Annotated in this window: 54 protein-coding genes, 3 tRNA genes and 2 pseudogenes (1 of these 59 cut by a window edge); 31 read left to right on the top strand and 28 right to left on the bottom strand. The window is 66.6% G+C overall.

The genetic code is table 11. The features are described 5' to 3' along the window. Positions 1-2,394 carry the 5' portion of a leucine--tRNA ligase gene (leuS, locus tag A5760_RS17980; protein WP_064883190.1) on the bottom strand. 516 nt of this gene lie to the left of the window's left edge, so 2,394 of the gene's 2,910 nt are visible here — the first part of the coding sequence; it begins with the start codon at positions 2,392-2,394; its stop codon lies off the left edge, out of view. 184 nt (positions 2,395-2,578) lie between these two features. Between leuS and A5760_RS17975 the strand changes: the two genes are divergently transcribed. Beyond that, entirely contained in the window at positions 2,579-3,763 is a 1,185-nt protein-coding gene (locus A5760_RS17975) for an LpqN/LpqT family lipoprotein (RefSeq protein ID WP_064883315.1), read from the top strand. Positions 3,764-3,827: 64 nt separating this feature from the next. Beyond that, the gene (locus A5760_RS17970; protein ID WP_064883188.1) at positions 3,828-4,169 is read left to right on the top strand and encodes a hypothetical protein; all 342 of its coding nucleotides are present in this window, start codon (positions 3,828-3,830) and stop codon (positions 4,167-4,169) included. 21 nt (positions 4,170-4,190) lie between these two features. Here A5760_RS17970 and A5760_RS17965 read toward each other — a convergent pair whose 3' ends face one another. Continuing rightward, on the bottom strand, positions 4,191-4,796 hold the full coding sequence (locus A5760_RS17965; RefSeq protein WP_064883186.1) for a YqgE/AlgH family protein: 606 nt from the start codon (positions 4,794-4,796) through the stop codon (positions 4,191-4,193). Between the two features lie 100 nt (positions 4,797-4,896). On the opposite strand from A5760_RS17965, the pseudogene A5760_RS17960 reads away from it, so the two are divergent. Together A5760_RS17960 and A5760_RS17955 are read left to right on the top strand one after the other, a co-directional pair. After that, positions 4,897-6,229 (top strand): annotated as a pseudogene (locus A5760_RS17960) (MFS transporter). A gap of 50 nt (positions 6,230-6,279) precedes the next feature. Beyond that, the gene (locus A5760_RS17955) at positions 6,280-7,053 is read left to right on the top strand and encodes a TIGR03084 family metal-binding protein (RefSeq protein WP_064883183.1); all 774 of its coding nucleotides are present in this window, start codon (positions 6,280-6,282) and stop codon (positions 7,051-7,053) included. Between the two features lie 14 nt (positions 7,054-7,067). On the opposite strand, the gene A5760_RS17950 is transcribed toward A5760_RS17955, so the two are convergent. Both A5760_RS17950 and A5760_RS17945 read right to left on the bottom strand, forming a co-directional pair. Then, the gene (locus A5760_RS17950) at positions 7,068-7,388 is read right to left on the bottom strand and encodes a DUF2710 family protein (RefSeq protein ID WP_064883181.1); all 321 of its coding nucleotides are present in this window, start codon (positions 7,386-7,388) and stop codon (positions 7,068-7,070) included. A gap of 72 nt (positions 7,389-7,460) precedes the next feature. Next, positions 7,461-9,107, bottom strand: coding sequence for a DUF5631 domain-containing protein (locus A5760_RS17945; protein ID WP_064883179.1), 1,647 nt, complete (start codon positions 9,105-9,107; stop codon positions 7,461-7,463). 82 nt (positions 9,108-9,189) lie between these two features. On the opposite strand from A5760_RS17945, the gene A5760_RS27000 reads away from it, so the two are divergent. Continuing rightward, entirely contained in the window at positions 9,190-9,333 is a 144-nt protein-coding gene (locus A5760_RS27000) for a hypothetical protein (RefSeq protein ID WP_172826369.1), read from the top strand. Positions 9,334-9,357: 24 nt separating this feature from the next. On the opposite strand, the gene A5760_RS17940 is transcribed toward A5760_RS27000, so the two are convergent. The 6 genes from A5760_RS17940 to A5760_RS17915 all read right to left on the bottom strand — a co-directional run bounded on the left by A5760_RS17940 (position 9,358) and on the right by A5760_RS17915 (position 13,641). Beyond that, the gene (locus A5760_RS17940; protein WP_064883177.1) at positions 9,358-9,669 is read right to left on the bottom strand and encodes a DUF2694 family protein; all 312 of its coding nucleotides are present in this window, start codon (positions 9,667-9,669) and stop codon (positions 9,358-9,360) included. Further along, on the bottom strand, positions 9,666-9,983 hold the full coding sequence (locus tag A5760_RS17935) for an ESX-1 secretion-associated protein (RefSeq protein ID WP_064883313.1): 318 nt from the start codon (positions 9,981-9,983) through the stop codon (positions 9,666-9,668). Before A5760_RS17935 ends, A5760_RS17940 begins: the two co-directional genes overlap by 4 nt. A gap of 50 nt (positions 9,984-10,033) precedes the next feature. Next, positions 10,034-11,488 (bottom strand): DUF4226 domain-containing protein, encoded by a 1,455-nt coding sequence (locus A5760_RS17930; protein WP_064883170.1) that lies wholly within the window; start codon positions 11,486-11,488, stop codon positions 10,034-10,036. 135 nt (positions 11,489-11,623) lie between these two features. Beyond that, a complete protein-coding gene (locus A5760_RS17925; RefSeq protein WP_064883168.1) occupies positions 11,624-11,989 on the bottom strand; it encodes a DUF4226 domain-containing protein in 366 nt (121 codons plus the stop codon). A 48-nt stretch (positions 11,990-12,037) separates the two neighbouring features. Further along, entirely contained in the window at positions 12,038-12,859 is an 822-nt protein-coding gene (locus A5760_RS17920) for a C40 family peptidase (RefSeq protein WP_064883166.1), read from the bottom strand. Beyond that, on the bottom strand, positions 12,856-13,641 hold the full coding sequence (locus A5760_RS17915) for a helix-turn-helix domain-containing protein (protein WP_064883164.1): 786 nt from the start codon (positions 13,639-13,641) through the stop codon (positions 12,856-12,858). Before A5760_RS17915 ends, A5760_RS17920 begins: the two co-directional genes overlap by 4 nt. Before the next feature lie 144 nt (positions 13,642-13,785). On the opposite strand from A5760_RS17915, the gene A5760_RS17910 reads away from it, so the two are divergent. The 4 genes from A5760_RS17910 to A5760_RS17895 all read left to right on the top strand — a co-directional run bounded on the left by A5760_RS17910 (position 13,786) and on the right by A5760_RS17895 (position 17,052). Further along, positions 13,786-14,202 carry a WhiB family transcriptional regulator gene (locus A5760_RS17910; protein ID WP_064883161.1) on the top strand — a complete coding sequence of 139 codons (417 nt, stop codon included), beginning with the start codon at positions 13,786-13,788 and terminating at the stop codon, positions 14,200-14,202. A gap of 93 nt (positions 14,203-14,295) precedes the next feature. Beyond that, the gene (locus tag A5760_RS17905; RefSeq protein ID WP_064883160.1) at positions 14,296-15,678 is read left to right on the top strand and encodes an acyl-CoA dehydrogenase family protein; all 1,383 of its coding nucleotides are present in this window, start codon (positions 14,296-14,298) and stop codon (positions 15,676-15,678) included. 62 nt (positions 15,679-15,740) lie between these two features. Continuing rightward, positions 15,741-16,736: a pirin family protein gene (locus A5760_RS17900; protein WP_064883158.1), complete on the top strand. Its 996-nt coding sequence runs from the start codon at positions 15,741-15,743 to the stop codon at positions 16,734-16,736. After that, positions 16,723-17,052, top strand: coding sequence for a GNAT family N-acetyltransferase (locus A5760_RS17895; protein ID WP_064883156.1), 330 nt, complete (start codon positions 16,723-16,725; stop codon positions 17,050-17,052). The genes A5760_RS17900 and A5760_RS17895 overlap by 14 nt, the downstream gene beginning before the upstream one ends. Before the next feature lie 170 nt (positions 17,053-17,222). Here A5760_RS17895 and mbtM read toward each other — a convergent pair whose 3' ends face one another. Next, on the bottom strand, positions 17,223-18,785 hold the full coding sequence (mbtM, locus tag A5760_RS17890) for a long-chain-fatty acid--ACP ligase MbtM (RefSeq protein WP_064883154.1): 1,563 nt from the start codon (positions 18,783-18,785) through the stop codon (positions 17,223-17,225). Positions 18,786-19,166: 381 nt separating this feature from the next. On the opposite strand from mbtM, the gene A5760_RS17885 reads away from it, so the two are divergent. Beyond that, positions 19,167-19,664 (top strand): DinB family protein, encoded by a 498-nt coding sequence (locus A5760_RS17885; RefSeq protein WP_082279519.1) that lies wholly within the window; start codon positions 19,167-19,169, stop codon positions 19,662-19,664. 296 nt (positions 19,665-19,960) lie between these two features. Then, complete coding sequence (locus A5760_RS26240) at positions 19,961-20,848, top strand: alpha/beta fold hydrolase (RefSeq protein ID WP_082279527.1); 888 nt, start codon at positions 19,961-19,963, stop codon at positions 20,846-20,848. 280 nt (positions 20,849-21,128) lie between these two features. Here the strand turns inward: A5760_RS26240 and A5760_RS17880 are convergent. Further along, positions 21,129-21,211: transfer RNA gene (locus tag A5760_RS17880), tRNA-Leu, on the bottom strand. 254 nt (positions 21,212-21,465) lie between these two features. Between A5760_RS17880 and A5760_RS17875 the strand changes: the two genes are divergently transcribed. The 7 genes from A5760_RS17875 to pknB all read left to right on the top strand — a co-directional run bounded on the left by A5760_RS17875 (position 21,466) and on the right by pknB (position 31,253). Then, positions 21,466-23,118: a DUF3662 and FHA domain-containing protein gene (locus A5760_RS17875; protein ID WP_064883152.1), complete on the top strand. Its 1,653-nt coding sequence runs from the start codon at positions 21,466-21,468 to the stop codon at positions 23,116-23,118. Positions 23,119-23,242: 124 nt separating this feature from the next. Then, positions 23,243-23,710: an FHA domain-containing protein FhaB/FipA gene (locus A5760_RS17870; protein ID WP_007771646.1), complete on the top strand. Its 468-nt coding sequence runs from the start codon at positions 23,243-23,245 to the stop codon at positions 23,708-23,710. Then, entirely contained in the window at positions 23,707-25,215 is a 1,509-nt protein-coding gene (locus A5760_RS17865; protein ID WP_064883150.1) for a protein phosphatase 2C domain-containing protein, read from the top strand. Before A5760_RS17870 ends, A5760_RS17865 begins: the two co-directional genes overlap by 4 nt. Further along, entirely contained in the window at positions 25,212-26,618 is a 1,407-nt protein-coding gene (locus A5760_RS17860; RefSeq protein WP_064883148.1) for an FtsW/RodA/SpoVE family cell cycle protein, read from the top strand. The genes A5760_RS17865 and A5760_RS17860 overlap by 4 nt, the downstream gene beginning before the upstream one ends. Then, on the top strand, positions 26,615-28,093 hold the full coding sequence (pbpA, locus tag A5760_RS17855; protein WP_064883146.1) for a D,D-transpeptidase PbpA: 1,479 nt from the start codon (positions 26,615-26,617) through the stop codon (positions 28,091-28,093). The genes A5760_RS17860 and pbpA overlap by 4 nt, the downstream gene beginning before the upstream one ends. After that, complete coding sequence (locus tag A5760_RS17850; RefSeq protein ID WP_064883144.1) at positions 28,090-29,376, top strand: serine/threonine-protein kinase; 1,287 nt, start codon at positions 28,090-28,092, stop codon at positions 29,374-29,376. Before pbpA ends, A5760_RS17850 begins: the two co-directional genes overlap by 4 nt. Continuing rightward, positions 29,373-31,253, top strand: coding sequence for a Stk1 family PASTA domain-containing Ser/Thr kinase (gene pknB / locus A5760_RS17845; protein WP_064883142.1), 1,881 nt, complete (start codon positions 29,373-29,375; stop codon positions 31,251-31,253). The genes A5760_RS17850 and pknB overlap by 4 nt, the downstream gene beginning before the upstream one ends. Here the strand turns inward: pknB and A5760_RS17840 are convergent. After that, on the bottom strand, positions 31,231-31,917 hold the full coding sequence (locus A5760_RS17840; RefSeq protein WP_064883140.1) for an aminodeoxychorismate/anthranilate synthase component II: 687 nt from the start codon (positions 31,915-31,917) through the stop codon (positions 31,231-31,233). The genes pknB and A5760_RS17840 overlap by 23 nt on opposite strands. Before the next feature lie 48 nt (positions 31,918-31,965). Next, a complete protein-coding gene (locus A5760_RS17835) occupies positions 31,966-32,709 on the bottom strand; it encodes a DUF881 domain-containing protein (RefSeq protein ID WP_064883138.1) in 744 nt (247 codons plus the stop codon). A 129-nt stretch (positions 32,710-32,838) separates the two neighbouring features. Here A5760_RS17835 and crgA point away from each other — a divergent pair, with 129 nt between their 5' ends. Together crgA and A5760_RS17825 are read left to right on the top strand one after the other, a co-directional pair. Next, entirely contained in the window at positions 32,839-33,120 is a 282-nt protein-coding gene (gene crgA / locus A5760_RS17830) for a cell division protein CrgA (RefSeq protein ID WP_064883136.1), read from the top strand. Positions 33,121-33,275: 155 nt separating this feature from the next. Further along, complete coding sequence (locus tag A5760_RS17825) at positions 33,276-33,701, top strand: PH domain-containing protein (protein WP_064883134.1); 426 nt, start codon at positions 33,276-33,278, stop codon at positions 33,699-33,701. Between the two features lie 25 nt (positions 33,702-33,726). Here the strand turns inward: A5760_RS17825 and A5760_RS17820 are convergent, their stop codons facing one another. Continuing rightward, complete coding sequence (locus A5760_RS17820; RefSeq protein ID WP_064883132.1) at positions 33,727-34,275, bottom strand: peptidylprolyl isomerase; 549 nt, start codon at positions 34,273-34,275, stop codon at positions 33,727-33,729. A gap of 125 nt (positions 34,276-34,400) precedes the next feature. Here A5760_RS17820 and cwsA point away from each other — a divergent pair, with 125 nt between their 5' ends. After that, positions 34,401-34,835, top strand: a complete 435-nt coding sequence (gene cwsA / locus A5760_RS17815; RefSeq protein ID WP_064883130.1) for a cell wall synthesis protein CwsA — start codon at positions 34,401-34,403, stop codon at positions 34,833-34,835. Between the two features lie 4 nt (positions 34,836-34,839). Here the strand turns inward: cwsA and A5760_RS17810 are convergent, their stop codons facing one another. Further along, the gene (locus tag A5760_RS17810) at positions 34,840-36,054 is read right to left on the bottom strand and encodes a cytochrome P450 (protein ID WP_064883129.1); all 1,215 of its coding nucleotides are present in this window, start codon (positions 36,052-36,054) and stop codon (positions 34,840-34,842) included. Between the two features lie 195 nt (positions 36,055-36,249). Here A5760_RS17810 and A5760_RS17805 point away from each other — a divergent pair, with 195 nt between their 5' ends. After that, a complete protein-coding gene (locus A5760_RS17805) occupies positions 36,250-36,816 on the top strand; it encodes a TetR/AcrR family transcriptional regulator (protein ID WP_064883127.1) in 567 nt (188 codons plus the stop codon). A 4-nt stretch (positions 36,817-36,820) separates the two neighbouring features. Here A5760_RS17805 and A5760_RS17800 read toward each other — a convergent pair. The 9 genes from A5760_RS17800 to dnaA all read right to left on the bottom strand — a co-directional run bounded on the left by A5760_RS17800 (position 36,821) and on the right by dnaA (position 48,025). Further along, a tRNA-Ala gene (locus A5760_RS17800) sits at positions 36,821-36,893 on the bottom strand. A gap of 148 nt (positions 36,894-37,041) precedes the next feature. Further along, a tRNA-Ile gene (locus A5760_RS17795) sits at positions 37,042-37,115 on the bottom strand. A gap of 71 nt (positions 37,116-37,186) precedes the next feature. Then, on the bottom strand, positions 37,187-38,068 hold the full coding sequence (locus A5760_RS17790; RefSeq protein WP_064883125.1) for a DUF3566 domain-containing protein: 882 nt from the start codon (positions 38,066-38,068) through the stop codon (positions 37,187-37,189). Positions 38,069-38,157: 89 nt separating this feature from the next. Next, positions 38,158-40,677, bottom strand: a complete 2,520-nt coding sequence (gene gyrA / locus A5760_RS17785) for a DNA gyrase subunit A (RefSeq protein WP_064883123.1) — start codon at positions 40,675-40,677, stop codon at positions 38,158-38,160. A gap of 43 nt (positions 40,678-40,720) precedes the next feature. Then, positions 40,721-42,754 carry a DNA topoisomerase (ATP-hydrolyzing) subunit B gene (gene gyrB / locus A5760_RS17780; protein ID WP_064883121.1) on the bottom strand — a complete coding sequence of 678 codons (2,034 nt, stop codon included), beginning with the start codon at positions 42,752-42,754 and terminating at the stop codon, positions 40,721-40,723. 256 nt (positions 42,755-43,010) lie between these two features. Further along, on the bottom strand, positions 43,011-43,568 hold the full coding sequence (locus A5760_RS17775) for a DUF721 family protein (protein ID WP_064883119.1): 558 nt from the start codon (positions 43,566-43,568) through the stop codon (positions 43,011-43,013). Beyond that, positions 43,565-44,722, bottom strand: a complete 1,158-nt coding sequence (recF, locus tag A5760_RS17770; protein WP_064883118.1) for a DNA replication/repair protein RecF — start codon at positions 44,720-44,722, stop codon at positions 43,565-43,567. Before recF ends, A5760_RS17775 begins: the two co-directional genes overlap by 4 nt. Continuing rightward, positions 44,723-45,922 (bottom strand): DNA polymerase III subunit beta, encoded by a 1,200-nt coding sequence (dnaN, locus tag A5760_RS17765; protein ID WP_064883116.1) that lies wholly within the window; start codon positions 45,920-45,922, stop codon positions 44,723-44,725. 567 nt (positions 45,923-46,489) lie between these two features. Continuing rightward, on the bottom strand, positions 46,490-48,025 hold the full coding sequence (gene dnaA / locus A5760_RS17760; protein ID WP_064883114.1) for a chromosomal replication initiator protein DnaA: 1,536 nt from the start codon (positions 48,023-48,025) through the stop codon (positions 46,490-46,492). Positions 48,026-48,624: 599 nt separating this feature from the next. On the opposite strand from dnaA, the gene rpmH reads away from it, so the two are divergent. The 9 genes from rpmH to A5760_RS17725 all read left to right on the top strand — a co-directional run bounded on the left by rpmH (position 48,625) and on the right by A5760_RS17725 (position 55,083). Continuing rightward, the gene (gene rpmH / locus A5760_RS26235; protein ID WP_003874369.1) at positions 48,625-48,768 is read left to right on the top strand and encodes a 50S ribosomal protein L34; all 144 of its coding nucleotides are present in this window, start codon (positions 48,625-48,627) and stop codon (positions 48,766-48,768) included. A gap of 23 nt (positions 48,769-48,791) precedes the next feature. Further along, positions 48,792-49,151 carry a ribonuclease P protein component gene (gene rnpA / locus A5760_RS17755; RefSeq protein WP_064883111.1) on the top strand — a complete coding sequence of 120 codons (360 nt, stop codon included), beginning with the start codon at positions 48,792-48,794 and terminating at the stop codon, positions 49,149-49,151. After that, a complete protein-coding gene (gene yidD / locus A5760_RS26230; RefSeq protein WP_082279518.1) occupies positions 49,151-49,495 on the top strand; it encodes a membrane protein insertion efficiency factor YidD in 345 nt (114 codons plus the stop codon). The genes rnpA and yidD overlap by 1 nt, the downstream gene beginning before the upstream one ends. Then, positions 49,479-50,573, top strand: coding sequence for a membrane protein insertase YidC (yidC, locus tag A5760_RS17750; RefSeq protein ID WP_082279517.1), 1,095 nt, complete (start codon positions 49,479-49,481; stop codon positions 50,571-50,573). Before yidD ends, yidC begins: the two co-directional genes overlap by 17 nt. Positions 50,574-50,654: 81 nt before the next feature. Continuing rightward, positions 50,655-51,221 carry a protein jag gene (locus tag A5760_RS17745; protein ID WP_064883108.1) on the top strand — a complete coding sequence of 189 codons (567 nt, stop codon included), beginning with the start codon at positions 50,655-50,657 and terminating at the stop codon, positions 51,219-51,221. A 78-nt stretch (positions 51,222-51,299) separates the two neighbouring features. After that, entirely contained in the window at positions 51,300-52,040 is a 741-nt protein-coding gene (gene rsmG / locus A5760_RS17740) for a 16S rRNA (guanine(527)-N(7))-methyltransferase RsmG (RefSeq protein WP_064883106.1), read from the top strand. After that, positions 52,037-53,053, top strand: a complete 1,017-nt coding sequence (locus A5760_RS17735; RefSeq protein ID WP_231122661.1) for a ParA family protein — start codon at positions 52,037-52,039, stop codon at positions 53,051-53,053. Before rsmG ends, A5760_RS17735 begins: the two co-directional genes overlap by 4 nt. A gap of 23 nt (positions 53,054-53,076) precedes the next feature. After that, the gene (locus A5760_RS17730) at positions 53,077-54,063 is read left to right on the top strand and encodes a ParB/RepB/Spo0J family partition protein (protein ID WP_064883104.1); all 987 of its coding nucleotides are present in this window, start codon (positions 53,077-53,079) and stop codon (positions 54,061-54,063) included. Between the two features lie 267 nt (positions 54,064-54,330). Further along, on the top strand, positions 54,331-55,083 hold the full coding sequence (locus A5760_RS17725) for an acetyltransferase (RefSeq protein WP_155764365.1): 753 nt from the start codon (positions 54,331-54,333) through the stop codon (positions 55,081-55,083). 3 nt (positions 55,084-55,086) lie between these two features. Here the strand turns inward: A5760_RS17725 and A5760_RS17720 are convergent, their stop codons facing one another. The 3 genes and pseudogenes from A5760_RS17720 to A5760_RS17710 all read right to left on the bottom strand — a co-directional run. Then, entirely contained in the window at positions 55,087-56,307 is a 1,221-nt protein-coding gene (locus tag A5760_RS17720; RefSeq protein ID WP_064883102.1) for an N-acetylmuramoyl-L-alanine amidase, read from the bottom strand. 132 nt (positions 56,308-56,439) lie between these two features. Beyond that, positions 56,440-56,793: a thioredoxin gene (trxA, locus tag A5760_RS17715; protein WP_064883100.1), complete on the bottom strand. Its 354-nt coding sequence runs from the start codon at positions 56,791-56,793 to the stop codon at positions 56,440-56,442. Beyond that, positions 56,790-57,010, bottom strand: a pseudogene (locus tag A5760_RS17710) (thioredoxin-disulfide reductase); the annotation flags it as partial. The pseudogene A5760_RS17710 and the gene trxA, both read right to left, overlap by 4 nt.

The following is a 57,010-nucleotide window of genomic DNA, read 5'->3' as shown; positions in this document are numbered from 1 at the left end:
CTCGTCGACCACCAAACGCCATACGCGCTGCAAGAAGCGGTGGGCTCCTACGACATCCTTGGTCGCCCAGGGCCGGGAGGCCTCCAGCGGGCCCATCGACATCTCGTAGACCCGCAGGGTGTCGGCGCCGTAGTCGTCGCAGATCTCGTCGGGTGAGATCGAATTCTTCAGGCTCTTACCGATTTTCCCGAACTCCTGGAAGACTTCCACCTCTCCCCGGGGTCCGGGGTAGACGAAGCGGCCGTCCCGTTCGACCACTTCCTCGGCCGGCACGTACGAGCCGCGCGCGTCGGTGTAGGCGAAGGCCTGGATGTAGCCCTGGTTGACCAGCCGGCGATAGGGCTCCCAAGAGCTCACGTGGCCCAGGTCGTAGAGGACCTTGTGCCAGAACCGCGCATACAGCAGGTGCAGCACCGCGTGTTCGGCGCCGCCGACGTACAAGTCGACGCCACCGGGATCCTGCGGCCCATGCTCGGCCGGCCGCGGGCCCATCCAGTAGGCCTCATTCTCCTTGTCGCAGAACCGTTCCGAGTTATGCGGATCGGTGTAGCGCAGTTCATACCACGAGCTGCCGGCCCACTGGGGCATCACATTGGTGTCCCGGCTGTAGGGCTTCAGGCCGTCGCCGAGGTCCAGCTCGACGTGCACCCACTCCGTCGCCTTGGCCAGCGGCGGCGACGGCTCGCTGTCGGCGTCGTCTGGGTCGAACAGCACCGGCGAGTAATCCGGGACGTCGGGCAGCTCGACCGGCAATGCGGCTTCGTCGAGCGCATGCGCGCGCCCGTCGGCGTCGTAGACGATGGGAAACGGCTCGCCCCAGTACCGCTGGCGGGCGAAAAGCCAGTCGCGCAACTTGAATTCGATGCGCGCCCAGCCACGACCCTCGGCCTCCAGGCGTGCGGTGATCTTTTCCTTGGCTGCGGCCACATCCAGCCCATCGAGGTAGCCGGAGTTGACCAGCACCCCGTCGCCGGCGTAGGCGGCCTCCGAAATGTCGCCTCCGGCAATGACTTCCACGATCGGCAGGCCGAACTCGTGGGCGAAGTCCCAGTCGCGCTGGTCGTGGCCGGGGACCGCCATGATCGCCCCGGTGCCGTACCCGGCCAACACGTAGTCGGCGATGAAGATCGGCACCGGTTTGCCGTTGGTGGGATTGGTCGCGTAACTGCCCAGGAAGACGCCGGTCTTGGCCTTGCTCTCCTGGCGCTCGAGGTCTGACTTCGACCCGATCGCCTGCCGGTAGGCGGCGACGGCCTCACCCGGTGTCGCGGCGCCATACATCCAGCGCGGGTCGGTGCCGTCCGGCCAGACCGCCGCCACCAACTGGTCGACCAGGTCGTGCTCGGGCGCCAGCACCAGGTAGGTGGCACCGAAAAGCGTGTCGGGCCGGGTGGTGAACACCTCGATGTCGACCGACTCGCCATCGTTCCCGGTCGCCGCGAACAGCGCTTTGGCGCCGGTGGACCGGCCGATCCAGTTGCGCTGCATGGTCTTGACCGGTTCGGGCCAGTCCAGTACGTCGAGGTCGTCGAGCAGCCGATCGGAGTAGGCGGTGATCCGCATCATCCACTGCCGCAACCGTTTCCGGAACACCGGGAAGTTGCCACGGTCGCTGCGGCCGTCGGCGGTCACCTCTTCGTTGGCCAGCACGGTGCCCAGACCGGGACACCAATTCACCAGCGAGTCGGCCCGGTAGACCAGCCGGTGGCCGTCGATCACATCGGCTCGCTCCCCCACCGACAGCCCGGCCCAGTCCCGCCCATCCTCGAGGCCGCGCGCTCCGGACTCGAACTCGGCGACCAGCTCGGCGATGGGGCGGGCCTTATTGGCGGCGGTGTCGAACCAGGCGTTGTAGATCTGCAAGAAGATCCACTGGGTCCACTTGTAGAACTCGACGTCGGTGGTGGAGAAACTGCGCCGGCTGTCGTGGGCGAGGCCCAGGCGTCCCAGCTGGCGCTTGAAATTGACGACGTTGGCCTCGGTCCGGGTGCGCGGGTGGGTGCCGGTCTGTACCGCGTACTGCTCGGCGGGCAGCCCGAATGCGTCAAATCCCAACGCGTGCAACACGTTACGGCCGGTCATCCGGAAATAGCGGGCGTATACGTCCGTCGCGATGTAGCCCAGCGGGTGACCGACATGCAGCCCCTCCCCCGACGGGTAGGGAAACATGTCCTGCACGAACAACTTGTCGTCCGGGACCGGGGCTCCGTCTGCTGGAGCCAGCGAACCGACCGGGTTGGGCACGTTGAACGTCCCGAGCTTCGCCCAGTTCTCCTGCCACGCGCCCTCGATACGGCCCGCCAGCGCCGCGGTGTAGCGATGCGGCGGCGCATCGGAGTCGGGCACGGCGGCGCCAGAACTGCTTGCCGGCGAAGCGGTCGGGGAGTCGGTCACCTGAACAGGGTATAAGGGCCGACACGACGAGTCCGCCGGCCACAGGTTGGTCTCGGTTCCGTTGCGCGCCGATCAGAGGTTCATCCCAGGTGTGTTTCGAGCCTGTTCACCGCCTTTGACCTCTGGTTACAGTCAGCCACTATCGACGGCTTTGGTACTGACGCCTTTGGAAGGACCGACGCAGATGATTGAGATCGTCCCCGTCCACCGGGCACTCCTCGGCGGTATGGTCGCTGGCCTGATGGGCCTGGCGGTTGTTGCGGGCGGCACGGCTTCGGCAGACCCGGTGCCCCCAGCGCCGGCACCCGTCCCCGCGGTTCCCGCGCCGGCACCGCAGAACCTCGGGCCCGAGCTGGTGCCGCCGAGCAGATACCTCGCGGCTCCGCCGGCCGGCAACCAGATCGCCCCGCCGGCCACCGCCACCGCCCCGGGAACCGCGGCGCCCGCCGCGGTCACCCCGCCGGCCCCGGCTCCGGCTCCCGCTACGTCCGGAACGATCCGCGAATTCCTGCAGTCGAAGGGCGTGAAACTCGAGGCGCAAAAGCCTCAGGACTTCAAGGCACTCGACATCACCTTGCCGGTGCCCGCGCGCTGGACCCAGGTGCCCGATCCCAACGTGCCGGATGCGTTCGCGGTCATCGCCGACCGGCACGGCAGCAGCATTTATTCGTCGAATGCACAGGTCGTGGTGTACAAGCTGGTCGGCACCTTCGACCCGAAAGAGGCCATCACCCACGGCTACGTCGACAGCCAGAAGCTTCCGGCGTGGCAACCCACCAACGCCGCGATGACCGATTTCGGCGGCTTCCCGTCGTCGATCGTCGAGGGCACCTACCGCGACGGTGATTTGACGCTCAACACGTCACGGCGTCACGTCATCGCCACATCGGGCCACGATAAATACCTCGTGTCGCTGGCGGTGACCACCGATCGCGCGGTGAGCGTCGCCGACGCACCGGCCACCGACGCCATCGTCAACGGATTCCGCGTGAGCGCTCCCGGCGCGGCCGCCCCGGTCCCCGCCACCTCCCCGGTCGGGCTGCCCGCCCAGGCTCCCGCCGCCGCGCCCGTCGCGCCTGCCGCCCCGGCACCCGCTGTGGCACCGATCGCGCCGGCCGCCCCGGCACCAGTTGCTGCCCCGGTCGCCCCGGCACCCGCTGTGGCTCCGGCACCGGCCGTGGCTCCGGTCGCCCCGGCCGCCCCGGCACCCGGCGCGGCACCGCTGGTACCCCTGGCCCAGACGTCCCCCGCGGGCCCGGTCGGGCTCCCCGCGCAGGCGCCCACGACGAACCCGCAGCGCACCCCCAGCCTGTTGGCCATGGTGCCGGGCCTGCCCCCGCTCCCGAACTTCTCGTTCCTGCAGCACTAAAGGACGGCCGCGCCGGCACGGAGCCGGATGCGCGGGCCGCTAACCCGGCTCGTATTGTGAGCCCATGCTGATTGCGGGCGTGCTGTGCATGTGTGCGGCGGTGGCCTCGGCGGGGTTCGGCACCTGGTCGCTTGCCCACAACCGGAATTTCGGCGCCACCACGTTGGCGCTGCGCGCGATGGCGCCCACCCAGTTGGCGGCCGCGGTGATGTTGGCGGCCGGCGGCGCGGTGGCCATGGCCGCCATCCCGGACACGGCGCTGGTCGTGCTCGTCGTCTGTGTGGTCGGCGCGCTGGGAACGTTGGCCGCGGGCTCGTGGCAGAGTGCGCGCTTCGCGCTGCGCCAAGAAGCGCCGGCGCCCGCCTGCGCCGGCAGCTGTGCCGGCTGCACGCAGTCGTGCCAGTGAACTGAGGCCGGGGGAGAGGCCCTAGTTCCGGCTGATATCGACGGGGTGGGTTGCCAGCAGCGAGAGCGGCAGTGGCTGGCGACGCAGAACCTGGCCCCACAGGTCGGACCTGGGTCCGACGAGCACGTCGGATGGCAAGGCGGACAACACAATCCAGTCGTCGCGCTCGATCTCGCCTTCCAGCTGACCGATAGTCCAGCCCGAATACCCCGCGAAAATCCGCACCCCTTCGACCAGCGGCGCGATCACGTCGGGGTCGGCGTCCAGATCGACCATGACCACCCGGCCGTCCACGTGCCGCAAGCCCGGCACGCCCTGGGGATCGGCGCCGACACGCAGCGTCGCCAGACACAACGCCGCGTCACGTTTCACCGGGCCGCCGATGAACATCGTCTTCGGCTTGGCCGTCAGCTTGGTCCACTGCGGCAACACGTTGTAGACCGCGGTTTCGCTGGCGCGGTTCAGGACGACGCCCAGCGTGCCTCCGTCATTGTGCTCGACGATGTAGATCACGCTGCGCCGAAACGTCGGTTCGAGGAGATCGGTGTTGGCGAGCAGCAAAGTGCCCGCCCGCACCCGTTGCGCGGCAGGTGCGACGTAGTCCTCTGGATCCTCCGGCGGCGGCACCCCACCATCATGGCATCCGGCGCATCGTGGCCCAGGGCAATCGAGAGCGTGCGCCACGGAGATTTGTACTGTTATTGCGACGGCTCTGATCGCGCGAGCTCTGCCAGCCCCAATCGTGGAAGTCGGTTTAGTTGATCCCAACCCGGATGCAGTCCAGTGCACCCGTCGAAATTTGGCGGTCCGTGCGCGATTTGCCAGATTTCTGGCGGCTGCTGCAGGTGCGCCTTGCGAGCCAATTCGGTGACGGTTTGTTTCAGGCGGCGCTGGCCGGTGCCCTGCTGTTCAACCCGGATCGGGCTGCCGATCCTCTTTCCATCGCGCGCGCCTTCACGGTTCTGTTCTTGCCGTACTCGCTGCTCGGTCCGTTCGCTGGTGCGCTGATGGACCGATGGGATCGGCGGCTGGTGCTCGTCGGCGCCAACGTGGGCCGACTGATCCTCTTCGCCGCGATCGGCACCATTCTGGCGGTGCGGGCCGGTGATCTGCCGCTGTTGCTGGGCGCGCTATTCGCCAACGGCTTGGCCCGCTTCGTCGGGTCCGGGCTGTCGGCGTCGCTGCCGCACGTGGTGCCGCGCGAGCAGGTGGTGACGATGAACTCGGTTGCCACCGCGTCCGGGGCCATCGCGGCGTTCTTCGGCGCAAACTTCATGCTGGTGCCCCGGTTCATCTTCGGGTCCAGCGACAAGGGCGCCGCGGCGATCGTGTTCCTCACGGCGGTTCCCGTGTCCATCGCGTTGTTGTTGTCCTTGAGGTTCGGTGCGCGGGTGCTGGGGCCCGACGACACCTGGCGAGCGATCCACGGGCCGGTCATCTACGCGGTGATCACCGGCTGGCTGCACGGCGCGCGGACGGTCGCGCAGCGCCCCACGGTCGCCGCCACCCTGTCCGGCTTGGCCGCGCACCGGATGGTCATCGGCATCAACTCGCTGCTGGTCTTGTTGCTGGTCCACCACATGCCCAACCTCGAGGGCGGCGGATTCGGCACCGCCTTGCTGTTCTTCGGCGCCGCGGGCTTGGGCGCCTTCCTGGCCAACGTCCTGACGCCGCCCGCGATCCGCCGGTGGGGGCGCTACGCGACGGCGAACGGCGCGCTGGCGACGTCGGCGATCATCGAGGTCGCCGGCGCCGAGCTGCTTCTGCCAGTCATGGTCGCGTGCGGCTTCCTGCTCGGCGTCACCGGGCAGATGGTCAAGCTGTGCGCCGACACCGCGATCCAGATGGACGTCGACGACGCTCTTCGCGGGCATGTGTTCGCCGTGCAGGACGCGCTGTTCTGGGTCGCGTTCATCGTCTCGATCACGGTGGCCGGGACCCTCATTCCCGACGACGGGCACGCACCCGCATTCGCGCTGTTCGGTTCGGTGCTCTACCTGATCGGCCTGGCCGTGCACAGCATCATCGGGCGCCGCGGCGAGCAAGCGAACGATCGTTAAGGTACTGACGTGACGTGTCCGACGACCGCAGCCGACAGTCGAGGGCTCCGATGACCGGCCCCGCGCCCATGGTCGACGACCTGCGTGCCGAAAGCGACGCGCTCGACGAGCTGGTCGCGCCGTTGTCGCCCGACCGCTGGGGCGACCCCACACCGGCACCCGGCTGGACCATCGCACACCAGATCGGCCACCTGCTGTGGACGGACCGGGTCGCCCTGATCGCGGTCACCGACGAGGCCGGGTTCGCCGAGGTATTGGCGGGCGCGGCCGCCGACCCTGCAGGCTTCGTCGACCGGGGTGCCGAGGAGCTGGCGGCGCTGGCGCCGGCTCAGCTGCTCGCGGACTGGCGGGTCACCCGGGGACGCCTGCACGAGGCGCTGCTCACGGTGCAGCCCGGTCGCAAGCTTCCGTGGTTCGGCCCGCCGATGAGTGCGGCCTCGATGGCCACCGCGCGCCTGATGGAGACCTGGGCGCACGGCCTCGATGTCACCGACGCCCTGGGTGTGACGCGGCCCGCGACCGAACGCCTGCGGTCGATCGCTCACCTCGGGGTGCGCACCCGCGACTTCGCCTTCGCCGTGAACAATCTGGCGCCGCCGGTCGAGCCGTTCTTGGTCGAGCTGCGCGGGCCCGCCGGCGATACCTGGTCCTGGGGGCCGCCCGACGCCGGGCAGCGGGTCAGTGGGTCCGCGGAGGATTTCTGTTTCCTGGTCACCCAGCGACGCCCGTTGAGCGCCCTCGACATCACCGCCCGGGGCGCCGACGCGCAGCGCTGGTTGCAGATCGCGCAGGCTTTCGCGGGGCCTCCCGGCGCCGGGCGATGAGCGCGGGGAGGGCCTCAGTGCAGCGGCCCGCCGTAACTCGCCCGGTTCTCGGCCGCGGCCTCCTCGCGCAGCGCGGTAATCGCGAGGTTCAGTCTTTCGGCCAGCTCTCCGTGGCCGTACCCGGTCATCACGCCGGGATGCAAAGTCAGTTTGAGTAACCGGCCGTCGGAATTCGCGACCGCGTGGATGTCACCCAGGTCGACGCTGTAGGTGACGGCTTCGGCCTGCGCCACAAGGGCTTCCCACTTGTCGGCCGCCTCGCTCAGTTCCCGAAGAACCGATTCGACGAGATCCTTCTCGCTGAGATTCGCGCGACTGCCCGAACCCGCCACCATGACAGTATCGTCGACCCCTCCGACCAGCGTCAATTCATACACGAGCAGGTTTGCGGGCGGCCTGCCGCGCGTTCACCCGCCGAGCTTTTGATACCAGGCCAGGTGGTAGTTCGCGGACACCGCGTCGCCGCTGGCGATGCCCTCGGTGGCGGCCATCAACAGGCACTTGAGTAAGAGCGCGGGATTGACGTTCGGGTACTGAACGAGGAGCTGGTAGCGCGCGGTATCGAGGTGTACCCGCAGCACGTCGACCTCCTGGTCGACGACAACCGTTCCCGCCGCGGCCGCTTCTGCCAACCTCGGCACGATCTTCGGCAGATCGTCACGTCTGCGGGTGGCCGCGCTGAGCACGCCCGCCAAATCATCGATCGCGGGCAGGGTGCGCGGCTCCACCGACGACCTGGTCGCGGCGAAGTCGACCGAACGGCGCAGCGAGTCACCGGGAGCGTAAGTGACGACGCGCGCCGTTTGTCCGATCAGTGCGGCCACCCTGCCGGTGCGCCGCTCGGGCTCCAGCAACCGCACGCCCGCCGGAAGGGCGATGCCGGACGGTATCCATCCGTGAGCGAGGTCGGTGACGAGTACGGTCGTGCCGTCGGCGCGGTCTCCGATCGCCCAATTCACACGTGGCTCCTGCCGGACCACGAACTCGAGCAGCCGATTCAGCCGTTCGTTGTCGGATGCTGTTGGCGGCGTTGGCTTTTCGGTCCGCGGCCGGGCGGCGGCGAAGGCGGTCGTGTCGGCCTCGGCGGCGGGGGTGACGTCGGCCGCGGGTTCCTGCGGGGCCGGCTCCGCCTCTGCGACGGCCGGCTCGTCGACGACCGCGTGGTGGCGACCGGAATCGGTCAGCTCGGGGCCCGGCTCGGGCGCGCGCTGTGTCGGCGCCTCGAACACCGGCTCCGCCTGCGTGACCACCGGGATGATCTGGGTCTCCTCGAGGGGCGGCGCATCGGTGGCGCTCGCCGGCTCGTCCTCGGGCGCCGCCGCCTGCGGCTCGTCCTCGGGCGCCGCCGCCTGCGGCTCGTCCTCGCCGCCCGACTCGACGACCGCGTGGTGACGACCGGAGTCGGTCAGCTCCGGAGATGCAGGCTCCGCCGGCGTCGGCGAAACTGGCTCGTCCCTGACCACCGGGATGACTTGTGTCTCGTCGAGCTGCGATGCATCGGCGGTGCCGGTGTCGGCGGGAGCCTCTTCCGCGGACTCGCGACGACGACGCCTTCCACCCGGTCGCGGGGTTGACTCGGGTGCACTCGGCGGGGCCGCCTCGGCGACGGGGTTCACCTCGCGTATTGCGGGCAGCACCTGAGTCTTTTCCAGGTCGTTCAGCTCGGCCCTCGGTGGGGCAGCCGCGGGGGCTTGGGCTCCGCTCTGCACCGCATGCAAATAGCGGATCGTCGATTCGACTCGGCGCACCGCGCGGCCGCGGGCGGCGTCGATGACCCGCGCCTCCGCCGCCTGACGGGAAAGGTCGGTCATTCCCGATCGCTTGAGCAACTTCAGTTCGTCGTTGGCGGCGCGAGCAATTCGTTCCAGGTCAGCCTTGAGATACTCAGCGAGGGTGGCGGTTTCGGGCGTTACCGTCGACAATTCGGCAGGCCACAACCCGCCTGTCACCCACGGGGTGCAGTCGATAGGGGAGCTGAAAGCCGGCGTCGCCAGTGATTCCCGGGTAGCTCTCCGGAGGCGCTGGCGCGCCGACATCCGACCGAAGACCGCCACCGGCTAAGCGTACCGGGACCCGGCGGGCGACTTGTGCGGTCAGTGAATTGTGCGGTCGCAAGGCCCTGGGTAGCGTAAGGCCATGGCTGATTCTGCATTGCAGCAGCAACTCGACGAGGTGCGCGCCTTGCTCGCTCGCGCGCGAGAGTTGTTCGGCCCCAATCCGGTAGAGCCGCCGACCGGTATCGCGCCCGATCCCAGCGTGGCTAAGCCGTGGTTGCGCTAGGCAGGCAGCTCGCCCGGCAGCCCTTTAAATCACGCCGTTACGGCGACGCAGTTTGTGCGCCAGCAACTTTTCGATGGCCGCGTCGAGATCTCGCGGGGTCGGAACCTCCGCGGACGGGGTGTGCCCGGCAGCAACGATCTCGTCGCGAATTTCCAGCAACGCTTTGAGGCATGACACGTCGGCGGTCAGCAGAATGCCCTGCGCCAACGTCTCGGCATCGGTTTCCATCGCCTCTTCGCTCAGCGCGACGCTGTGCATATAGCCGCCGCGGCAGGAGCGGACGAGGATGTGTCCACTCGGGTGAACAGTGTCGAAAGCGGGATTCGCGTCGGTCATCGACCGCGGTCGACGATGTCGCCGAACTTCCCTGCCGCCTCCTGCTCGTGCTCTTCCCACATCGCCGCCGAAACGGTCAGTTTGTCGGCCAGATCCGCGTGGTCAACAGCTTGCTGCTCATAACACTGGCGTCGAAGTTCCAGCAGCTCACGGCCGGCGTCGCGCAGTTCACTGAAGATCGGCCCGAGCGAATCGAGGCTCTCTTGGATCGCGGCGTGCGACGACGGAACGGTGCGCAAGTACTCGGAGGTGTCCTGGTGATGCGCGGCAGCCTGACGTAGGTGCGCAGGCACTACATGAATCGAATCTGCCATCCGCTGTCTCCTGTTGACGACCACCGGTTGTGCCGGCGGATCCATTTTTGTCAGGTGGTCGACGAGGTCGTCGGCCGGGTAGGTGTCGGTGGGTCAGGCTTGGCCGGCGTCGGTATTGCCGCGGCCGCCGCCGGCGGATGCTCCCAGCCTAGGAAGGTCGGCCCGCTCACGGCGGCGATGTGTTGAATTTGGCCATCGAGAAGCGCCTTGCCGGAGCCGAGGGCGAGTGCGTGACGATCGGTGAACATCCCGATATCGCCGGGTGCCACCTGTGGGGCATCGATGGGGCTGGGCACCGCGGTTCCCGGTGGGGGAATGGTCATTCCCTGCTGTTGGAAGGCCTCTGCTATCGGGGTACCTCCGACGGCTGCCGTGATCGCGGCCGCCAACTGTGGGCTGGCGGCGGTCACCGTCTCCCCGTCGGGCAAGGTCACCGGCGTCGGACCGGCCGGTGGCCCATCGGCCGACGTGCCGTGTTCGGCGTCGGTCCCGTCGGCCGCTTCGTCCGAGGCGTCGCGTGCGCCCGGGTCCTGGTCCTGGTCGTTCGGCAGCTCCTCGTCGGCCATCTCTTGAAGAGCCGGATCAGCCGCGTCGCCACCTTGTGGTCCGGAGAGCGGAAGGCCCCCGGTCTCCCAACCCGCCATCGACGGCATGGAGCCAAGCCCCGGGAGTGAGCCACCACCGAAGTTGGGCATGGCGGGCGCCATCGGCGGCTGCGCTACGGCCGGCATCGCCGCCCCGGCGCCCGCATCCGGCCCCGGGAAATCCCCGGGCAGGTCGTCATCCTCGGCCAATAAGGAGTCCAGCAGTGGATCCCATTCGGCGTCCAGATCGTCGGTCGCGCCGTCGGCGGATGTATCACCAACCGGCACCGCGGCCCGCGGTTGTTCGCCTGGGGCATTCGGTTCGCCTTTGGAGGCGTCGTACAGCGACGTCCAGGCGGCCATCAGCGCTGACTTCGACGTGTCGTCCAGGCTGGCGTTCAGGACGACCTCGCGGATGTCTCGGAGCTTGCCGATGAGAAACCGCTGGAAGTCACGCGCCCCCGCCGGGGTGTCCAGGTCTGACCTGATCCGCACCGCGGCTTCGGTTTCGTGTTGCAACTTGGTGAGGGCTTCTCTGCCGTCAACCGCACACAGGTGCGCGTTCAGGATCGCCGACACCACCTGCATGTCCAGCTGCGAGCTCACCGAGTTCTGTTGCGCGAGAGCGGCTTCAGCATTGGCAATGGCATCGGCCGCAGCGCCCGTCTCGCGATCCGGCGGTGCCGAGGTTTCGGCGGACGGCCGCTGCGCGGGTGGATCGGCCGCCGTTGCGACGCCGAAGACGCCGGCGTGCTGCTGGCGGATCTTGCGTAGGATCGCCTCGACCTGTTCGGGGCGGGTGGTCGGCGTGATGACGGCGGTCACTTCGGCGGGCGCCAATCCCGTCCGCCATGCGTTCGGATCACCGGTGCGATCTCGGACGTATTTGACCGCGGCAAGCAGGTCGTCATATGCCGACATCAGCTGGGATGGCGGCGCCGCAGCCTGCTCGAATGCTGCTGCGGGAAATGACGCGACCCCTCCATGTTCGGCGAGAGTACTCAGGGGCATGGCTGCCGACAATTCACTGCACTGCACGGTGTGGACTAGTTCTGGCTAGCCGCTGTCGGCGGCGTACTGGGCCCGAAGGCTCTGCAACACAGCCCTTTTCGCCTGGTCGAATTCGCGCGCTTCACTCACGACCGAGGCGATCTCTCGTTGCTTGGCCATCAGGAATTTCTGAAACTCGCGCGCCCCCATGGGCGTATCGAGCGCGAGGTCCGCCTGGCTCATGGTCGCATGGTCGATCTGCTCGGCGATGGAGTCCAGTCGCCTGACGCTCTCACGCGCTGCCTCGTGAGCGCTCGTCAGCACCTCGTTCAGCACCCGATCGGCTTCCGACGCGGTGCCGTGCTGGCTCGCCAGCGCCGACCGCCGCGCCTCAACGGCCTCTAACGAGGGCCCCGGTTGTTGTTCCGGCATCGGCTCACCCTATTCGTCGTGCCCGCATTGACGGGCGGTCTTGGCTTGTCATATCGGTCGGCGGATCGCAACGTTGTTGCCCAGTCGCCTTATTCGCACCGAGGCACCCGAATAGGGCGCCTCCACAACCAGGTTGTTCCCGATGGCCAGCTGCACGTGGCCGGCGTGCGGAAACACCAGATCACCGGGCCGCACCTGGGAGCGGGCCACCGGGATGCCGTCGTTGATCTGCTGATAGGTGGTGCGATCCAAGTGGATACCGGCCTGTGCGTAGCTCCACTGCACCAGCCCGGAACAGTCGAACTGGTTGGGGCCGGTCGCGCCCCAGACATACGGTCGGCCCAGGCGAGACAAGGCGGCGCGCACCGCCAGTGCGGCGCGGTCGCTCGTCAGGCCTGCCATCCCGAGCCGACGGTCGTGCCGGAGCCCATAGCGCAAGGCCAGCAGTTCGGCGTAGCGCCGTCGCGCACGCAAGCGCGCCGACAAGACGTGCGCCCGTTGGGTCCGCAGGCGAGTCGCGCGGCGCCGCATCGCCTCCCGCTGGGCGAGGGGCGTCGCCGGCATATCGGAATCCGCGCGGGCCGTGTCCAGCACGCGTCGGGTCAGATCGCGGGCCTGTGCCCGATCGCGGTGCGCGCCGGCGATGACGTCCGTGGCCGCCGCGTCGGTGCCGGCCGCCGCGGTGAGGAGTTGCCGGCTGTGGTCCACCGCGAGTTGGTAACCGCCGTGCGCCATCTTGTCGCTCAGCCGGGCGGCTTGCTGCAACAGGTCGCGGTGGTGCGCGGTGCCCGCGTCCAGAGACCTCGCCCGCGTGCTGCCGGCGAAGAGTTGATGGGCGCGGCTCAACGCCTCGACTTCGGTTTGACTCACGGTGCCCCCTCGTCGTCGGATTGGCGTGCCCCGTTTTGGCCGGACTGGACCGCATCGATGAAGGCACGGACGCGGGGGAGGGCGCCCGGCGCGATCGCGCCCCGGTTGCGGATGTCCCACATCTCGTCGACATCCACGCCGACCAGTGCCGCGATGATGGTCTCCGGCAACGACGATTGCGCACACGCCCGGTCGAAGCGGGCGCTCAAGCTGGTGGGCATCCGCTCCAACAGCGCGGCACGCGTCGCCTCCAGGGCTTGCAGATGCTCCATCAGCCGACCGGTCGAGTCGGCGCCGGCGTTCACGGCCACCCGCCACGAGCTGGCGGCGAGCATCTCTGCCTTCACGCACTGCGCGATCACAGACAGAATATACGTCTCATATTCGTTTGATGTTGTCGCGGGCAATCGAGCGATGACGGATTTGAGGGCGTCGAGCTGTGCTTCGGCATAGCCTTCCAGCACTTCTGTGTCGCTATGACGGTCAACTATCACCGGTCCGCTGCGCCGCGTGGGCATAGGGGCCGGCGGCTGCGCGGCAATCAGACGCGCCAGCTCGGCGTCCGGATCGGCAGCGACCAGCAGCCGAGAGTAGGTACCCGGCGGCAGGCCAAGGCCGTTTTCGATCTTCTGAACGGTGCTTTTGTGCGGCTTGCGGGCCCCGCGCTCGAGAAAGCTGAGCCCCATGATGCTGACCCCGGTGGCGGCGGCGAGGTCGGCTAGTGACCAATCGCGCGATTCACGAAGCGCGCGGATAGCCGCGCCGGCCGATTCACGGGTCACCGCACGCTCCGGCCATGGGCCGGATATTACACAGCTGGCGCCCTCCCTATCGGTATATACGTTTCTGTCTCGTTTCTCTTGCTTTTGGCCACCTGGTCTGTATACGCTTTTGCCAACGTTTCGCGTTCGACCAAGGAGACCGACATGGGACACCCCTGCGCAGCCAACCCGGAACTGTGGTTCGGCTACCCCGACGACGACGGTGGTGACGGCGCCGCGAAGGCGCGCGCATACGAGCGGTCGGCCACCGAGGCGCGGATCCAGTGCCTGCGCCGCTGCCCGCTGGCACAGCAGCGCCGCTGCGCCGCCCACGCCATCGCGCACCGCGAGGAGTACGGCGTGTGGGCCGGGGTGAAGCTGCCGGGCGGCCAATACCGCAAGCGTGACCAACTCGCTCACGCACACGACGTCCTCCGGCGTATCGCCTCCGGCGAGATCAATGCCCGGCAGCTGCCCGAGAACGCGGCGCTGCTGGCACGCCACGAGCACCAAGCGGTCCCGGTGGCCACAGTCGTGCTGCACCTGCCGCTGGCGCAAATCAAACCCCGTTCGGCTGCCTGACATTTCGCCGAAAGCCGCGGCGGCAGTTTGCTGAGCCGGTCAACGGGGTAGTCGGGGTCGGCAAGACCAGTCTGTCGACCCAGAGGCGCACCTATGACGTTCGACCTGACCCCGACGGCGGCACAACACGACCTTGCCCGGCGCACGCACGAGTTCGCCGAATCCGTAATACGCCCAGTCGCGCTCGACTACGACCAGCGACAGGAATTTCCCTGGGCCGTGCTCGAGGAGGCGGCCCAGCGCGGTTTCTACAGCCCGCTGTTCTACCGCGATCTGATCGGTGATCCGACCGGCGTCTCCCTGCCGATGTTCATGGAGGAGCTGTTCTGGGGCTGCGCGGGCATCGGCTTGGCGATCGTCATGCCGGCGCTGGCGCTCTCTGCCATCGGCCAGGCCGCGTCTCCGGAGCAGATGCTGGAGTGGGCGCCCGAATGTTTTGGCACACCAGGCGATCTCAAATTGGCCGCCCTGGCCATCTCCGAGCCCGAGGGCGGCAGCGATGTGCGCAACCTGCGAACCCATGCGCGCCGCGACGGTGATGACTGGATCATCGACGGCCACAAGATGTGGATCGGCAATGGCGGCATCGCCAACGTGCACGTGGTCAACGCGGTGGTCGACGAGGAGCTCGGCCATCGCGGTCAGGCACTGTTCGTGGTGCCGGGCGGCACGCCCGGACTGAAGATGGTGCGAAAGCTGGACAAACTGGGCTGCCGGGCATCGCACACCGCCGAGTTGCTCTTCGACGGAGTGCGCGTTCCGGGCGCCAATCTGCTTGGCGGAGAAGAGAAGCTCGAACACAAGCTCGCCAAGGCCAGGGAAGTGGTCGCGGACGGAAAGCGGTCCGGATCGGCGACGTTGGGCACCTTCGAGCAAACCCGGCCCATGGTCGCCGCCCAGGCCATCGGCATCGCACGCGCGGCCCTCGAGTACGCCACCGGGTACGCCACCGAACGCGAGGCCTTCGGCGGACCCATCATCGACAACCAGGGCATCGCATTCCCGCTGGCGGAGCTGGCCACCCAGATCGATGCTGCTCGACTACTCACCTGGCGCGCATCGTGGATGGCGGCCAACAACGTTCCCTTCGAACGGGGCGAGGGTTCGATGTCGAAGATGGCCGCCAGCGAAGTCGCGGTCAAGGCCACCGAACGCGCTATCCAGACCATGGGCGGCTGGGGCTACATCACCGATCATCCGGTGGAGAAGTGGTATCGAGATGCCAAGCTGTACACCATCTTTGAAGGAACCAGCGAGATCCAGCGGATGGTCATCTCCAACGCGCTGGGCGCGGCCGTCGATACCCCGCCGCTGCATGTGGTGCTCGAACCGTCCGGGGGACCGCTGAACCGGGCATTCGGGCGCGGCACCCCGCTGCGCTCCCGTGCAGCCGACAGCGCCCTGTCGGTGAAGGATCGCGTGCCCGAGCCAGTCATGCGACTGGCCATGAAGGTGCTGCGGCCCCCGCGCAAATAGGCACGCCGGGTACGGTCGCCGAGGACGGCGCTGCATGAGGGGCCCGGCGACGGAGGTGGACGATGAGCAATCTTGAGGCCGCGCCGGCCGAAGTCGCTTGCGCCGCTTCACAACACCTGGATGCCTCGTCGGGGGTGGAAGTGCTGCAGCCGCGAGAGGTTCCGTTAGGCGGCCCGAGGGCGATCCGGGTGCAACGCACCCTTCCGCAGCGGCAGCGCTCGCTTGTCGGGGCGTGGTGCTTCGTCGACCACTACGGTCCGGTCGCCGCGCGAATGGACGTTCCGCCGCACCCGCATACGGGACTACAAACCGTCAGCTGGTTGTTCAGTGGGGAAGTGGAGCACCGCGACAGCGCCGGCGTGCACGCGGTTGTTCGGCCCGGCGAGCTGAATCTGATGACCGCAGGGGCTGGCATCTGCCATTCGGAGGTCTCGCTCGATTCCGGTGCGCTGTTGCACGGTGTCCAGCTCTGGGTCGCGCTGCCCGGGTCCGATCGCGACACCGGACGTGACTTCGCGCATTACGTGCCCGCGCCCCTGGCACTGCCGGGGGCGACCGCGCGGGTCTTTCTTGGCGAGCTGGCCGGCGGCCGATCGCCGCTGCCGACGGCTACGCCGTTGCTGGGTGCCCAGCTCGACCTCGACGCCGGGGCCGCCCTGGACATCGACGTGGACCCGGCCTTCGAGCACGGGGTGCTCTGCGATTGCGGGACCGTACACGTCGACGGGACGTCCCTGGCGATCGCCGAATTGGCATACCGAGGTCCCGGCCGGGCCCGGCTGCAGGTACAGAATGCGGGGGAGGGCCCGGCGCGGGTGCTGCTGCTCGGCGGCACACCGTTCACGGAAGAATTGGTGATGTGGTGGAACTTCGTCGGGCGAAGCCACGAGGACATCGTCAACTACCGACAACTGTGGGAGGACGCCGACGACCGATTCGGCGCCGTCCAGGGATACCGGGGAGCGCTCGCCCGACTGCCCGCCCCACCGCTGCCGACCGCCCGGTTGCGGCCGCGATCGACACCGCAAAGAAAGGGAAGCACAGATGACAACCGATAAGACCGGCGCCGAAGCCACTGTCAGCCTCGAGGACGGCAAGTACACGATCGCCGTCGAGGGTAAGACGGTGGGCCTGGCCGATTTCGCCGACCGCGGCGATCAGCGCGTTTTCTACCACACCGAAATCGATCCGGCCTACGGCGGGCGTGGGCTGGCGACAATCCTTGTCGAGGAGGCACTCAACGAGGCGCGGGATGAGGGCAAGCGCATTGTTCCGGTGTGCTCGATGATCGGCACGGTGCTCAAGAAGCATCCCGAATTCGATGACATCACCGACGCGGTCACTCCGGAGATCACGCAGTGGGTGCGCTCGTAGCGCGGTACTGATCATCGTCCGCTCCGTCGGGGACTGCGACGCGAATCTTGCTCGGCGACAGTAGTTCCGGTATCGGCGGAGGCGGAACGGTGCGTACAGCCTCGGAGATATCCGTTAGCTCCCGGGGGAGCGCGGTTGCCGGTACACCGGTAGTCACGAAACCGCCCGCCTCAGGTGGCAAGCTGCCGGCCCACCTCGAGTCGCCTCAGCTTGCCCGACGAGGTGCGTGGTAGCGATCCTGGCGGCACCAGGACGACGTCGGCCGGAGTCACGCCGCACACCGAGATGACCCGTTTGATGACCGCGCTGCGGGTCACATCGTGGTCCGTACCCAGGAACTCCGCAGCGATGAGCAGCCGGGACTTGGTGGGCCCGGCTTCGGACCCGACCGCAACCACCGCGCCTTGCCGTACACCGTCGACTTGCCCTGCTACCTGTTCGATTTCGGTGGGGAAGATGTTGCGGCCGGCGATAGTGATGACCTCCTTGGAGCGACCACAGATGACCAGCTCGCCGTCAACCAGGTAGCCGATGTCTCCGGTGCGAAACCACCCCGCATCGAGACCCGATGCGGTGCCGGTGTCGCCGAAATAGCGCGTCATCATGGAGGTTCCACGGATCTCGACTTCTCCGATCCGATCGTCGGAAGTGTTCTCGGCCGGGCTTATTCGCAACTCCATGCCGGCGATCGGGCGACCCAACAAAGCGTATTTCTGGTGGCTCCCGGATCCGGTGCGCTCGTCGATGCGCAGTCCGTCTGCGCAGCCGGGCATGGTGACGGCGCAAGTCGACTCGGCCATCCCGTAGGCAGGGGTTGCCGCCGAGGCCCGGAAACCGAACGGCGCCATCGCCGTTGCGAACTGCTGGAATCCATCGCAGTCAACGGGTTCTCCACCGTTGATCGCAATGCGAAGCGGCCCCAGATCGACGTCCGACACTCGCCCCGAGAAGCGCCCGAGAGTGGCGTACCCGAAATTCGGCCCGGCGGTGAACGTTGCCGCGCTGGCCGAAAGCCACTCCGCCCAACGGAGGGGCGCCGCGGAGAAGGCACCCGTCGGCGCCTGCCACACGGGCATCCCGCGCAGCACGCAGGTCAGCAGGAAGGCCAACCCCATGTCGTGATAGATCGGCAGCCACGAACACCCGCGGTCGGCAGCGCCGTCGAGCTGTAGCCGTTCGGCAATGCCGCGCATGTTGTTCAATACCGCGGTCGGCGACAAGACCGCCGTCCGCGGAACGCCCGTCGACCCTGCGGTTCCCTGCAGGATGGCGACCTCCGAATCACGCAGCATCCGAAGGTCATTCGATGCCGGGCCGCGCGCAACGTCGGCTAGGCCGCAGACGGTCAGGGTCGATTCCGCCTCGTCGAGGAAGCGCAGGGTCTCTCCGTGACTGAGGACCATGCTGACTCCGATTCCACTGAATCGAGTTATCGTGCTGTGCGCCCAGTCGGCCGGGTCGGCGCCGCGTCGGGGACGCGGAAGGATCGATACCGCCGCGCCCGCCAGCCACGCTGCTTGGATGGCGGCGATCAGCTCGATCGTCGGTTCGCCGACAAGTCCGACCGCCCCGACGTGGTCCTGTTGCAGCAGACGCGTCGCGATGCGTTCGGCCAGGCCGTGCACCTCCGGCCAGGGACGCGTCGTCCATTGGTCGGTTTCTTTGTCCAGCACCACCAAGTCATGCGGCGATCGGGTCATCGCCTCGCGCATCGCGGCGGCGAGGACGTTCACGCGCGGGTTCCCGCGCCGCTCAAACGTGTTGTCCCAGTCCGTGATTCGGACCCTAGGTTCAGGTGATTGCGAAGGAAGCTGACCAGATCGTCGACGGTGCAGGGCACAGGTGGATTGGCGGAGGTCATGTGCCCGGACCATACCGGGCGGATTTAGGTAAGGCTACCCTCATCGCGTAGTGTGGGTTGTGTCACCGCCGCGGAAGACCCGAACGCGCGGCCCGCTCGTGTCGGCCGGTTGCGGCGTGCGCGCACCCATGCCGATGGGTGTCTGGGCCTTCTATTTCGCGCCGCCACAACAACTTTGGAGGCCTTCGCATCGGCCCGGTAAGCGCATCCGTTTTCGAGCGATGCGCGGGAACTGGTCTGGAATGATGGTCCCGTGACAGACCCCTGCGCGGGCTGCGGTTTCACCTATGACCTAAGCCGAGCCGCGACCGCCTGCGACGACATCCGCGCCACGGCCGCCGAAGTTGTTGCGCTTCTGTGTAATAACGGCCTCGACGCGCGGCGGCGGGCACGACCCGGCCTCTGGTCTCCGCTGGAGTACGCGTGCCACTTGCGCGATGTGCTACTCGTGCAACGCGAACGGGTGCTCGCGGCGCGGCGCGTCAACGGCGCCGACTGCGCAGCTATGGGTCGCGAGGAGCGTGTCGAGCACGACGGCTACAACGAGCAAGATCCCATCGATGTGGCCCGCCAACTCAGCGACGCCGCAACGCTATTCAGCAATGTGCTGGCACGGCTTGCCGGCGACGACTGGGAGCGCACGGTGGTCTATCACTATCCCGAGACCAGCCAGCGGTCGTTGCGCTGGGTTGCCGTACACACCGCACACGAACTGCAGCACCACCTTCTCGACATTCGCCGCCAACTATGAGCCGGCAAGGAATCCGCTGGGCCCCTGCGCCCCCGGCGCTACAGTGCCGGCATGAATGTCGATGCGGTCGCTTTCAGCGAACGGTGGGTGCGCAACTGGAACACTCACGACGTCGAAGCTGTTCTCGCCGACTTCCACGACGACGTCAGGAGTGGCCTCTGTAGGGGTGTCTCGTTTCTTTAGTAATTAGACCCGACATTGATGGCTCGGTTGAACAGGCAATTGAGCGAACCCGAAGGTAGATACCGTGGCTTTCGGCGGTGGCGCTCGTCGACCAGGGAGGTTCCGTCTTGGGCATGGCCGGCGGTGGTTTCAGGAACGCGAACGCACGGCAGCAGTATTTGGCAGCCTACGACGAGGTGCGGGCCCTAACTCCGCGACCGGATCTCGTGCACGACATTCCAACCGAGTTCGGAACGGTTCGGGTGTATCAGCACGGGCTGGCTGGGGGAGCGCCGGTCGTGCTCATACACGGTTTCTTCCTGAGCTCGGCGATGTGGTGGCAGCAGGTCGCCGATCTAACACGCGATTTCACTATCTATGCGATGGATGTGCTTGGCCAGCCGGGGGCGAGCGTTCAATCGAAGATGATGCCTACGGCCGCAGATTGCGCACGCAACGTTGACGCGGTGCTTGAAGGGCTGGGGTTACGCAATGTGCACCTGGTTGGGCACTCATATGGGGGTTGGCTTGCCACCCACACGGCGGCGCGGGCGCCCCGCCGGTTGGCCACAGTGACGCTGGTTGATCCGGCCAGTACGGTGACTCGACTCTCAGCGAGATTCTGGCGAAGTCTCGGATTCTTATTGTCGCGCCCGCATTCCCTGCGGGCGGAACACGCCGCGGCATGGTTGATGGGTCACCCCGAGCCGGGTAGTCCCGTAGATTCGCTTGCGGGACTGTTTGTGGCTGGCTTCGCTGCTTTTGTGCCGCCTATGCGTACGGCACCACTGCTCCTTCCTAGTGACCGTCTCCTGCATTCAATAGCAGTTCCAGCCCAAGTTCTCTTGGCCGGCACCACTATTCACAACTCCGATAAGGCGCTTCAACGGATCCAGTCGGTAGTGCCCACGTGGCGTCATCGCCTGTGGCATAACGCTTCACATGCCCTGCCAGCAGAAGTTCCGGAAGAGGTGAATTCTTGTATCCGTGAGTTTGTGCTCGAACACCATCACGATGCTTAGTCGGCGAAGTCTTCGGGTGAGAAGTTCGCGTCGGTGTCGCAACCACGCCGCTGCCCGGGAACGCACGAAAGCCACCGCACCGCCGATTAGCTCAGCAGCGATCCGCGGTGGTGTTGTTCTGCATCCTGCACGACCCGGACCGGCTCGACCGACACCAAATCGAGATATGCCGTTCGACGGTGAAACGAGAGCGCGACCACCAAGTCCCCGGCACCCACCCCACAAACACGAAAGTCACGACCTCTTTCGAGGCCGTGACTTTTCGTTGAACCGCTCAGTGTGGGCGAAGGGGGACTTGAACCCCCACGTCCCGAAGGACACTGGCACCTGAAGCCAGCGCGTCTGCCATTCCGCCACTCGCCCGGAAAAACAACCGATGGACCATATCACTCTAATGGCCTGATCCTCGAACCGCCGAAGTGGCCCCGAAGCCGTACCGCACCGCACAGCGCCTGCGGCCTACACCGGCCTGAGCTGGGCCGATGCAATTCTCACGATTTGGAAGGTGCCGCGGCGACACGGTATCCCGATACCATGCGGAAGTGATCCAGCACCGGGGTGATTCGTTTGCCGTCCACCGGCAATACCTGGTGGCAAGTGCACGCGAACGGTAGGACATGAGTAGCCAACGGGGGCTGGTTGCGCGGATCGAGCGCAAACTGGAGTCGACGGTAGACAATGCCTTCGCCCGGGTATTCGGTGGGTCAATCGTTCCGCAAGAGGTCGAAGCCCTGTTATGCCGCGAAGCGCGTGACGGGGTTCAGAAGCTCCACGGAAATCGCCTTTTGGCCCCCAACGAATACATCATTACCCTCGGTATGCACGACTTCGAGAAGGTGAGCGCCGATTCGGATCTCACGTCGAGCGCTTTCGCGAGGTACTTGGCTGACTACATCCACGAACAGGGGTGGCAAACGTATGGTGAGGTGGTCGTTCGGTTCGACCAGTCGCCGAACCTGCGCACCGGGCAGTACCGCGCCCGCGGTGCTGTCAACCCCGATATCCAGCCCCGCCCGACGGTCGACGACCCCGTCCGGCCACAATCAAATAACGCGTTCGGCGAAGAACGAGGAGTAGCAATGACTGACAATTCTGGCTACCGCGGGGCTCAGGGGCCGGGGCGATCCGGCGACGAGTATTACGACGACCGCTACGGGCGTCCGCAGGACGACGCGCGCGGTGGCCCGGACCCGCAGGGGGCACCCGACCAGCGGGGTGGATATCCACCCGAGCAGCAGGGCTACCCGCCTCAGCAGGGCTACCCGCCGCCCCGCCAGCCCGAGCAGGGTGGCTATCCGGAACAGGGCGGCTACCCCGAGCAGGGGCACGGCGGCGGCTACCCCCCTCAGCAGGGGTACCCGGACCAGCGCGGCTACCCCGATCAACAGGGTCAGGGCGGCTACCCCCCTCAGCAGGGCTACCAAGACCAACGCGGCTACCCCGAGCAGGGGCAGGGCGGCTATCCGCAGTCGTACGAGCAGCGTCCGCACGCTCCTGGCGGCTACGGCGGCCAGGGCTACGACCAGGGGTATCGCCAGGGTGGCGGCTACGGCGCGCCCGGCGGTCAGCAGGGCGGCGGCCAGCAGGGCTACGGCGGATACGGCGGCGACTACGGTCGCGGTCCGGCCCGCCCTGACGAGGGTGGCTACGCCCCACCCGAACACCGACCCGGCTACCCCGAGCAGGGCGGGTACGACCAGGGCTACCAGCAAGGTGGCGGATATGGCCGCCAGGACTACGGGTCCGCCGAGTACACCCAGTACTCCGAGCACGTGCAGGGCGGAACGTACGGGGGCCAGGCCGGGGGCTACCCCGAGGCAGCCAGCCCCGAGTACGAGTACGGCCAACAGGCGGAATACGGGCAACCGGCCGACTATGGGCAGCCGGCCGACTACGGCCAACAGGCCGAATACGGCCAGCCCGCCGACTACGGCCAGCAGGGTGGTTACGGCGGCTACGACCAGGGCGGCTATGGCGCCGGCGGAACCACGATCACCCTTCAGCTCGACGACGGCAGCGGCCGCACCTACCAGCTGCGCGAGGGCTCCAACATCGTGGGCCGCGGGCAAGACGCCCAGTTCCGGTTGCCCGACACCGGCGTGTCACGGCGTCACCTCGAGATCCGCTGGGACGGACAAGTCGCGCTGCTGTCGGATCTGAACTCGACCAACGGCACCACGGTGAACAACGCACCGATTCAGGAGTGGCAGTTGGCCGACGGCGACGTGATCCGCTTGGGCCATTCGGAGATCATCGTCCGGATCCACTAAGCCACTGGGCTTAACGCTGCCGTGCTTCGCCCCGTGTCGTCCGCCGTCCAAGTATCGTGACGTAGCCGATGTGCTCGGAGTCACGGGCGCCAGGAATGCGACGCTAGGACGGAAAGGACGCCAGATGCAGGGACTGGTACTGCAGCTGACGCGCGCCGGATTTTTAATGCTGCTGTGGGTATTCATCTGGTCCGTGCTCCGAATCCTTCGGACCGACATCTACGCGCCCACCGGGGCAGTCATGGTGCGACGTGGTCTGGCGCTGCGCAGTACGCTGTTGCCTTCGCGCCAGCGCCGGCACGCGGCCCGCTATCTGGTGGTCACCGAAGGCGCGTTGGCCGGCGGACGCATCACGCTGAGCGGACAGCCGGTCTTGATCGGCAGGGCCGACGACTCGACGTTGGTGCTCACCGACGACTACGCGTCGACGCGGCACGCCAGGCTGTCTCAACGCGGCTCGGAGTGGTACGTAGAGGATCTAGGATCGACCAACGGCACTTACCTTGACAGGGCGAAGGTGACGACTGCGGTACGAGTTCCGATCGGAACCCCGATTCGAATCGGCAAAACGGCGATTGAGTTGCGCCCGTGACCCTGGTCCTGCGATATGCCGCGCGGAGTGATCGCGGCCTGGTACGCGCCAACAACGAAGACTCTGTGTATGCCGGCGCACGACTGCTCGCGCTGGCCGACGGCATGGGTGGTCATGCCGCCGGCGAGGTGGCCTCCCAGCTGGTGATCGCCGCGCTGGCCCACCTCGATGACGATGAGCCGGGCGGCGATCTGCTGGCCAAGCTCGACAACGCGGTGCGTTCCGGCAACGCGGCCATCGCCGCGCAGGTGGAGGCCGAGCCCGAGCTGGAGGGCATGGGCACCACGCTCACCGCGATCCTGTTTGCGGGCGACCGCATCGGGATGGTGCACATCGGCGACTCGCGCGGCTACCTGCTGCGCGACGGGGAGCTGAGCCAGATCACCAAGGATGACACGTTCGTTCAGACCTTGGTCGATGAAGGCCGCATCACCCGGGAAGAGGCTCACAGCCACCCGCAGCGGTCGTTGATCATGCGGGCGCTCACCGGCCACGAGGTCGAGCCGACGCTGACCATGCGCGAGGCGCGCGCAGGTGACCGTTATCTGCTCTGCTCCGACGGGTTATCGGATCCGGTGAGCGACGAGACCATCCTCGAGGCCCTGCAGATCCCCGACGTCGCCGAGGCCGCCTACCGCCTCATCGAGTTGGCGCTGCGCGGCGGCGGCCCGGACAACGTGACCGTCGTGGTCGCCGACGTGGTCGACTACGACTACGGGCAGACCCAGCCGATTCTCGCCGGTGCGGTGTCGGGTGACGAGGATCAGATGACCCTGCCCAACACCTCGGCAGGACGCGCCTCGGCGATTCGGCCCCGCGATGAATCCGCCAAACGCGTTGCGCCGCAACCGGAGACACCGAATCGGCCGCGCTGGTCGCGCCGGAAGATGTACATGGCCGTCGGCCTGGCGGTGCTGTTGGTGTTCGCGGGTCTCACCGTCGGATGGTGGGTCATCCAACGCAACTACTACGTCGCGGAATACAGCGGCAGGATCTCCATCGTCCGCGGGATCCAGGGCACCCTGTTGGGCATCCCGTTGCAGGAGCCCTACCTGGTGGGCTGCCTCAACGCCCGCAACGAGCTTTCCCTGATCAGCTACGGGCAATCCAGTAGCCACCCCAATTGCCAGCTGATGACGCTGCAAGACCTGCGCCGGCCCGGACAAGTGCAAGTTCAAACCGGACTGCCGGGCGGCAGCCTGGACCAGGCCGAGTCGCAGCTGCGGCAGCTGTTGGCCGAATATCTGTTACCGATCTGTCCGCCTCCGCGCGCGACGTCGCCGCCCGGCGCACCGGGCACGCGCAGCGGAACGCCAGAATCCGGCACCACAGCATCGCCAGCACCACCGACCACCAGCTCTTCGAGCGCCGGCCCCTCACCGGGCACGAGCACCAACGGCCCCGCGAACTCTGCGCCGGCAGGTCCGACGACCACATCGCAGACAGTTACCGCGCTTCCCGGGCCGCCACTACAACCGGGCATCGATTGCCGGACGGTGGCATGACGACCCAACTTCAGCCGCCGGTCGCGGTCACGCCCCCGTTGCCTACCCGGCGTAATGCCGAGTTGCTGCTGCTGGGCTTCGCCTCACTGATCACGGTCGCCGCGCTGCTGATAGTCGAAGCCAACCAAGAGCGCGAGCTGCACTGGACCGCGATCAGCTACGGGCTGGTGTTCCTCATCGTCTTCGGCTCGGCGCACGTGGCCATCCGGCGCTTCGCGCCCTACACCGATCCGCTGCTGTTGCCGATCGTGGCGTTGCTCAACGGCCTTGGCCTGGTGATGATTCACCGGCTCGACCTGGTCACCAATCAGCTCAGCGGACGACACCACCCCAGCGCGACCCAGCAGATGCTGTGGACCCTGATCGGTGTGGTGACTTTTTCGCTGGTGGTCACTTTTCTGAAAGACCATCGGCAACTGGCGCGCTACGGCTACATCTGCGGACTGGTAGGTCTGGTCTTCCTGGTGATCCCCGCCCTGCTGCCGGCATCGCTGTCAGAACAGAACGGCGCCAAGATCTGGATTCGCTTCCCCGGCTTCTCGATTCAGCCCGCCGAGTTCTCCAAGATCCTGCTGCTGATCTTCTTCTCCGCCGTGCTGATCGCCAAGCGCGGCCTGTTCACCAGTGTCGGTAAGCATTTCATGGGACTGACCCTGCCGCGCCCGCGCGACCTTGCGCCGCTGCTGGCGGCATGGGTGATCTCGGTCGGCGTGATGGCCTTCGAAAAAGACCTCGGCACATCGCTATTGCTCTACACGTCGTTTCTGGTGGTGGTCTACCTCGCCACCCAACGCTTCAGCTGGGTGGGGATCGGCCTGGTGCTCTTCGTCGCGGGAAGCGTTGTCGCGTATTACATTTTCTCCCACGTCCGGGTCCGCGTGCAGATGTGGTGGGACCCGTTCTCCGACCCCGACGGCAGCGGCTACCAGATTGTCCAGTCGCTCTTCAGTTTTGCCACCGGCGGGATCTTCGGGACCGGCCTGGGTAACGGTCAGCCCGACACCGTGCCGGCCGCCTCGACCGACTTCATCATCGCCGCGTTCGGCGAGGAACTGGGGTTGGTCGGCCTGGCCAGCATCTTGATGCTCTACACCATCGTGATCGTGCGGGGCCTGCGCACGGCGATCGCCACCCGCGACAGCTTCGGCAAGCTGCTGGCCGCGGGCCTGGCGTCGACGCTGGCCCTTCAGCTGTTCATCGTCGTCGGCGGGGTCACCCAGCTCATTCCGCTGACCGGGCTGACCACGCCGTGGATGTCCTACGGTGGCTCGTCCTTGCTGGCGAACTACGTGCTGCTGGCCATCCTGGCGCGTATCTCGCACAGCGCCCGTCGTCCCCTGCGCAGCCGCACCCGCAAGCCGCCGATCGCGGCGGCCAGCACCGAGGTGATCGAGCAAGTATGAACGCCTCCCTGCGCCGGATCTCGGTGACCGTGATGGCGTTGATCGTGTTGCTTTTGATCAACGCCACGATGACGCAGGTCTTCGCCGCCGACTCGCTGCGTGCCGACCCGCGCAACCAGCGGGTCCTGCTCGACGAGTATTCGCGCCAGCGCGGCCAGATCGTGGCCGGCGGCCAGCTGCTGGCCTATTCGGCCGCCACCGACAACCGCTACCGCTTCCTTCGCGTCTACCCCAACCCCGAGGAGTATGCGCCCGTCACCGGCTTCTATTCACTGCGTTATTCCAGCACCGGCCTGGAGCGCGCCGAGGATCCGCTGTTGAACGGTTCCGACGAGCGGCTCTTCGGGCGCAGGCTGGCCGACTTCTTCACCGGCCGTGACCCGCGCGGCGCGAACGTCGACACCACGCTCAAGCCACGCGTCCAGCGCGCCGCCTGGGACGCGATGCAACAGGGCTGCGGCGGTCCGCCGTGCAAGGGCGCCGTCGTCGCCCTCGAACCGTCGACCGGCAAGATCCTGGCGATGGTGTCCTCGCCGTCCTATGACCCCAACCTGCTGTCGTCGCACGATCCCGAGGTGCAGGCGCAGGCGTGGCAGAAGCTGCGGGACGACCCCAACAACCCGCTGACCAACCGCGCGATCTCGGAGACGTACCCGCCCGGCTCCACCTTCAAGGTCATCACCACCGCGGCCGCGCTGCAGGCCGGTGCCTCCGACACCGAGCAGCTGACGGCCGCCCCCTCCATCCCGCTGCCCAACAGCACGGCAACTTTGGAGAACTACGGTGGGGAATCGTGTGGAAACGAGCCGACGGCGTCGCTGCGGCAGGCCTTCGCCCTGTCCTGCAACACCGCATTCGTCCAGCTCGGCATCCTCACCGGGTCCGACGCGCTGCGCAACATGGCGCACTCGTTCGGGCTGGACAGCACGCCCAGCGTCATCCCGCTGCAGGTCGCGGAGTCGACCGTGGGGATCATTCCGGACGCCGCGGCGCTGGGAATGTCGAGCATCGGCCAGAAGGATGTCGCGATTACACCCCTGCAGAACGCCGAGATCGCCGCGACCATCGCGAACGATGGGGTGACGATGCAGCCCTACCTGATCGACAGCCTCAAGGGGCCCGACCTGACCACGATTAGCACCACGGCACCGTATGAGCAGCGGCGCGCCGTGTCGCCGCAGGTCGCCGCTAAGCTAACAGAGCTGATGGTCGGCGCCGAGAAGGTCGCACAGCAGAAAGGGGCCATTCCCGGCGTGCAGATCGCATCTAAGACTGGTACCGCAGAGCATGGCAGCGATCCGCGGCACACCCCGCCGCACGCGTGGTACATCGCTTTCGCGCCCGCACAGACCCCGAAGGTCGCTGTGGCGGTGTTGGTGGAGAATGGCGCCGACCGCCTGTCCGCGACGGGGGGTGCACTCGCCGCGCCGATCGGACGGGCTGTGATCCAGGCCGCGCTACAGGGAGGACCATGAGCCCGCGAGTTGGTGTGACGCTGTCTGGCAGGTACCGCCTACAGCGCCTGATCGCCACCGGCGGCATGGGTCAGGTGTGGGAGGCGGTAGACAGCCGGCTGGGCCGACGCGTCGCAGTCAAGGTGCTCAAGCAGGAGTTCTCCCAGGACCCCGAGTTCATTGAGCGGTTCCGCGCCGAGGCGCGTACCACCGCGATGCTCAACCACCCCGGGATCGCGGCCGTCCACGACTACGGCGAAAGCCAGCTGGACGGCGAAGGCCGCACCGCGTATCTGGTGATGGAGCTGGTCAACGGCGAGCCGCTGAACTCGGTGCTCAAGCGCACCGGCCGGCTGTCGCTGCGGCACGCGCTGGACATGCTCGAGCAGACGGGACGCGCTCTGCAGGTGGCGCACGCCGCCGGGCTGGTGCACCGCGACGTCAAGCCGGGCAACATCTTGATCACCCCGACCGGCCAGGTGAAGATCACCGACTTCGGTATCGCCAAGGCCGTCGACGCCGCACCGGTGACCCAGACGGGGATGGTGATGGGCACCGCCCAGTACATCGCACCCGAGCAGGCTTTGGGCCACGACGCCACCCCGTCCAGCGACGTGTATTCGCTGGGAGTCGTTGGCTACGAGGTTGTTTCGGGCAAGCGGCCGTTCACCGGTGACGGCGCTTTGACGGTGGCGATGAAGCACATCAAGGAGCCCCCGCCGCCGCTGCCCGCCGAGCTGCCGCCCAACGTGCGCGAACTCATCGAGATCACCCTGGTGAAGAACCCGGCGATGCGCTACCGCAGCGGCGGGCCGTTCGCCGACGCCGTGGCCGCCGTGCGGGCCGGTCGTCGCCCGCCGCGGCCCAGCGCGACACCGCCTGCCGGCCGGGCCTCGCCGGCGGCCATTCCGTCCAGCCCGACGACCCGTGCCGCCGCGGTGTCGCCGAGTCGAACCGCGGCGCCCCGTCGGTCGCGGCCGACCACCGGCGGCCACCGCCCGCCCCCGGCCCGGCGCACCTTCTCCTCGGGTCAGCGCGCGCTGCTGTGGGCGGCCGGCGTGCTCGGCGCGCTGGCGATCATCATCGCGGTGCTCATCGTCATCAATTCGAAGGCCGACCAGCAGCAACAGCCACCGACGGTGACCGACACCGGCACCCCGCCCGCCTCGGCGCCACCCCCGCCGAGCAAGACACCGAGCGGTTCGGGGGCCCGGCCCGAAATGCGACTCGATTGGCCGGATGACGGGACAATAGGGGCCTCCGGCTTCCACAACGTGCCGGCCCGACACGGAACACACCAATGACCACGCCGCAACACCTGTCCGACCGTTACGAACTGGGCGAGATCCTCGGCTTCGGGGGTATGTCCGAGGTTCATCTGGCACGCGACGTCCGTTTGCATCGCGACGTCGCGGTCAAGGTGTTGCGCGCGGATCTGGCCCGCGACCCCAGCTTCTACCTCCGCTTCCGGCGCGAGGCGCAAAACGCCGCCGCGCTGAATCACCCGTCCATCGTCGCGGTCTACGACACCGGCGAAGCCGAGACACCCACCGGGCCGCTGCCCTACATCGTCATGGAGTACGTCGACGGCGTCACCCTGCGCGACATCGTGCACACCGATGGCCCGATGCCGCCGCGCCGGGCCATCGAGATCATCGCCGACGCGTGCCAGGCGCTGAACTTCAGCCACCAGAACGGCATCATCCACCGTGATGTCAAGCCGGCCAATATCATGATCAGCACCACCAATGCGGTCAAGGTGATGGACTTCGGTATCGCCCGTGCGATCGCCGACAGCGGCAACAGCGTCACCCAGACCGCCGCGGTGATCGGAACCGCGCAGTATCTCTCGCCCGAGCAGGCCCGCGGCGACACCGTCGACGCCCGTTCCGACGTGTATTCGCTGGGCTGTGTTCTCTATGAAATCCTCACGGGCGAGCCGCCTTTCACCGGTGATTCACCGGTGGCTGTTGCCTACCAACACGTTCGGGAAGACCCGGTCCCGCCGTCGCGGCGGCACGAGGGCATCTCCGCGGAACTCGACGCCGTCGTGCTCAAGGCGCTGGCGAAGAATCCCGACAACCGTTATCAGACCGCCGCGGAGATGCGCGCCGATCTGATTCGGGTGCACAACGGCGAAAAGCCCGAAGCGCCAAAGGTGCTCACCGACGCCGACCGGAGCTCGCTGCTGTCGTCCGGTCCCGGCGCCGCCGGCCCGTCGCGGACCGATCCGCTGCCGCGTCAGGTTCTCTCCGACGCGGGTGAGGACCGCAGCGTCGGCTCGGTCGGCCGCTGGATCGTCGCGGTCGCCGCGCTGGCGGTCTTGACGATCGTTGTCGTCATCGCCTTCAACGCGTTCGGCGGCGGCGCCCGCGACGTGCAGGTGCCCGACGTGCGCGGGCAGGTGTCCGCCGACGCCATCGCGGCGCTGCAGAACCGCGGCTTCAAGACCCGCACCCTGCAGAAGCCGGATTCCACGATCCCGCCCGACCACGTCATCGGCACCGACCCAGGCGCCAACGCGTCGGTCAATGCGGGCGACGAGATCACCATCAACGTCTCGACCGGGCCCGAACAGCGAGAAGTGCCCGACGTGTCGTCGCTGAGCTACTCCGACGCGGTCACCAAGCTCAAGGCCGCGGGATTCAGCAAGTTCAAGCAGGCCAACTCGCCGTCGACCCCGGAACTGCTGGGCAAGGTGATCGGGACCAACCCGCCGGCGAACCAGACTTCGGCGATCACCAACGTGGTCACCCTCATCGTCGGCTCCGGGCCGGAGACCAAGCAGGTTCCCGATATCGCGGGCCAGAACGTCGACATCGCGCAGAAGAACCTGACCGTCTACGGCTTCAGCAAGGTGACCCAGGTGCAGGTGGACAGCCCCCGCCCGGCCGGTGAGGTGATCGGAACCAATCCGCCCAAGGGACAGGCGGTTCCGGTCGACTCGGTGATCGAGCTGCAGGTGTCCAAGGGCAACCAGTTCATCATGCCCGACCTGTCCGGCATGTTCTGGACCGACGCTGAGCCGCGGCTACGCGCGCTGGGCTGGACGGGGATCTTGGACAAGGGCGCCGACGTCGACGCCGGCGGTTCCCAGTCGCATCGCGTGGTGTATCAGAACCCGCCGGTCGGTTCCGGGGTCAACCGGGACGGCATCATCACGCTGAAGTTCGGTCAGTAGCCGTCGGATCTGCCGGGAAATACGGTCGCACCGCCGCGTGCGCGTCGTTCTCGAGCCGGCGCACCAACGTGTCGTTGCGCTCCCATCCGCAGTCGGCGAGCCAGTTAGCCAGCATCCGGTGGCCACCCTCGGTCAGGATCGACTCCGGGTGGAACTGGACACCGTGAATCGGTAATTCGGTGTGCCGCACGCCCATGATCACGCCGCTCTCGGTGTGGGCCGTGACCTGAAGCACCGGCGGCAGCGACTCGGGCAGAATCGTCAGCGAATGGTAGCGCGTCGCCGTGAAGGGGTCCGGAAGCCCTTGCAGCACACCGACATTGCTGTGGTGGACGCTGCTGGTCTTGCCGTGCAGCAGCTCGGGGGCCCGGTCGACGACGGCACCGAATGCGACGCCGATGGCCTGGTGCCCCAGGCAGACGCCGAGCAGGGGGGTCCGCTCGGCGGCACACGCGCGAACCATCGGAATCGAGGCGCCCGCGCGTTCCGGGGTGCCCGGCCCCGGACTGAGCAACACCCCGTCGAACTGGCGGGCGACGGCCGCCTCGTCGGAGAGCCGGGTGTCGTCATTGCGCCAGACTTCGGCGTCCACACCCAGCTGACCGAGGTACTGCACCAGGTTGAACACGAAGCTGTCGTAGTTGTCGACAACCAGGATCCGCATCGTGTCAGGTTACCGCCCGCCGGCGCTCGAGCCGCTGGTCAGTAGGCGTCAGTAGCCGATCGGGCCGTTGGGCTGCGCGAAATGCAGCCGGTCGGGCTCGAAATGACCCACCACCTGCACGTCGGACTTGACCTCTTCGGTGTAACCGAGGCCGAAGCGCACCACGTATTGCTTGTACAGGATCACCAGGGGCGCGGCGGCCAGGGCAGCCTGCATGGCCGCCGCGTTACCGATCGCGGTGATCGTGTACGGCGGGCTGTAGGTGCGCCCGTTCAGCAAGAGGGTGTTGCCGACGCAGCGTGGCACCGACGTCGCGATGATCCGCTGGTCTTGCATCTGGATCGCCTCGGCGCCGGCGCTCCACAGCGCGTTGAGCACGGCCAAAATGTCTTGCTGGTGCACCACCAAGTCGTCCGGGGAGGCATCGCGGGGGAAACGGCCGTTGGCGTCCCGCTGCGCGTCCGCGAGGGTGACCACCAGGCCCGGCCCGTGCACCGGGCTCATTCCCGCCTCGCCGGCGAGCTGACTCGAGCGCCGCAGCATGGCCGCCAGGGCGGCATCGGACGACCGCCCGTGCGCAGCGTCGATCTTGCCGGCCAGCGCCTCGCGCTGGGCACTGAGACGATTCACCGACGACTGGGTCTCGCGGACCAGGTCCACCAGCCGAGGGGCGTCACTGCGACGGATTTCGGCGCCCCCGGAGACGCCGTGGGTGGCGGCGAGCAGCAGTCCGGCCAGCAGACACACGACCGGGACGCCCAAGCGCCATGGCGATCGGCGCTTCTGGATCATCGCCTCTCCAATTCCTGGTCACCGTCCCAGGTGAGTTAATCTCGTAGCCAAGCTATGGGTGCAGCGGCAGTGCTTATCGTTGCACCCCGTCCCACTCACCGTGTCGTTGAGGTAATCCGCGAGGTAATCATGCCCAAGTCCAAGGTCCGCAAGAAGAACGACTTCACCGTCGGCGCGGTCAGCCGCACCCCGGTGAAAGTCAAGGTCGGGCCGTCGAGCGTGTGGTTCGTCGCGCTGTTCATCGGTCTCATGCTGATCGGCCTCGTCTGGCTGATGGTGTTCCAGTTGGCCGCCGTCGGGAGCCAGGCGCCGACCGCTCTCAATTGGATGGCCCAATTGGGCCCCTGGAACTACGCGATCGCGTTCGCTTTCATGATCACCGGTTTGTTGCTCACGATGCGCTGGCACTGAGCAGGACCGTCGCCGTAATGAATTCATTTTCGGTCTTATTTGTCACCGCGTCAGCAACTTTGTAACCACCCAATCACACGCGTGTGATTTATCCCCACTGTTGATAGCTGATGTGGATAACCGCATAGGCAGTGGTGGGAGGGGTTAAGGACCTCATGCAGCAAACACAATGGCAGCCACACACGGCGGGAGTCGCTGGTTGTGGAACCGCGGGTGTTCTGATGGCTATCGCGGCTGTGACCGTGGTCACAGACCCGCCGGGGCGCATTCTGGCGGGCGTTGCCGCGGCGGGTCTGATCTTGTTTGCCGGCGTGTCATGGCACGCGCGTCCCAAGCTGGCAATCACGCCCGGCGGCCTGTCGCTCCGTGGCTGGTTCCGGACGCAGGTATTGCAGCAGTCCGACATCAAGATCATCCGCATCATCGAGTTCCGCCGCTACGGACGCAAAGTGCGGTTGCTCGAGGTCGAGACGGCCGACGGCGACCTGGTGCTGTTCTCCCGCTGGGACCTCGGAACGGATCCGCTGGAGGTGCTCGACGCGCTCACGGCAGCTGGCTACGCGGGCCGTCAGCAAGGCTGATCGGCCCGCGCGGCTCAGGGCCGGCTCAGGAGATGGTGATCGACTCGATGACGACCGGCTCGGTGGGACGGTCGTTGCCGTCGGTGCCCGTCGTCGCTATCGCCTCGACGACCTTCTGCGACTCGGGGTCGGTCACCTCGCCGAAGATCGTGTGGCGCCGGTTCAGGTGCGGGGTTTGGCCGACCGTGATGAAGAACTGCGAGCCGTTGGTGCCGGGGCCCGCGTTCGCCATAGCCAGCAGGTAGGGCTTGTCGAATTGCAGTTCGGGGTGGAACTCGTCGGCGAACTTGTAGCCCGGGCCGCCGCGACCGGTTCCGGTCGGGTCGCCGCCCTGGATCATGAAGCCCCGGATCACCCGGTGGAAAACCGCGCCGTCGTAGAACGGGCCGGACGAGCCTCCCGATGCGTTCTGCGTCGAGTACTCCTTGGTGCCCTGCGCCAGGCCAACGAAGTTGGCGACGGTCTTGGGCGCGTGGTTGCCGAAGAGGGCGACCTTGATGTCGCCGCGGTTGGTGTGGAGCGTGGCGGTAGCAGTCTGAAAGGGGCTGTTGGTCACGGCATCAGAGTCTGCCACTACGGGCGGGCGTTGCCGCACGCGGTGTCACCCAAGGCGACGCCGACGTCCCTATGCTGGCAGTCTGTTCGAATACCGGGCCGCCTTCACGGCAGGCCCCTACCCACGGGACAGGAAGGCGACAGATGAGCGCGAAGACGGATTCCCGGCTGACCCCGCGGCAGCGACTGGCCCGTGGCCTGTCCTATTCGGCGCAGGGACCGGTGGACGTCACCCGGGGAGTGGTCGGCCTGAGTGTCCAGTCCGCGCAGTCGACCGCCTCGCAGCTGCGTCGCCGGTATCAAGAGGGGCGGCTGGCCCGAGATCTCGCCGCGGCGCAGGAAATCCTGGCACAGGAGCTGGCCGCCGCGCAGGAAGTGGTCACGAGCCTGCCCCAGGCGCTGCAGGACGCGCGCCGCGCGCAGCGTCGCGGCAAGCGCCCGTTGGTCTTTGCGGGGGTCGCCGTCGCGGTCCTCGCCGGGGGCGCGGTCGCCTTCAGCATCATCCGGCGCTCCGTGCGGGCGAAGCCTCAGGATCCCCAGTCGCGGCCGCCGAGCGTCGACGTGCAACCGCGTCCCTAGGGTCTCAGCGCACAGCCAGCTGCAGCCGTTCGCGGCGCCGGACCAGGATGCTCGGCAGCCAGTCGCCGACGTCGGCCGCGTCGATCCACGAGGTGCGCTCGAGCAGCATCCGCAGCACGATGTGGGCCTCCAACCGGGCCAGCGCTGCACCTACGCAGAAATGCACGCCCTTGCCGAAACTCAGATGGCTCTTGGTCGCGGTGCGGTCGAGGCGGAATTCGTTCGGGGCTTCGACGTGTGCCGGGTCGCGGTTCGCCGCTCCCCACATCAGCAGCAAGTGTGCGCCACCCGGCACCTCGACCCCACCCAGAGTGGTGTCGCGCCACACGTGGCGGTAATGACCGCGAAACGGCGCCTCGAAGCGCAGCGTCTCTTCGATGAAAGCGCTTAGTAATTGCGGGTTTTCGCGAAGCTGCTGTTGGATCGCGGGGCGGTCGGCTAGAACGCCCACCGCGCTACCCAGCAGCGATGCCGTCGATTCTCCGGCGGCACTGAAGAGGGTCAGCATGATGCCCAGCGCCGGCAGCTGCTCGATTTCGCCCGACGCGCAGCGTGCGGCCAGGTCGGATATCAGCGCCGATTCTGGCTTATCGCTTGCCTTTTCGAAATGCTCTAGCACATAGCCGCCCAGTTCCATCGCCGCCAGTCCGGCCAGTTCGAGCTGTTCGGCAGCGACAATCCCGTCGAGCAACGCCGTGGTGGCGTAACCGAGCCGGATGAGTTTGTCGACATCATCATCGGGCAGACCCAGCAACTTGCAGACCACCATCATGGGCAAGCGGTTGGCGATCGCGCTCATCCATTCGATCTGACCATCGCGCAGATTCTCCTCCCAGAGACGGTCCGCGGTCTGAGCGGCGAACTCTTCGATGACCCGAATTCGCTTGGCCGACAGGTGTGGCAGCAGGATCTTTCGGTGCATCGCATGAATCGGATCGTCCGCCGTGGCCAATGCATGCATCGGGGTCCCCGGCGGGCCCATGTCGAACGGGGCAACGGTGCCGTCCTCGTGAAAAACCATGGTCGCCGTGAGGTTCGACGAAAAGTCTCCGACCCGATCGACGGCCTCATGCACCGCATCCCAACCGCATACCGCGTAGAACACCGAATCGCCGATGCGGTGCACCGGCGCCTCGGCGCGCATGCGGTCATACAGCGGGTAGGGGTCCTGGATCGCCTCGCCGCTGAAGAACCGGACCGCACTGTCCAAGACCGTCATGCGTTCAGGCTCGATGCAGCTCGCCGCAGCGTCAACGGGTTCCCGAGAAGTTGAGGAACCGTGGCGGGCGGAGTCGGCGACGGACGACCGCGCACACCCGTCACCAGCAGCCGATTCGCATGACAATTACTGCCCCTGATTTCTCATGCTGCGAGAAGTATTTCTGCATCGTGCAATGTGGTGGAACATGGGTGAATGCCGCGTGACGACTGGTTGGTGGGCCGCGATCGCGGTAGCGAAGCCGCCGAGCGGATCTACGCCGCGGCGGCGGACCTCATCGCGCGCCGTGGATACGAAGGATTCACGATCGAGGCCTTGGCAGCCCGGGTGCACTGCTCGCCCGCGACGATTTACCGGCATGCCGGCGGCAAAGCGGCCATCCGCGACGCCGTCGTCGGTATTCAAGCGGCTCGCATCGTCGACGCCACCCGGGTAGCCATCAAGGACCTCCGGGGCCCCGAGCGGGTCGTGACCGCCACGATTATGGCTTTGGAAAGCCTGCGTTCCGATCCGCTCGCTCAGCTCATGCGGTCGATCCACGCGGCCCCGGTCAGCGATTGGGTCATCAGCTCACCCACGGTGACCGCCCTGGCCGCCGAGATGCTGGGGCCTGGCAGCGACGACCCGCTGGCGGGGCAGTGGCTGATCCGCGTCTTCCTGGCGCTGTGGGGCTGGCCGCTCAAAGATCCGACCGCTGAGCGCGCCTTGGTGGAACGCTTTCTCGGCTCGTCGTACACCGCCAGGGCGGGGAAAGGGACTTGACTTGTGGAGCCTAGGGGAATCGAACCCCTGACACCCGCCTTGCAAAGGCGGTGCTCTACCAACTGAGCTAAGGCCCCTCATCGTGACTGGGTGGCTGACCTTGGTCATCCACAGCCAGGTGCCAGACCTCGACTCCACGTCGTGACCACGCCACCGCTGCCAATACGGCGATGAGTCCCAGTGGCAGTGCGAGCCTTACGCAACGTCTTGACGGGCACATGGTTGTGGGCCTAGGAGGACTCGAACCTCCGACCTCTTCGTTATCAGCGAAGCGCTCTAACCGCCTGAGCTATAGGCCCGTACTCGCGTACGGCCGAGCGACGAGATTACCGCAATCCCCGCCCTACTCCCAAAAGTGCACCATCCACTGCTAGTCGCGGTCCGCCAGCGTGACCTCGACGCCGCCGATCAGATCGGTCGTCAGGTTGTAAACGAACGCGGCGATGGTGGCCATCGCGGTCAACAGCACGATGTTGACCAAGCCGATCAGGACGGCGCCGCCGAAAATCGTGCCGCTGGACACAAGTTCGCCGCTGCTGCCGCTGGTGTTGTTCAGCAAGTCGCCGACGTTGCTGTTCAACTTCGACCACACACCCATGCCGCCGAGCACCAGGTAGAGAAACGCGACGGCGATCATCCACACGAAGAACAACGCCACCGAGAGCAGCAGCGATACCTTCAGCGTGCTCCAGGGGTCGATACGGCGGATCTGCATGCTGGCGCGCACCGGCCCGCGCGTCCGCCGCGACACCTGCACCCGGTTGTCGCGGTTCTCCCGGCTCTCCCGGTTTTCGGCGGTGGCCGGACGTCCGCCTCCCGACGGACTCGCGGACTCCGCGGGCCGCTCGGGGGCGGGCTTGCGGTGCGGGCCGCGCGGCACGGGGCCGGACAGATCCGGTAGCTCGCTGGCATAGGTCTCGGCCGTCGATGCCTCACCGCGCGCGGGCTCCGGCTCTTTGGCATGCGACGGGGCGCCCGGTGCCGCGGTGCCGGAGATGAAGCGGTTCAGCCGGGCTTCGACGCCGCCGGCCTGGCCGGATGGCCGCTTCTCGGTGGGCGGCTCGCTCTGTCGAGGTCCCGGGTGCTGGGGCCGGGCGCCGCCGCGCTGCCAGGGCGGTCCATCCCCGCCCTCTTGGCTGCGGCCACCCTGTGCGGGCGGCGCTGCGCGGCGCACGCCGGCACGCTCGACCGAACCTTCCCCGTTGGGGCCGTCCCCCTTATTGGGCGTGCCCGGATCGTTCGGTGAGGTCACCCCGACTCCTTAGGTCTCCTACCCTGGCCGCCCACGCGGTGGCAGTCGCATTATGTCTGGTCGGGCTGAGTCTAGTGGCTCGGTACCGACTAACTGTCCGACTCCGCGGCGCCTTCGATTTCCTCGACGACTTCGTCCGCGTTTTCTTCGGCGTTGCGGGCGATGGCCAACAGCGTGTTCTCTTCACCCAGGTTCATCAGGCGCACGCCCTTGGTCTGCCGTCCCGCCTTGCGGACCTGGCCCGCTGCGGTGCGGATGACGCCGCCTCCCGAGGTGATCGCGTACAGCTCGCTGTCCTCATCGACTATCAACGCACCAACCAGCCTGCCACGCCGGCGGTCGTACATCACTGTCAGGACTCCCTTGCCGCCGCGACCCTGCACCGGATACTCCTCGATCGCGGTGCGCTTGGCGTATCCGCCAGAAGTTGCGACCAGTAGGTACGTGCCCTCACGGACCACGTTGAGCGACAACAGGTAGTCGTCGGTGTTGAACCGCATGCCCTGCACGCCCGACGTCGCCCGCCCCATCGGACGCAGCGCCTCGTCGGTCGCCGAGAACCGGATGGACTGGCCGTTGGCCGAGACGAGCAGCAGGTCCTCATCCGCCGAGCACAGGACGGCACCGACCAGCTCGTCGCCGTCGCGCAGGTTGACCGCAACGATCCCGCCGGACCGGTTCGAGTCGAAGTCGGTCAGCTTGGTCTTCTTCACCAGACCATTGCGGGTCGCCAGCACCAGGTAGGGAGCGTCCTCGTAGCCGCGGATCTGGATGACCTGTGCGATGCGTTCCTCGGGTTGGAACGCCAGCAGGTTGGCGACGTGCTGACCGCGAGCGGTTCTCGAGGCCTCGGGTAGCTCGTATGCCTTGGCGCGGTAGACGCGGCCCTGCGTGGTGAAGAACAGGATCCAGTCATGCGTGGAGCACACGAAGAAGTGCCGCACGATGTCGTCCTGTTTGAGGCCGGCGCCCTGCACGCCCTTGCCGCCCCGCTTCTGGCTGCGGTACAGGTCGGTCTTGGTGCGCTTGGCGTAGCCGGTCTCGGTGATGGTGACGACGACGTCCTCGCGGGCGATCAGGTCCTCGTCGTTGACGTCACCGTCGGCGGCGATGATCCGGGTACGACGCTCGTCGCCGTGCTTGTCGACGATTTCGGCGAGCTCGTCGTGCACGATCCGGCGCTGCCGCTCGGGCTTGGCCAGGATGTCTTCCAGGTCCGCGATCTCCGCCTCGATCTTGGCCAGGTCGTCGACGATGCGCTGGCGCTCCAGGGCGGCCAGCCGGCGCAGCTGCATGTCCAGGATTGCCTGGGCCTGGATCTCGTCGATGTCCAGCAGCTCGATCAGGCCGGCCCGTGCGATCTCCACCGTCTCCGACGCGCGGATCAGGGCGATGACCTCGTCGAGCGCGTCGAGCGCTTTGACCAGACCGCGCAAGATGTGCGCGCGTTCATTGGCCTTGCGCAACCGGTAGGTGGTGCGCCGGACGATGACATCGAGTTGATGCGCGACGTAGTGGCGGATCATCTGGTCGAGCCGCAGCGTGCGCGGCACCCCGTCGACGATCGAGAGCATGTTCGCGCCGAAGCTGGTCTGCAGCTGGGTGTGCTTGTAGAGGTTGTTCAGCACCACCTTGGCCACGGCGTCGCGCTTGATCTCCACCACGATCCGCAGGCCGACGCGGTCGCTGGACTGGTCTTCGATGTTGGAGATGCCGGCCAGCTTGCCGTCGCGGACCTGCTCGGCGATCGAGGTGATGAAGTTGTCGTGGTTCACCTGGTAGGGCAGCTCGGTGATCACCAGCGAGGTGCGGCCGCGTGAATCCTCTTCTACCTCAACGACTCCGCGCATCCGGATCGAGCCGCGGCCGGTGGTGTAGGCGTCGTGGATGCCCTGCGACCCGACGATCAGACCGTGGGTGGGGAAGTCCGGGCCCTTGACCCGCTCGCGGACCGCGGCCAGCGTGGCCTCTTCGTCGGCCTCGTGATTTTCCAGGCACCAGTAGACGGCCTCGGCCAACTCGCGCAGGTTGTGCGGCGGGATGTTGGTCGCCATGCCGACCGCGATGCCGCCGGAGCCGTTGGCCAGCAGGTTGGGGAACCGGCTGGGCAGCACCGTCGGTTCCTGCACACGGCCGTCATAGTTGGGGATGAAATCGACTGTCTCCTCGTCGATTTCGCGCAGCATCTCCATCGCGAGCGGGGTCAGCCGCGCCTCGGTGTACCGCATGGCGGCCGGCGGGTCGTTACCCGGTGAACCGAAGTTGCCCTGCCCGTCGACCAGCGGATAGCGCAGCGACCACGGCTGCGCCATGCGCACCAGGGTGTCGTAGATCGACGCGTCGCCGTGCGGGTGGTAGTTACCCATCGTCTCGGCGACCGACCGTGCCGACTTGGCGTGGCTGCGGTCCGGGCGGAACCCGGAGTCATACATCGCATAGAGCACCCGGCGGTGCACCGGCTTGAGGCCGTCGCGCACCTCGGGTAGCGCGCGCCCGACGATGACGCTCATCGCGTAATCGATGTAGCTGCGCTGCATCTCCTGCTGAATGTCGACCGGTTGGATCCGGTCGACGGAGTCGTCACCTGGCGGCAGCGTGGTGTCAGTCATGTATTCCTCGTTGGTTGGTCAACGGTGGGCCGGGTCTGATCGCTCAGACGTCCAGGAAGCGAACGTCCTTGGCATTGCGGGTGATGAAGCTGCGGCGCGCGTCGACGTCCTCGCCCATCAGGATGGAGAACAGTTCGTCGGCGGCCGCGGCGTCGTCGAGCGTGACTTGGCGCAGCACCCGGACGGTGGGATCCATTGTGGTTTCCCACAATTCCTTGGCATCCATCTCACCGAGACCCTTGTAGCGCTGGATCCCGTCGTCCTTGTTGATCTTCTTGCCCGCCTTCTGGCCCGCCTCCAGCAAGCCGTCGCGCTCACGGTCTGAGTAGGCGAATTCGGGCTCGGTGCGCTGCCACTTCAGCTTGTACAGCGGCGGCTGCGCCAAAAACACGTGCCCGTTCTCGATCAGCGGCCGCATGAACCGGAACAGCAGCGTCAACAACAATGTCGAGATGTGTTGGCCGTCAACGTCCGCGTCGGCCATCAGCACGATCTTGTGATAGCGCAGCTTGGTGAGGTCGAATTCGTCGTGGATGCCGGTGCCCAGGGCGGTGATGATCGCCTGGACTTCGGTGTTCTTCAAAACCCGGTCGATACGGGCCTTTTCGACGTTGATGATCTTGCCGCGCAGCGGCAGGATCGCCTGGAACATCGAGTCGCGGCCGCTCTTGGCCGAGCCGCCGGCCGAGTCGCCCTCCACCACATACAGTTCCGACTTACGCGGGTCGGTGGAGCGGCAGTCGGCGAGCTTTCCGGGCAGCCCGCCGAGGTCGGTAGCACTCTTGCGGCGCACCAACTCTCGCGCCTTTCGCGCTGCGATGCGGGCCTGCGCCGACGACACCGCCTTGTTGACAACTGTCTTGGCTTCGGATGGGTTGGCCTCAAACCAGTGTGTCAGTTGCTCATTGCAGACCTTCTGCACGAACGACTTGACTTCGGTGTTGCCGAGCTTGGTCTTGGTCTGGCCCTCGAACTGCGGTTCGCTGACCTTGACCGAGATCACCGCGGCCAGCCCTTCGCGGATGTCATCGCCGGTGAGGTTGGCGTCTTTCTCTTTGAGCAGCTTCTTGTCTTTGGCGTACTTGTTGACCACGGTCGTCAGCGCGCTGCGGAAGCCCTCTTCGTGGGTACCACCTTCGTGCGTGTTGATGGTGTTGGCGAAGGTGTGCACCGATTCCGAGTAGCCGCCGTTCCACTGCATCGCAATTTCAACCTCGTGTCCCGGACCCTTGCCGTCGAAGTCGATGATGCTCTGCTGGATCGGGCTCTTGGTGCGGTTGATGTGCTTGACGAAGTCGACGAGGCCACCGGGGTAGTGGAAGGTGCGGTGCTTAACCTTGTGCGGCGCAGTAGATTCCGCGGCCTTCTCCTGTGCCGACTTGGGAGCTTCGGCGGTGTCGCTGACGACCTCGTCGACTATCTCCTCCTTGGTCACCCGCTCGTCGGTGAGGTTGATCGTCAAACCCTTGTTGAGAAACGCCATTTCCTGCAGCCGGCGCGCCACCGTCTCGAAGTCGTAGTCGGTGGTCTCGAAGATGTCGGAGTCGGCCCAGAATCTGATCGTGGTTCCGGTCCGCTTGGTGGCCTCGCCTTGTTTGAGGGTTCCGGGCACGGCACGGTCGTAGTACTGCGACCACTCGTGGCCGTCGCGGGCAATGTCCACCTCGAGCCGCTTTGACAGCGCGTTGACCACCGACACACCGACGCCGTGCAGACCGCCGCTGACGTTGTAGCCACTGTTCTCACCGCCGAACTTGCCGCCCGCGTGCAGCTGCGTCATCACGACGTCGACGGTGGGGGCGCCGGTCGCGTGCATCGCCACCGGGATGCCGCGGCCGTTATCGGAGACCTCGACGCTGCCGTCGTCGAGAATGCGGACGTCCACCTTGTCGGCGTAGCCGGCCATCGCCTCGTCGACCGAGTTGTCAACCACCTCCCAGATGAGGTGGTGCAGGCCACGCTCACCGGTGGACCCGATGTACATACCGGGGCGTTTGCGGACGGCCTCGAGGCCTTCGAGCACGGTGATCGCTGAGGCGCCGTATTCGTTTTGCGCCTTCTTCTTCTGGGCAGCCACGGTCGGAATGCTCTCCTTGGGGTTTCATGCGGGCGGTTCCAGTCACCGCAACAGTCGCATCCTGCCAGTCTAGCGTGATCAGCCGTCCGCACCGATTTTCTAGCCGCGTTTCTGCCCAGCTAACCGCGCCGTGCGCACGATTTTTTTATTCTTGCCGCGTCCCGACGTGCGTCGAGGGCATCCGCGTCGTTCTGGCCGATTTCAGGGGCGTGTGGACGAACCCCCGTCCGGGGATCCGCGGATGCCGTCAAACTCCCTAACCGTAGGTATCGCGCGGGCCTCTTCCAGCGATATGACGCGGCCCTTTGCGCCACGACGGCGCGGCAGGGCCGGTGATTTTCAACGACGTCACCACCCCGTTGCCGACGGCGGCGGCGATCTTGGCCAGTAACTGCGACTGAATCATCCGCAACTGGGTGGCCCAGGCCGTCGATTCGGCGACCACGTTGAGCACACCATCATTGAGGGCGGTCGGCGTCGCATGGTCGGCGATCTGATGTCCGACGACGGTCGCCCAGTTGCCCAGCACGGTGCCCTCGGCGACTTGCGCCGACCAGCCCCGTCTTTTCGCCAGATCGCGCGCAAGGCTGCCCAGCGGTTGGGGGTCGCGAACATCGGGTCCTGGCCCCGACCAGCTGCGCCGCCCGCCCGCCACCCGGCGGGGGGCGGGGGCGGCCGCGCGGCCGCGGCCGGCGTCTTTTCCCTGAGCGCGCGCGGCGGCACGCGCCTCCTCGAGGGTGCGACGCACCAGGTCGATCCCACTCAGCGCACTCAACGGCTCGGTGGGACGCGCTCCCTCATCCGTGCCGGTCACGAGCGCATCTCCGATATCCGTCCCGAGTCGCTGTCCCGTAAGTCGACGTACAGCTGCCGAGCCTCCCAGCCCGCCGGGATGTCTTCGAGAACCGCCGCGGTGACCAACACCTGTTCGGCCGATTCGGCCACCGTGGCCAGTGCCCGGCGCCGCGCCGCGTCGAGTTCGGCGAACACGTCGTCGAGCAACAACACGGGGTCGCTTTCTTCGGCCCGCAGCAATTCGTAAGCGGCCAACCGCAGCGACAACGCGAACGACCACGATTCCCCGTGGCTGGCAAAGCCTTTCGCGGGCTGGTCGCCGAGCCGCAATTCCAGGTCGTCGCGGTGCGGGCCGACGAGGCACATGCCGCGTTCCAGCTCCGCGTCGCGGCGCGCCGACAATGCCGCCAGCAAGGCGGCTTCCAGAAACTCGCGGTCGGCACCGGCGATATCCGCTGCCGCCTCGGCACCCAGGCTGGATCGATAACCGATGGAGGCGACGCGCGATCCCGGCGCCAGCAGCTGATAGGCCTTCTCGACCTCCGGTACCAACTGGTTCACCAGATCGATACGGACCGCCATCAATTGGGCACCGTATTCGGCCAGACGGCTGTCCCAGACGTCTAACGTGTCCAGAGCGCTCTCATCGCCGCGGTAGCGGGCGCCGGACAGGGATTTCAACAACGCCGTGCGCTGCCGCAAGACCTTTTCGTAGTCGGCGCGCACCCCGGCCACCGCCGGCCGGCGCACCGTCGCCAAATCGTCGAGGTAACGCCGCCGGTCGGACGGGTCACCGCGGACCAAGGACAGATCCTCGGGAGCAAACAGCACCGCGCGCAAGACCCCGATCACCTCGCGCGTACTGCGCACCGGTGAGCGGTTCAGCCGCGCCTTGTTCGCCCGGCCGGCCGCGATTTCCAGATCGACCGCGCACTCCCTGCCTTCGTTGACCACGATCGTGGAAACCACCGCGCGGTCGGCGCCGGCGCGGATCAACGGCACATCCGTGCCCACCCGATGCGAGCCCATGGTGCTCGAATACCAGAGCGCCTCAAGAAGATTCGTCTTCCCGAACCCGTTGGATCCGATGAAGACCGTCCGACCAGGCTGCAGTTCGAGGTCGGCGTGTGCCCAGGACCGGAAATCGCGCAGTCCCAAATGCCGGACGTACACCTAGCCAGGCAACCGGACGGGCATCAGCAGGTAGACGTAATCGGTCGGCAGGGCGCTGTAGGGGCCCGTGCCGGTCGGGTGGCTGTCGTCGTTCAACGCCGGACGCAGCAACGCCGGCTTGCCCGGCGTCGTGAAGCCGAACGACACCCGCTCGGAATGGACCGATCCCAGCCCGTCGGTCAGATACGTCGGGTTGAAGGCGATCGTCAGTGGCTCGCCGACGAAATCGACCGCCAAGTCCTCCTCGGCCCGGCCGACATCATCGGCGCCCGCGGACAGCCGCAGCGATCCCTCGCTGAATTCCATCCGCACCTGGGCGCCCCGGTCGGCCACCAGCGCCACCAGCTTGATCGCCTCGGTCAACTCCGCGACGTTGATGGTCGCGACCGCCGTGTGCTCGGCCGGCAGCAGCTGACGGAACTTCGGGAATTCCGCGTCGAGCAGACGTGTGGTGCTGCGCTTGCCGTTACCGCTGATGCCGAGCAATCCGTCTTTGCCGACGCCCGACCCCGCACCCAATGACAGCCTGACCTCGGAACCGTCGGCGCCCGTCCGCGCGGCTTCGGCCAGTGTCTTGGCCGGGACCAGAACCGCGGCTTCGATGTCGGGCGAGGCCGCCGACCAGGTCAGCTCGCGAACCGCCAAGCGGAACCTGTCGGTGGCGGCCAAAACGACCGTTTCACCCGAAATCTCAACCCTGATTCCGGTCAGCATCGGCAACGTGTCGTCGCGGCCGGCCGCGATGGCAACCTGGCTGATCGCCTCGGCGAACAGGTCGGCGGGCAGCGTCCCGGTCTCTTCCGGCAGCGCCGGCAGCGTCGGGTAATCCTCAACCGCCATCGTCGGCAGCGAAAACCTGGCGTTTCCGCAGTGCAGCGCCACCCGGTTACCGTCGACGTAGAAGTCGATCGGCTTGTTCGGCAGCGCCCGCACGATGTCGGACAGCAACCTGCCGGACACCAAAACGCTTCCCGGAGAAGCTATTTCGGCTGCCACTTGTGCTTCGGCCGAAACCTCGTAGTCGAATCCCGAGATCGTCAGGCCCTCATCGGTTCCCGCGAGCAGCACACCGGAAAGCACCGGCACCGCAGGTCGGGACGGCAGGTTCTTCGCCACCCACGACACCGCGTCTGCGAAAGACTCCCGCACCAAACGAAATTTCAAGTCGCTGAGGCCAGCCGTTGTCGTCGCCGCGTCCATAGCGTCCCTTCACCTACCCAGCGTTTTCGAATCCATTGGCTAGCCGCACCCGCTAGCACGGGGCTCCGCCGCGAACGTTGATGACACGTAATGCCAACGACGAACGCAACGGCAGTCGAAGATCAACCGTAGATCCTCCGACGCCATCTTGAAAGCTAATCGCAAAGGCCGACAACCCGAGCTGACCAAGCGTCAGGCGACGGGTGTGCGCCGCGCGTCCCCAAGCCTGTATTTCAAAGAAGAACCGATGAATAGATCTCAGTACCAGTATTAAGGCCTGTGCATTCTGGGGACAGCACCGTCTCGGCGCAGCTAGCGCCACGATCGGGTTGTGCATCGCGGCGCGAACGCCTGTGGGTGACATGTTGGGCGGATGGGGACGAACGACGGCTGTGCACGCAAGGCTTGTTACTACACCGGCGTTTAATTGCGTTGTGCACAGCCCTGCGCACATGCCCTCGGTGTGGCGGATGTGACAGACGGGCGTGAAGTTTCTCGGAAAAAATTACAAACGCGGGCAGCGAAAGCACGAAAATCGGTGCCGGCAGCGTTGGGGGAGCGGCGAACTCAGCGCTTGGAGCGCTGACGGATGCGAGTGGTGAGCTCCTTGACGTGGTCAAAAACCTCACGCCGCTCGGCCATCTCGGACAAGATCTTGCGCTGCGCATACATGACCGTGGTGTGATCACGGCCGAATGCCTGCCCGATCTTTGGCAGTGAGAGATCGGTGAGCTCGCGGCACAGATACATGGCGATCTGGCGCGACTGGGCCAGCGCCCGGGTCTTGCCGGGTCCGCGGAGCTCTTCCACGGTGGTGTCGAAGTATTCGGCGGTGGCCGCCATGATGGTTGCCGCGCTGATCTGCATGGTGCTCGCATCGGCGATCAGATCACGCAACACAATTTCGGCCAGGGCCTTGTCGATCGGCGTTTTGTTCAGGGAGGCGAACGCGGTCACGCGGATCAGGGCGCCCTCGAGTTCACGGATGTTGCGTTCGATGCTGCTGGCGATCAGCTCGAGGACGTCGTCGGGGACTGCGAGCCGCTCCATCTGCGCTTTCTTACGCAAAATGGCGATGCGGGTTTCCAGCTCCGGGGGCTGCACATCGGTGATCAGGCCCCACTCGAACCGGGTCCTGAGCCGGTCTTCCAGGGTGGCCAGCTGTTTGGGTGGCCGGTCCGACGAGATGACGATCTGCTTGTTGGCGTTATGCAGGGTGTTGAAGGTGTGGAAGAACTCTTCCTGGATACCTTCCTTGCCCTCGATGAACTGGATGTCATCGACCAGCAGCACGTCGACGTCGCGATAGCTGCGCTTGAACGCGACCTTGCGGTCGTCGCGAAGCGAGTTGATGAAGTCGTTGGTGAATTCCTCGGTGGAGACGTACTTGACTCGCATCCCGGGGAAGAGCCGCTGCGCGTAATTGCCGGCGGCGTGCAGCAGGTGGGTCTTGCCCAGACCGGACTCACCCCAGATGAACAACGGGTTGTAAGCCCGGGCCGGCGCTTCGGCGATGGCCAGGGCGGCGGCGTGGGCGAACCGGTTGGAGGCGCCGATGACAAAAGTGTCGAAGGTGTAGCGACGGTTGAGGCTCGTTCCGGCGGCGACGGCCGGATCGATGGCGTGTGGCCGCTCGGTGAAGTAGTTGGGCCAGCCCGGCTGGTTGTCGCTGACGGTCTCGCTGTTTTCGAAGGCTTCCTCGGTCTCGACGGCCGCGCCGTCAGCGGGGAAGGACGGGTTCGATCCGGGGAACGGTTCCGCCGACGGGATGAGCGCATCATCGACGTCGTCGGGTGGGGGAGCGATGCGGACGCCCAGCTGGATCTGCTGCCCGAGCCGGCGGCTCAGCGCATCGGTGATGGGGGCCCGCAGATGTCGTTCGATCTCGTTTTGGACAAAACTGCTCGGCACCGACAGCAGAGCAAATCCCTCGACGATCGTCAGCGGGCGAACCAGATTCAGCCACGCTCGTTGCTGGGGGGTGAGGGGAGTGACCAGAGTCGTGCGGTTGGCGGCCAGGCCGTCTGCGGTGGGTTCTCCGTTGAGTTCGGAAACGACCGCATTCCACACTGTTGTGAAACTGGAACCGGGGTCATCGGTCAACGACGCATCTCCCTGGTTCTCGAACGTCCCGACCCGAGGTACACCACGCCCGGCGAGAAAACAACTGTCCACATAGTTATACACAGGTGTGGACAGGATGATCGTAGGCCAGCCACAACCTACCGGCGACGGCTCGCGATCTCCGCGCTGGAAGAGAACCTCGAGAGGTTGTCTAGGCAGCTAGTCGATCCACCATCCTCGCTTCGTTGTCGAGCGCTGCTTTAGTCTAAAACGACTTCGCAGAAGCTAACAGTTTTCTGTTCGGCTGCCAACCGTTCCGCTGCATTCCAATCGGGTCGTTTAGGGTACGTGGGGCCTGCTTCGGCTCGTTATGCTAGCCACGCCGGTGGCGGGTGTGACCGAAACCGAAATCTTTCTCCAGGCCTGCGCGCGGGTTCGTTGCGGGAAGCCAGGTTTGACCAGGCGAAGCCTCGTCAGTACCCTCAAACAGTCGCCCGAAAGTCGGCGATACGGCTGCGACCTGAACCACCTGGGGACCGCGCCGGCCAGCAGCACCAAGACCACCTCCGGTCGAACCGCAGACGAGCCCGATGTGAAACGTCTGATCGGCCGGATGGCAACACAACGAGGAGAACGTCGTGGCCAAGGGCAAGCGGACCTTCCAGCCGAATAACCGGCGCCGTGCCCGCGTGCATGGTTTCCGCCTGCGGATGCGCACTCGTGCCGGACGCGCGATCGTGTCCGGTCGGCGCCGCAAGGGTCGCCGCGCGCTCTCTGCCTGATCGCAACGTCAGGTCTTTCGGCGGTGCTTCCCGCACGCAACCGCATGACGCGGTCAATTGACTTTGACGCGACGGTGAAGCACGGGATTCGTCTGGCACAGCCCGATGTCGTCGTGCACTTACGTCGGGGAGTGGACTGCGACGAAATCGGTGCGCCGCGCGTCGGATTGGTTGTGGGCAAGCCGGTCGGATCCGCCGTGGAACGCCATCGGGTCTCGCGCCGGCTGCGGCATGTGGCCCGCACGCTGCTGAGCGAGCTCGGCCCATCCGATCAGTTGGTGATCCGCGCACTGCCCAGCAGCCGCACCGCATCCTCGGCTCGGCTCGAGCAGGAACTGCGCCGGTGTTTGCGACGCGTCCCGGCGGCGGGGAGGAAGGCGTGATGGCACTGGTGCGGTTGCGCGCGTTGATCCGTACGACCGGAAGGGCCGCCGCGCGCGGTGTGATTTTTCTGATCCAGCTATACCGGCATATGGTGTCGCCGCTACGCCCGGCGACGTGCCGCTTCGTTCCGACCTGCAGCCAGTACGCGGTCGATGCGCTCAACGAGTACGGCCTGATTCGGGGGAGCTGGTTGGCTGCGGCCAGACTCGTCAAGTGCGGACCATGGCATGAAGGCGGATGGGATCCGATACCGGACCGCCCCGAAAGCCACGTGAATTGCCAAAACGCCAGCGACGCTTGGGTTGTCCGAGCGACGCGAGGGGAGAGTGGATCTTTTGTTTGATTTCTTCAGCCTCGACTTCGTCTACTACCCGGTGTCGTGGATCATGTGGGTTTGGTACAAGTTGTTCGCCTCCATGCTGGGGCCGTCGAACTTCTTCGCCTGGGCGCTGTCGGTGATGTTCTTGGTCTTCAGCCTGCGGGCGCTGCTCTACAAGCCGTTCGTGCGGCAGATCCGCACCACCCGCCAGATGCAGGAGCTGCAGCCGCAGATCAAGGCGCTGCAGAAGAAGTACGGCAAGGATCGCCAGCGGATGGCACTCGAGATGCAGAAGCTGCAGCGCGAGCACGGCTTCAACCCGATCCTGGGCTGCCTGCCGATGCTGGCGCAGATCCCGGTGTTCATCGGTCTGTATCACGTGCTGCGTTCGTTCAACCGGACCACCGGCGGCTTTGGCCAGCCCCACTTGTCGGTGGCGCAGAACCGCCTGACCGGAAACTACGTCTTCACCCCGACCGATGTCGGACACTTCCTGGACGCCAACTTGTTCGGCGCACCCATCGGCGCCTTCATGACGCAGCGCACCGGGCTGGACGCATTCACGTTCTTTAGTCGGCCTGCCGTGATCGCTGTAGGCCTGCCGGTGATGATCCTGGCCGGTGTCGCGACCTACTTCAACAGCCGGGCGTCGGTGGCGCGGCAGAGCCCGGAGGCGGCGGCCAACCCGCAGACCGCGATGATGAACAAACTCGCGCTCTACGTCTTCCCGCTCGGCGTGGTGGTCGGTGGGCCGTTCCTTCCGCTCGCGATCATCCTGTACTGGTTCGCCAACAACATCTGGACCTTCGGGCAGCAGCACTACGTCTTCGGGATGATCGAAAAAGAGGACGAAGCCAAGAAGCAGGAAGTGATCCAGCGCCGGGCGGCTAACGCGCCGGCGCCGGGAGCGAAGCCGAAGCGGAACCCCAAGGCGGCATCGCCGGGCGGGAACGGCTCGTCGACGGCCGACGGCGACACCGATGCATCCGGTTCCGCGGCGACGGATTCCGATGTGGCCGACGGCCCGGCCGCCGACGCGAGCGATGGCCCGACCAACCGCACGCCGCGGCCCGGGGCGCGACCGAAAAAACGCAAACGCTGATCCGGGCGGAGTAGCTATCGGGGCCGCCCGGACAAGGCGACCCCAATTGGGCTGGGGCCCACGGAATGAGGGAGAGAAGACATGACAGACGCCGACACCACCGAACGCGACGTTGATACGGAGCTCGACACGCAATCGGCCGCCGAGGATGACGCGGAGTCCGGCTCGGAGGGAATCGATGATCTCGAGGAGCGATTGGTCGCGGAGGGCGAGATAGCCGGCGACTACCTCGAAGAGTTGTTGGACCTGTTGGACTTCGACGGCGACATCGACTTGGACGTCGAGGGCAGCCGCGCGGTCGTCAGCATCGATGGCAGCGACGACTTGAACAAGTTGGTCGGCCGCGGCGGCGAGGTGCTCGACGCGTTGCAGGAACTCACCCGGCTCGCGGTGCACCAGAAGACCGGCGTGCGGAGCCGGTTGATGCTCGACGTCGCCAGCTGGCGCCGGAGGCGCCGGGAGGAATTGGCGGCGCTGGGCGACAAGGTCGCGCGCCGAGTGCTCGATTCCGGGGAACGCGAAGAGCTCGCGCCGATGACGCCGTTCGAACGCAAGATCGTCCACGACGCCGTCGCGGCCGTCGCCGGAGTGCACAGCGAGAGCGAGGGCGTCGAGCCCGCGCGCCGCGTGGTCGTCCTGCACGACTGACCGTCCAGAGTTACAGCCATGTAGTTCCCGTCGCCCGTCCGGCCTCCGAAGGTTGCAAGTGCACGCTCCGACTAGAGGATGTTTCACGTGAAACATGTCGGTCCCGCCGAGGGCGCGGCGGGTCCGTCGGGGGAGGGCGCCGAGCTCGGCGCGGCCCCCGACTCTGCGGCCGCGATCTTCGGCGACCGGCTGGGAACGGCGCGACGCTATGCGGAACTACTCGCGACCGCCGGCGTGGAACGCGGGCTGCTCGGCCCGCGAGAGGTCGGCCGTATCTGGGACCGCCACATACTCAATAGCGCCGTCCTCAGCGAACTCCTCGGCCCGGGCGAACGGATCATCGACATCGGCAGCGGAGCGGGCCTGCCCGGGATACCGCTGGCGATCGCGCGGCCCGATCTGAACGTCGTATTGCTCGAGCCGCTGCTGCGGCGCAGCGAATTTCTCAACGAGGTCATCGACGAACTAGGGTTAGCCGTCGAGGTGGTCCGTGGCCGTGCGGAAGAGCTGGGCGTGCGCAACCGGTTCGGGGAGAGGGATGCTGCGGTGTCACGAGCGGTTGCATCATTGGACAAACTGACAAAGTGGAGCTTGCCCTTATTACGCCGCGACGGGCGGATGCTCGCCATCAAGGGGGAGCGGGCTTCCGACGAAGTTGAACAGTACCGGCGTGTGATGGCAGCATCGGGCGCCGCTGATGTCAGGGTGGTGACATGTGGCGCGAACTATTTGCGTCCCCCCGCAACCGTAGTTTCAGCGCGACGCGGAAGGCCGCCACACCACAAGCCGGTACGGACCGGGAAGGCCGGAACCCGATGAGTTCTTCAGGAGATTGGCCGGTGGCTCCGCAGGCACCGGCAGACGTTCACCAGGCGGCGCCGCAAGCTCCAGCGCCGGCGAATCCGGACGCGTCCGCGCCGCCACCGGTTGTTCCCGCGCCGACCGTGGGGACGAATGTTTCACGTGAAACAGCGGACGAATTCGACACCCCGATCGGGGCGGCCGCCGAGCGCGCGATGCGGGTGCTGCACACCACCTACCCGCCGCTGCGCCGGCCGTCCCATCGACGCGTTTTCACGGTCGCGAATCAGAAGGGCGGCGTCGGGAAGACGACCACCACCGTCAACCTCGCGGCAGCCCTGGCGCTGCAGGGACTCAAGACCCTCGTCATCGACCTCGACCCTCAGGGCAACGCCAGCACGGCGCTCGGCATCACGGACCGCCAATCGGGCACACCATCGTCGTACGAGGTTCTGCTCGGCGAGGTCACCGTGCAGGACGCGCTCCGGCAGAGCCCGCACAACGAGCGCCTGTTCTGCATCCCGGCGACGATCGACCTGGCCGGCGCCGAAATCGAATTGGTCAGCATGGTGGCGCGCGAGAACCGGCTGCGCACTGCGCTGGCCGACCTCGACAGCCTCGACTTCGACTGCGTCTTCATCGACTGCCCGCCATCGCTCGGGCTGCTGACCATCAACGCGCTCGTCGCTGCGCCGGAGGTCATGATCCCGATCCAGTGCGAGTACTACGCCCTCGAGGGCGTCTCGCAGCTGATGCGCAACATCGAGATGGTGAAGGCCCACCTCAATCCGAAGCTCGAGGTGAGCACCGTGGTGCTGACCATGTACGACGGCCGCACCAAACTCGCCGACCAGGTCGCGGAAGAGGTACGCCGGTACTTCGGAAGCAAGGTGTTGCGCACGGTGATTCCGCGCAGCGTCAAGGTTTCCGAGGCGCCCGGCTACAGCATGACCATCATCGATTACGACCCCGGCTCACGCGGGGCGATGAGCTATCTCGATGCGAGCCGCGAACTCGCCGAGCGCGATTGACCACCATCCGCGAAGGGACGACCATGACGCAGCCGTTACGCAAGAAGGGTGGCCTCGGCCGGGGCCTGGCTTCGCTAATTCCGACCGGCCCCGCGGAGGGCGACTCGGGGCCGGCGACGCTCGGCCCGCGGATGGGCGACGCCGCCGCCGACGTCTTGATCGGGGGGCCGCAGCCGCAGGACGCGTCCTCGGTGGGAGCGGTCTATCGCGAGATCGCGCCGGCCGACATCGAACGCAACCCGCGTCAGCCCCGGCAGGTCTTCGACGAGGAAGCGCTGTCGGAACTGGTGCACTCCATCCGCGAGTTCGGCCTCTTGCAGCCGATCGTGGTGCGAGCAGTCAAGGATTCCGCGAGCGGTGCGCGTTATCAGATCGTGATGGGGGAGCGGCGCTGGCGCGCGGCCCAAGAGGCCGGCCTGGCGACCATCCCGGCCATTGTGCGCGAGACCGGCGACGACAATCTACTGCGCGACGCCCTGTTGGAAAACATCCACCGGGTGCAGCTGAATCCGTTGGAAGAGGCGGCCGCCTACCAACAGCTGCTCGACGAGTTCGGGGTCACCCACGATGAACTGGCCGCCCGCATCGGCCGCTCGCGGCCGTTGATCACCAACATGATCCGGTTGCTCAAGCTGCCGATCGCGGTGCAGCGGCGGGTGGCCGCCGGAGTGCTGTCCGCCGGTCACGCGCGCGCCCTGCTGTCGCTGGAGGCGGGCCCGGAAGCGCAGGAGGAGCTGGCCACCCGGATCGTCGCCGAGGGGTTGTCGGTGCGCGCCACCGAGGAGGCGGTCACCTTAGCCAACCGGGGTGGTCCGGCCACGCCGACGACCCCGCGTCGCAAGCCGATCCAGATGCCGGGTCTGCAAGACGTTGCTGACAAGCTCTCGACAGCCTTCGACACCCGTGTCACGGTCAGTCTGGGCAAACGCAAAGGCAAGATCGTCGTCGAGTTCGGGTCGGTGGACGATCTGCAGCGAATCATCGAAGTTATGTCCCCACCCAAGGCATGAACTAGGACACCGTGTAATTACGTCACTGTGACACCGAGGCCGTTTTTGCGGGGAATTCACGTATCCCAGGGCCTCCGGCTCGACGAAACAGCATGAGCATCAACAACTTTCGACCATAGGCGCGTTACGGCGCCGCGGCGCCGGCCGTTCGGGCCCCGCCAACCCCTGTTAGCCAGGCGAAAGCTGGCCCGATTACGACCTCCTCTCCTATCCTGGAGGGGCTGCCGGTGCAGATCGCTGCAGTACCGCACAGGAGCCAGGAGGCAAGTGTCCGCTCGAATCATGCCGCTACGGCTCGAGGCATTCGAGCAGCTTCCCAAGCACGCACGGCGGTGCGTCTTCTGGGAAGTTGATCCCGCGATCCTCGGTAATCACGATCACCTCGCCGACCCGGAATTCGAAAAAGAAGCGTGGTTGTCGATGGTGATGCTGGAGTGGGGCTCGTGCGGGCAGGTCGCGACGGCCGTCCCGGACGAGCGGAGCCAAGCCGAGCCGCCGTGCCTGGGCTACGTGTTCTATGCGCCGCCGCGGGCGGTGCCGCGGGCACAGCGATTCCCGACCGGCCCGGTGTCCGCGGACGCAGTGCTGTTGACGTCGATGGGCATCGAACCCGGGCCGGCGGCCGACGACCTACCGCACGGTTTGATCGCCCGGGTCATCGACGAACTGGTGCGCCGCGGCGTCCGCGCGCTCGAAGCGTTTGGCCGGACCCCGGCGGCTTCGGAATTGCAGGATCCGCACCTCGTTGGTCCGGACGTGCGGCCCGTCCTGGAAGCCGTCGGCGACTGCTCGGTCGATCACTGCGTCATGGATGCCGAATTTTTGAGAGACACGGGTTTCGTTGTGGTGGCGCCACACACGTACTTCCCTCGGCTGCGGCTCGAGCTCGACAAGGGCCTCGGGTGGAAGGCGGAAGTTGAGGCGGCCCTGGAGCGCCTACTGGAGAACGCGCACCTGGAGCAGCCGGTGGGCGCGGGCTCCACGACAGCGAATGCGTTGAAAACCACCCAGGGTGGTTAGAACCTAGGGGCCGCCGAGTTGGCTGGTGCGTTCCACCGACAGTTCGTGGGCCAGTAATTCGGCGAAAGTGAATGTGCCAGTGGGCCGGTCGTTCTTGCCCAACAGGTAGAGCCGCTTGACCGCGGCGAGGATTCCCTCGGCGATGGCGTCACGGGTCTGGGTCGAGACCAGCATCGAGCGATCCCGCGGGTTGGTGATGTAGCCGACGTCGACCTGCACCGTCGGCATCCGGGTCAGGCGCAGCAGGTCCCATGTCCGGCCGTGCGTGCGGCAGTCCCGTAAACCGGTGCGGGCGACCACTTCTCGCTGGATGAAGTCGGCGAGATTACGCCCGATGGTGGAGACCGATCCATGCGAGTTGCCGAAGTGAAAGGAAGCCACCCCATTGGCCGCGGCGCTGAGCTGACTTTCGCAGCGCAGGCTGATCATCAGGTCGGCGCCGACGTTGTTCGCGGTGGCGGCGCGTTCGGCGTCGAGGGGGCTGCGGCTGACCGGTCGGGACAGGAAGGTCTCCATGCCGATCGCGGCCATCCGTCCCTCCAGGCGGCTGGCCAAGTCCCACAACACATCTGCTTCGCTGACCGGGCCCGAGGGGCCTTGCATGATCGTGCCGTGGTCCGCGCCGCCGCGGCCCGGATCGATGATGATCCGCTTGCCTGACAGTTTGGGACCGGATGAGCGAACCAGCTCCTCCTCACGCAGCGCGTGCGGAGATCCACCGGTGACCCGTGAACTCAGGAAGTGAAAGGAGCGCAACGTTTCCGGGCCGCAGATGCCGTCGGCGGAGAGCCCGTATTCGCGCTGATATGACATCAAGGCGTTGTGGGTCTGCAACCCGAAATAGCCGTCGACCAGACCGGTGTAGAAGCCGAGATCCTGCAGCCGTGCCTGCAGCGTGGCGACGTCATCGCCGAACAGCGGGGCACCGAATTGGTGATACAGCGTACGGGCACCGAGCCGGTACGACGCCTCCTTCAGCGCCCGGTAGGTGGCCTCGCCGACGATGCCGTCCACCAGCAGACCGCGATGCTGTTGAAAGGCGCGAACCGCCTGGTCGAGTTCGGCATCGAAAAGGTCGAGGGCCACGTGCCGCCCGGTGTTGAGATCGTCCTCAGAGCTATCCAGCAGGCCCAGCGTGGCCAGCGTTGCCCGGATCTCGGTCACAGCAGCGCTGCGGTCACCACAGCGCAGCGCGTCGCCGTATTCGCGGCGCGGACTCGACATACCAAGGGCCCTCCGGGACTAACAGACAAGCTCAGATGTAGGCAACAGCTAACCGTATTGTCGCAGACGCTTCGTAAATTCGGGAAAACCCCAGGCCATGCGCGGGGCGTGGTGCGACGAATTAAATGTATGTCAGCCCAGGTCGGGAACCGCGTCCGAGAGCTCACGCAGTAAAGACGCCTTGCCCTTCGCGCCGACGATCCGCTTCACCGGCTGCCCGTCTTTGAACAGGATGAGGGTGGGAATGGAGACCACCTGGAAGTTCTGCGCGGTTTCGGGGTTGGCGTCGACGTCGAGCTTGGCAATGGTGAGGTGTTCGCCCCGCTCGCTGGCGATCTCCTCGAGAACCGGCGCAACCATCTTGCAGGGGCCGCACCAGGTCGCCCAAAAGTCAACGAGCACAGGCTTATTACTGGATAACACGTCGGTGGAGAATGACGCGTCAGAGACTTCTATTGTGGCACCGGCTTTTTCGGCGTCGGTCATTGTGGCGCTCCAATCAATGTGTCGGTACTGTCCGGAAATTCAGTGGCGTCGCCCTGTGCGGCGGCGCTGGCCTCTTCGTGGTCGGCGAGCCAGCGTTCGGCGTCGATGGCGGCCGAGCAGCCGCTGCCGGCGGCGGTGATGGCCTGGCGGTAGGTGCGGTCCACCAGGTCCCCGGAGGCGAACACCCCATCAATCGAGGTGGCCGTGGTGCGGCCCT

Source organism: Mycobacterium colombiense (genome assembly GCF_001665835.1).
Classification (GTDB): domain Bacteria; phylum Actinomycetota; class Actinomycetes; order Mycobacteriales; family Mycobacteriaceae; genus Mycobacterium; species Mycobacterium colombiense_A.
The sequence above is the reverse complement of the archived record's forward strand: the minus strand, read 5'-3'. Positions and strand labels throughout refer to the sequence as shown.

Coding starts and splice junctions, on each gene's coding strand:
- trxA (WP_064883100.1), bottom strand. CDS start 56,793: ATGACCGACGCCGAAAAAGCCGGTGCCACAATAGAAGTCTCTGACGCG.
- A5760_RS17955 (WP_064883183.1), top strand. CDS start 6,280: ATGACCGGCCCCGCGCCCATGGTCGACGACCTGCGTGCCGAAAGCGAC.
- A5760_RS17950 (WP_064883181.1), bottom strand. CDS start 7,388: ATGGTGGCGGGTTCGGGCAGTCGCGCGAATCTCAGCGAGAAGGATCTC.
- A5760_RS27000 (WP_172826369.1), top strand. CDS start 9,190: ATGGCTGATTCTGCATTGCAGCAGCAACTCGACGAGGTGCGCGCCTTG.
- crgA (WP_064883136.1), top strand. CDS start 32,839: ATGCCCAAGTCCAAGGTCCGCAAGAAGAACGACTTCACCGTCGGCGCG.
- A5760_RS17930 (WP_064883170.1), bottom strand. CDS start 11,488: ATGTCGGCATATGACGACCTGCTTGCCGCGGTCAAATACGTCCGAGAT.
- A5760_RS17935 (WP_064883313.1), bottom strand. CDS start 9,983: ATGGCAGATTCGATTCATGTAGTGCCTGCGCACCTACGTCAGGCTGCC.
- A5760_RS17905 (WP_064883160.1), top strand. CDS start 14,296: ATGACGTTCGACCTGACCCCGACGGCGGCACAACACGACCTTGCCCGG.
- cwsA (WP_064883130.1), top strand. CDS start 34,401: ATGAGCGCGAAGACGGATTCCCGGCTGACCCCGCGGCAGCGACTGGCC.
- A5760_RS17840 (WP_064883140.1), bottom strand. CDS start 31,917: ATGCGGATCCTGGTTGTCGACAACTACGACAGCTTCGTGTTCAACCTG.
- A5760_RS17870 (WP_007771646.1), top strand. CDS start 23,243: ATGCAGGGACTGGTACTGCAGCTGACGCGCGCCGGATTTTTAATGCTG.
- A5760_RS17720 (WP_064883102.1), bottom strand. CDS start 56,307: ATGTCGAGTCCGCGCCGCGAATACGGCGACGCGCTGCGCTGTGGTGAC.
- A5760_RS17875 (WP_064883152.1), top strand. CDS start 21,466: ATGAGTAGCCAACGGGGGCTGGTTGCGCGGATCGAGCGCAAACTGGAG.
- A5760_RS17825 (WP_064883134.1), top strand. CDS start 33,276: ATGCAGCAAACACAATGGCAGCCACACACGGCGGGAGTCGCTGGTTGT.
- A5760_RS17850 (WP_064883144.1), top strand. CDS start 28,090: ATGAGCCCGCGAGTTGGTGTGACGCTGTCTGGCAGGTACCGCCTACAG.
- dnaN (WP_064883116.1), bottom strand. CDS start 45,922: ATGGACGCGGCGACGACAACGGCTGGCCTCAGCGACTTGAAATTTCGT.
- A5760_RS17900 (WP_064883158.1), top strand. CDS start 15,741: ATGAGCAATCTTGAGGCCGCGCCGGCCGAAGTCGCTTGCGCCGCTTCA.
- pknB (WP_064883142.1), top strand. CDS start 29,373: ATGACCACGCCGCAACACCTGTCCGACCGTTACGAACTGGGCGAGATC.
- yidD (WP_082279518.1), top strand. CDS start 49,151: ATGGCACTGGTGCGGTTGCGCGCGTTGATCCGTACGACCGGAAGGGCC.
- A5760_RS17975 (WP_064883315.1), top strand. CDS start 2,579: ATGATTGAGATCGTCCCCGTCCACCGGGCACTCCTCGGCGGTATGGTC.
- A5760_RS17925 (WP_064883168.1), bottom strand. CDS start 11,989: ATGCCGGAACAACAACCGGGGCCCTCGTTAGAGGCCGTTGAGGCGCGG.
- A5760_RS17805 (WP_064883127.1), top strand. CDS start 36,250: ATGCCGCGTGACGACTGGTTGGTGGGCCGCGATCGCGGTAGCGAAGCC.
- A5760_RS17970 (WP_064883188.1), top strand. CDS start 3,828: ATGCTGATTGCGGGCGTGCTGTGCATGTGTGCGGCGGTGGCCTCGGCG.
- A5760_RS17910 (WP_064883161.1), top strand. CDS start 13,786: ATGGGACACCCCTGCGCAGCCAACCCGGAACTGTGGTTCGGCTACCCC.
- A5760_RS17895 (WP_064883156.1), top strand. CDS start 16,723: ATGACAACCGATAAGACCGGCGCCGAAGCCACTGTCAGCCTCGAGGAC.
- pbpA (WP_064883146.1), top strand. CDS start 26,615: ATGAACGCCTCCCTGCGCCGGATCTCGGTGACCGTGATGGCGTTGATC.
- rsmG (WP_064883106.1), top strand. CDS start 51,300: ATGTTTCACGTGAAACATGTCGGTCCCGCCGAGGGCGCGGCGGGTCCG.
- A5760_RS17810 (WP_064883129.1), bottom strand. CDS start 36,054: ATGACGGTCTTGGACAGTGCGGTCCGGTTCTTCAGCGGCGAGGCGATC.
- A5760_RS17730 (WP_064883104.1), top strand. CDS start 53,077: ATGACGCAGCCGTTACGCAAGAAGGGTGGCCTCGGCCGGGGCCTGGCT.
- A5760_RS17835 (WP_064883138.1), bottom strand. CDS start 32,709: ATGATCCAGAAGCGCCGATCGCCATGGCGCTTGGGCGTCCCGGTCGTG.
- A5760_RS26240 (WP_082279527.1), top strand. CDS start 19,961: ATGGCCGGCGGTGGTTTCAGGAACGCGAACGCACGGCAGCAGTATTTG.
- A5760_RS17940 (WP_064883177.1), bottom strand. CDS start 9,669: ATGACCGACGCGAATCCCGCTTTCGACACTGTTCACCCGAGTGGACAC.
- gyrA (WP_064883123.1), bottom strand. CDS start 40,677: ATGACTGACACCACGCTGCCGCCAGGTGACGACTCCGTCGACCGGATC.
- A5760_RS17860 (WP_064883148.1), top strand. CDS start 25,212: ATGACGACCCAACTTCAGCCGCCGGTCGCGGTCACGCCCCCGTTGCCT.
- A5760_RS17735 (WP_231122661.1), top strand. CDS start 52,037: ATGAGTTCTTCAGGAGATTGGCCGGTGGCTCCGCAGGCACCGGCAGAC.
- A5760_RS17745 (WP_064883108.1), top strand. CDS start 50,655: ATGACAGACGCCGACACCACCGAACGCGACGTTGATACGGAGCTCGAC.